The organism is Paraburkholderia sp. A1BS-2L (assembly GCF_051125205.1).
In the GTDB taxonomy this organism is placed as follows: Bacteria; Pseudomonadota; Gammaproteobacteria; order Burkholderiales; family Burkholderiaceae; genus Paraburkholderia.
Window position 1 is genome coordinate 112,064 of the sequence record NZ_CP120430.1, and the last position, 56,929, is coordinate 168,992.

Sequence of the window (56,929 nt, forward strand, 5' to 3'; positions counted from 1 at the left end):
GCTCTTGAGCGTCTCTCTTGATCGTCGATCAACTGGCTTGATCAGGCACGGCCGCAAGCAGGCCGAGCGTTCTGTAACGCGTCTCCAGCGCCGCACGTAGCGCGTCGATCGAATTGGCCACCACGCAGTGGTCGATCTGGCGCAGGCGCTCGACGTTCTGCAGCTCGATGTTGCGCGGCCTCAGTTCGACCCAGTCCAGCGGGCTTTTCGTGACCACGACCGGTTCTGTGTCACATGCAAAGATGATGCCGGGAATGCCGAGCTTGCCAGCCTGCGCGAACAGGTTGGTCGGCAGCGTGTCCGAGATGCCGAAGGCGCATTTCGCCACCGTGTTGCTGGTGGCCGGGGCGATCACGAGCGTGTGATAGAGACCGGCTTCGTAGAACATGCCCACCGGCACGGCGCTCGCACTGTTGTCGCGGAACACGCGAAAGCGCGCCTTCAGTTGCGCGATGCCGATCTTGTAGAGCGGCAACACTTCCTCGGCGGCGCGTGAGAGAAACAGGTCGACGTTCGGCTGCTCGGCGGCAAGCGCGAGCGATTCTTCGAGGCAATGCCCCGATCCGGTGATGGCCCACGCAAGGCGAGGCCTCGCGAGCGCCTTATCGTCCCGGCCTTCGTGGGTTGGGTGCGCCTGGTTCGATGGATGGGCTCGGGTCATTGTCTGCCTGCTGTTGCTATCGGTTCGTGTTCGGTTCGTCGTCGGGTGGCTGCCGTGCGCGTGCGCCGTTCCATGCGCTTTTTGATGGACAGGCAGCTTGCGCAGTTTGCGATACACAGTGTCACCGGGCGCGCGACGTGCCAGATGCGCTTTGCCACGCTGGGACCGCGCGCTTTTGCAGTGCTTTTGCCGCACAGTTGCGCTGCCGCGGACCTGCCGTGAACCACTACGCGGGTTTTGCTTGCGACATTCGTGCCTGGGACGGTTCTTGCATGAGTTCGTGCCGACCCATTCAGGGCAAGCGAGAGGAGCAAGCATGAACGCAATCGACACCAGCATGTTCGACCGGCCCGCGAGGCAGGCAGTCAGCACGGCGCGCCAGATTGAAGGCGAGGGTGCGCAACCGATGGACCTCATTTTTATCGAGGGTTTTACCGGCGAGACGGTGATCGGCATCGACCCGGAGGAACTGCACGACGCGCAACCGGTGCAGATCGATCTTTGGGCCGGTCTGCCGCGCAGCCGGGCGTGCGATACCGACGCGATTCACGACACCATCGACTATGGAAAAGTCCACGGTGCGCTGCAGGCCTTGTTGTCGAATCATGGCGTGCAACTGCTCGAGGCGCTGGCCGAGGTGATTGCGCAAATGCTGCTGGTCGATTTCGGCGCGCACTGGGTGCGGGTCGCGCTCGTGAAGCCGAACAAATTCGCCAATGTGAAGGCGGTGGGCGTGACGATCGAGCGGCGCCGCGCGAGCGTGGCACCCGCGCACAAGCGCGAGGGCGTGGCGCTGGCGTTGCTCGGCGCGGGCATGTTTCCGCCGGAAGGGACCTTTTGAACGGGCGGCCGGACGGGGCTTGCCAGGACCCGTCCGGCGCGCCTGTATGAGGTGCTGTCCGGTTCGTTGAGCGCCTGGTTGGGCGCTTGGGTTGTGTGCCTTGGTTCCGCGCTTTGGTTCCGGGCGTGCCGCTCAGCTGGCGGCAAACGGATGCTTCGCTTCGCCCTTGCGGCGCACCACCTCGGCCGCGCGGGGTTCGCGGTTCACGGCGCGCTTGAGCGCCTCGCGTGTGGCGCGATAGTTGTAGTCCTGGATCTTCTGGTCGTCTTCGGCCTGCCAGTGAATGAATACGCCTACGCTGATAAAGACGTCGTCGGCTTCGTCGGCGGGAATCGTGCCGTCTTCCACACTGTCAGCGACCGCGAGTGCCACCGCGCGCTGAGCCGGGCCGAACATCTGCACGGCCTGCTTCGCGCCCTTGATCGTCACCTTGTTGAACAGCACCGTGTTGGGCTTGGCGACCAGGTTGGGCGCGACCACGGCGAGCAGCGAGGTGAAGCCGTCCTTATTGTTGGTGAGCGCGTTGCAGAAGGCGCTTTCCGCCGCCGAGCCGCGTGGGCCGACGATCAGGTCGATGTGCGCGACTTCGTTGCCTTCGCCAACGAGCGATTCGCCAACTAGCACGCGATCTATCTTTGCCATGGGGTTGTCTCCGGTGACTCCAGTGAAAAGTCGGTTAAAGGCGTAATCATCGACGGGTCAAGGCAGGCGGCCGCGAAGAGCGTTGCGACCGTGAGGTCCGCGCTCGTGCCCGGATTGATCCCGCCGGCCTTGAGCGCGGCGTCCCAGTCGTCGAGCGTGCCGGGTGCGCACAGGCGCGCCTCGCTCTGCGCGAGCCACGCCGCCGCTTCGTCCGAAATTCGCTGCGCGCAGGCGTTGCCATGTTTGCGCGCGATGTGCGAATCGGGCCAGCGCGCGAGGAAGGCGAACCAGGTGAGCAGCACCGCGTCGGCGAGCGGCGTGGGCGAAGCGGACCGCGCAGCGCGGGCCGCGCGAAATGTGGCGAGGCCGAAGCTCAGCACATCGCGGAAGTCTTCGGCATACTGGCGCGCGATGCTGTCGCGATCGGCGGCAAGCGTCATGGCCGCGCGCAGATCGACCGTGGGTGTCGTGCCGACACTCTGGCTGTCCGCCTCGCCGAGCCCGCCTGGATTCGCGAGTGCGATCGCGCGATAGGCAGCGCAGGCGTCCTCCACGTTCAACGCTCGCAGGACCTGTTGCAAGGATGCGGTGCAGGCGGGCAACGAGGCCGGCGGCGGGTTGGCTTCGAATGTGCCTTCGAATATGCCTTCGAATGCGGCAGCAAGCGGCGCGCAGAGCAGCACGATGCCGAGATTGGTGTTGCACCCGGCCACGGCACGCGTGCTGGCGATGGCCGCCTCGATGCGTGCGCCCACCGACGTGCCCGCGCGCGCGAGCGGCGCGCAGGCCGCTCGCGCGCTGGCGAGAAAATGGTCCGCGGTCATGCCGTGCCCGGCGGAGGCGACGCTGACATTGCCGGGCTTCGCGCACGCGACATCCTGCTCGCAGGCCCAGAGAAACGCGGCCTCGATCGCCGCCGCTTTCGTGACTGCTGTGGCCGCATTGGCTGCGGGGATGAGCTTGTGATCCGGCCGCGCGTTCATGCGACCGCCTCGCGCGGCGTGCAGCCGTACCCGAGCCTGCGCGTGAGCAAGTCGTCGACGATACAGCCCGCGATATCGAACGATGTCACGGACTGCAAACCGCGCCACGCGGCCACGCCGTTGACTTCGATGACCTGGGCGCCGGCGTCGGCGGCGCCGCAGGGCACCAGGTCGATGCCGGCATAGTCGAGCCCGAGCGCGGCGCTCGCGCGCTCGGCGAGCTGCGCGAGTTCGGGCGTAAGCGGCTGAGTTTCGCAGCGACCGCCTTGCGCGACGTTGCGGATCCAGTGCTCGCTCACGCGCCGCATGGCAGTGACCGCCTTGCCGCCCACCACCAGCACGCGCCAGTCGAAGCCGGGCGTGGAGGCTGGCGGTACGAAGCGCTGCATATACGCGAGCCCGCCATAGCCCCGCAACGCAGGCAGCGCCGCGCAGCCGGTTTCCGCGCTGCGTGCCAGGCGCACGAGCCCCTTGCCCTGCGAGCCGAACAGCGGCTTGAGCACGACCTCGCGGCCTGCCGCCGCCTCGCGCATCACGATGCGGCGCGCGTGCGGCACCGACTCGCCGGCCCACGCGGGCGGCGTGGGGATGCCGGCGCGATGGAGCAGGAACGACGTCATCGACTTGTCGACGCTGCGCTCGATCGCGCGCGCGTCGTTGTAGACCGGCACGCCCAGCTCGCGCAGCGCATGGAGGATGCCAAGGCGCACGGTCACCTGCTCGAACGTGCCGCCCGCGATGCCGCGCACGATCACGGCATCGGGCAGACCGCGGCCATAGCCCGGAATCACGAGGCCGTGCGCGGCCCAGGTGGTGTCGATGCGGCAGTCGGCGAGATCCACGCAGCGGCCCTGCGCGCCGCGCTCGCGCAGCGCGCGCTTCAGGCGCGTGGTATGCCAGCCGGTCTCGTCGGTCATGATGGCGATGCGCGGTCCGCGGGGGTTCGCGCTCGTGTTCGCGCTTGCGATCGCGCTCGCTTTCATGTCATGCCTCGCCGAGCCACAGCGGATGAAGCAGGTCGAAGCGTGTCGCGCCCGCGTGCCAGGTGCGGCCCGTCGCGAGACTGCTGACCCAGACCTCGGCGGGCGCGAAGAGGGCCGGGTCGATCTTGTAGAAGTCGTAGTCGTACTCGGTGAAGATCTCGGCGAACGAGCGGCCGAAGTCGCGCGAGGCCGACGAAGGCAGGCGCTGCGCGAGATCGCGCGCGTCGTCGTCGTTGCCGTTGACGCTCAGGTGGACGCGTCCGCCGTAAAGGATCGCGTCGTTGGTGCGGCCCATCGCTTCGATCGCTTCGCGCGCGGGGGGCGGCAGCGGTGCGCTTGCGCTGCCCTCGACGATGTCCCCGAGCGCGAAGCCCAGCACGTGGGCCTTGTGCAGCGCCACTTCGAGCGCGCGCGCGACCACTTGCGTCGTGCCTGCGCGGCTGGCGGTGGGCGTGAGGATCAGCGTGAGTTCGTGCGGCTCCAGCGCGCAATCGCGCAGGATCTTGTCGATGACGACTTCGGGCGGGGCGCGGTCCACCTCCAGCACGAGGCAGCCGCGCTTCGCGACGTCGCGATAACCGAGTTCCTCGTAAAGCGGCTCCTTGCAGGCGAGCGAGCGCGCCGGTCCCGAGCCGAGCGCGAAGAACTTCTTGGCGCCGGTCTCCTCTTTCGAGGCGGCAAGGCTCCAGCCCGCGTACTGGCTCGCGAGGCAGGCGAGCACGGGCTGTGCGCTCGCAATCTCGACCACGGTGGGCCATTCGTCGCGCGCGCCGGCGCCGCCGTTCGCGCGCACGCGCACGGTGCCAAGCCCGCCCATGCAGATTTCGGCGATCCCGGCGCCAGCGGCCACGCTGCCGGGCGCATCGATGCCGGCATCGACGATCAGCACGCCGCGCGGGTCGCGTCGCGCGGCGATGCCCAGTTCGGTCTGCCGTTCAAGGAGCGCGGCGAGCAAGGGCTGCGCGAGTGCGTTGACGCTGAGCGATGCGGCTCTAGTTGCGGACGCAACTGATTCAGCCGCTTCAACCGATTCAACTGAATCAACGACAGGCGAATGAGCGTTCATGGGACACCTTCAGCAAGGGTTCGATGGCGGCGGCGCGGGCGGCGAGGGCCGCGCGCACCGCATCCGCGGATGTGCCCGGCGCGCAGGTCGCCGAGACGGTGCAAAGCGGCGTACCGGCGGCAATCGCGCTGCCGGCGACGGGAATGTCGTGACACCAGCCAAGCCGCCGCGCCTGATCTTCGAATGCGGGGGTGACGGTATGGTGGTCTTGCGCGAACACGACCAGTTGGCCGCGCACGGGCAGCGCGCGCGTGTTGGCACCGGGTTCCTGTTCGGCTTCGAAGGCCGTGAGGGCTTCGCCCCGGCAGGCCCGCACGTGACGCGCGAGCAGCGGAGTATGGGAATCGCAGTCGTAGAGCGCCATCGTGGCCGACGGGCGCGCGTTGACTTCGAGGACGATGCAACGTTCGCCGTCGCTCAGGAAATCGAGGCTGTTGAGGCCGACGAGCCCGCTCGCCGCGACGATCGCCTGCACGGCGTGGCGCACTGCGTCCGCGAGGCGAGGGCCCACCTGCACGGGTCCGATCGCGCCGCGCCAGGCGAACGAATGCTCTCCATGCCGCGCGACGAGCTGCTCGTTGATGCCGAGCACGCTCGCGCGGCGTCCATCGGCGAGAAAGAGCGCCGACATCGGGCGGCCTTCGCAAAACCGCTGGTAATAGATGCCGTCGCGCACGTCATGGCCAAGGTCATGGCCCGGACCGTCGACCGGATCCACAAAGCGAATATGCCGGCCACCCGTACCCGAGGCTTCTTTGCGTAACCAGTCGCGCGCGTCGAGCGGGGGCTCCATCCGCGTTTCGGGGAAGGCAATGCCGTGCTCGCTCAACATGGCAAAAAAACGCGTGGGCGTACGCATGGCGTCATAGGCCGGCGCCGCGTTGCCGATGAGCGGCAACCCCGCGACGGGCGCGCTCAGCAGGGCCGGGCAGGCCTCGAAGCCGCTGCCCGCGATCCACCCCATCACGCCGGGCTCGAAGCTCGCGCGCTCGAGCGCCGCGCGCGTGCGCATCGGATCGAGCGCGAGCGCCGCGGCATGACCGACCGGATGCCAGCGCTGCGCGACGCCTCGCGTGTCGCTGTCGCCGAACAGGTCGAGCGCGATGACGCGCCAGCCCGCGCGATGCGCGGACTCCGCGAGCATCCGCGCGGAGAGTCCGGCCACGACGATGGCGGGCCGCGTCATGATCGCGCCTCGCTGCGGCGATATTGGCGGCAGCAGCGGTAATGGTTGGGCTTCGCGTGGCGCATCGCGGTTCTTGATGGGCTCACGCTGCCTGAACTTCACCCTCGGCCACGACCTCGCGGGCGAGCGCGAAGGCCTCCTCGAAACCGAGGTAGACCGGCCTGGTGGTCGCAAGCATGCGTTCGAACAGGCGCCGCTGCACCTGGTATTTGACGTTGCCGATCGCCAGCGCGCCAATGCCGAGCGCACGGTGCATCCCGAACGGCTTGCCGTCGTCGGCGACGCCCACGCCGTCGATGCCCGCTGGCGGCACCGCATTCACGTCGGCGGCCACGAGTAGTTGGGAGGCCTGATCGACCTGGCGCGTGTTCATCACCTGCACGCCTGCCGCTGCGGTTGCGAACACCAGCTCGGCGCGCGCGAGCGTGGTGTCGAGCGCTTCGGTCAGCTGGGCATCGGCGCCGCGCGTCTGAACGTCGAAGCGCGCGTTGATGCGGCCGCTCGCGGCCTGTGCGGCTTCGAGACCTCGACTGCTGGCAATCGAGACGTGCGCGCCCGCGCGCGCGGCCAGCACGCCCGCGATCACGCCCACGGGGCCCGTGCCGCCCAGCACGACGACGCGCTTGCCTTCGAGCGCCTCACCGTGCGTGCGCCGCAGATGCCACTCGACGCTGGCGACCAGCGCGGCCGCTGTCGTGTAGGCGCCGCTCGGGTCGGCGAATACCGAGACCTCGAACGGCGGCACCATTGCTTCGCGCGCGCGCTTGAGCATGTCGGCGGCCAGCACGACGTCGCGTCCGCCGATGAAGAGACCGGTGCGCGCCACGCCCTTGGGGCCGCGCGAAAAGATTGCGTCCTGCGTGAGGGCCGCAACGTTGTCGATGCCGACGTCGGCGTAGGGCACGACGACCTGGTATCCCGCATCGACGGCCATGTTCACGTCGAATGGGCTCATCTGCCGGGTCGGCGTGAACATGTGGAGAATGAAGGGACGTTCCATCGTTTGTCGGATGTGCAAGAGAGGTTGAAAGAGGGCGTCAGGCATTGCCCGGCGCATGAATGACGGTCGCGCCGGCGTTGCGCCCCTTGACGATTTCGAGCCGCAGCGTGGGACCGACCACACCGGCCTCGCGCGCCGCCGCCACGGCGTGGGCGGCCTCGTCATGCGAGGCCAGGATCGCGAAACCCGTGGGCCCCCATGAGCTTTGTCCGATGCCGGCGCGATGCCGCGCGCCGATCCAGTCGAGCACGCGCGCGACGGCCGCGCTCGTGTAGATGCCGCCTTGCGACGGCGCGAAATAGCGGCCGATGCGGTCCTGCAATTCGCTCACGCCGCGCGCGAACGGCGCGAAGTCGTGTTCCGCAGCGGCCGGCAGGATCTGCATCAGCGCGAGGTGGCAGGCGTGCGCGGCCAGCTCTTGCGGAAACGGCGGCAACGCGGCCATCGCCTTGCGTTCGGCGGGGCCGGACAAGCCGGTGTGCGCGTCGTCCAGCACCAGCAGCACGCGCCATTCGTCGGGAAACGGCAGGCGCGACAGCACCGGCGGCAGCTCCGTCGCCGAGCGCGGGCCGCCGTCGAGTATCAGCCCGCCTTGCTCGAAACCCGCCACGCCTACGCCCGAGCGCGCGCCGCGCGCGAGTGCGAGCGCAAGCTGCGTGGCGTCGAGTTCGAGCCGATGCAGCCGCGCGAACGCATGACCGGCGCACAGCGCGAGCTGCGTGCCGGAACCGAGGCCCGCATGAACGGGCAGTACGTGACGCAAGCGCACATCGAGCGGCTCGCGCCGGCCGCTCAGGCGCTTGAGCGTTTCCATATGCGCGCGCAGGCGCGGCAGCTCCTCGCTCGCGTAGGGCGGGGCGGCGTAATGATCGTCGTTGCTTTCGCTGCTATTGACAGCGTGGTGGCTGCCGGCGAGCCGCATCTCGAGCGTCGTGCTGATGCCGTCGATCACGAGGCCGAGGCTGCCGAAGCGCCGGCCGAGCGACGCGCCCGGATCGAGAAAGCCGAGATGCAGTCGACCGGGTGCATTCACGGTGATGGCACTCGCGGCTTTCGTGGGGTATTGCGTCGTGGCGTATTGCGTCATGAGCGCTTCCTCGGTGAGCGGACGGCCTGGTCCGCCGACTCATGCAAGCGGCGTGCCATACGGACCGCGTGCGGGTCCGCGTGTGTGTGCGGATCGACTCAAGCGCCTATCGCAGATCGCGTGTATCGAGCACGCCCTCGCGCGCAGGCATGGGAAGCGGCACGCTGCGCGAACACGCGCGTGCGCCGTATCGGTGACAGTGTGTCACTCGCCTTGGCGGATGCGCACGGGGTGAGTGGGCAGATCCACGTATTCGCCGGCCAGATACGTCTCGGTGTTTTCCAGTACGAAGCGGCGAAACGATTGACAGGTGGGCGAGAGTTGCCGCGCGTTCAGATGCACGATTTGCCAGGCGCGGTCGATCGGTGTGCCGCACACGTCGAGCAGCGCGATTTCGCGCGTGCGCAATTCGAGCCGCAGCGTGTGCAGCGAAAGCAGGCTGATGCCCATGCCCGCCATGACGGCCTGTTTGATGGTCTCGTTGCTGTCGAGCGTGACGACCTTCGCGGGCGTGAAGAGGTGATGCTTGAACATTTGCTCGACGACCGTGCGCGTGCCCGAGCCCGGCTCGCGCATGAGGAAGGTCTCGTGACGCAGTTCCTGCACGTCGATGCGCTGCACCGCCGCGAACGCGTGATCGCGCGCCGCGACGATCACCTGCGGGTTATAGGCGAGCGGCTCGGCGACGGCGTCGAGATCGCGCGGCGGGCGGCCCATTACCGCGAGATCGATGGCGTTGTCCTGCAGCATGCGCAACAGCGGCTCGCGCGGGGCGATCGTGAAGCGCACTTCCACCTTCGGAAACTGGGCGCAGTAGCGCGCGATCAGTTGCGGCACGAAATAGCGCGCGGTGCTCACGAGGCCCACCGAGATCGCGCCGCTGTCTGCGAGCGAGAGCGACTGCAGCGCGTCCTGGGCGTCCTTCACTTCGCCCAGGATTCGCTGCGCATGATGCGCGAGCGTGGCGCCGGCTTCGGTCAGCACGATGCGGCGCGCGATGCGCTCGAAAAGCGGCAGGCCAACGGCTTCTTCGAGCTGCTTGATCTGCATGGAGACGGCCGGCTGCGTGAGGTGCAGCTCCTGCGCCGCGCGCACGAAGCTCACGTGCTTCGCAGCGGCGGCAAAGATCTGCAACTGGCGCAGCGTGAGCGTGCGAATGAAGTTGAGCATGACGGAGACCACGCGAAGAAGCGCCAGAACGGAATGCCGAAGGGCGCGCGGGAACAGGTAAGGGATCCCTTATAGGATGACTAAGAATATCTGAATTTCGCTGATTCGATCAGCGCTTTATCGTTGAGCCGTGTTCCGGGGAGGCTCGCGGAACCTGGCAGGCATCTTGCTCGGTCTGGCTGTAATCGTGCGCGCCGCGTATTTCGCGTGGCGCGAAGCAAACTCCTGCAATGAGGCGACCATGCCATCCCGATACATGACGCTCGATGACTTCCTTGCACGCGCACTGGACGGCGAACACGACGAAGCCGGCGCATACCGCCTGCGCAGCGTAATCGGCGAGATCGCGCTTGCGGTGCGCGCCATCGCGGCGATGATCGAGAGGGTCATGCTCGATGGCAGTGCGGGCGCAGGCGCGGATATCCAGGCGGCCGCGCGTGAATTGATGATGGCGCTGTGCGAGCGCAGCGCGTGTGTCGCGGGCTATTCAGCGGCGGGATCGAACGGCGCCCGGGCCGCGGCGGTGACGGCGGCCACGGCGGCAACCGCACGCTGCGGCTATCTGCTGACTTTCGAGGCGCTCGACGGGGCTGCCCAAATTGCGGAGAACGGCGTGGCGGGCAGCATTTTTTCGGTGCGCGAGGCGGCGTGCGGATCGGTGGCCAATGAGATGGACAAGGACGCACGCGAGAGCGCATGGCGGCGCGGCGGCGATGCCATGCGCGCGGCGGCGCACGCGCTCTACGGTCCTTCGACACTGCTCGTTCTGACACTCGGACGCGGCACTCATGGCTTCACGCTCGATCGCGCGAGTGACACGTTCGTGCTTACGCACCACGCGATGCGCGTGCCGGACGAGGGCGTCGAAGTCTCGATCGACGGCGCGCGCGAGCACGCCTGGGAGCCGCCGGTGCTGCGCTATGTGCGCGAATGCCGGGCGGGCAGCGTGGGCGTGCGCGAGCGCGACTTCAGCCTGCGCCATGGCGGCTGCGCGGTCGCCGATCTGCATCGCATCCTGATGCGAGGCGGAGTGAGCATTGTGCCGCGCGAGTCCCGCGACCTGCAGGATGCAAGTGGCCTGGACCTGGTGCACGCGGCACAGCCGCTCGCGTGGCTGGTCGAGCAGGCGGGCGGCGCGGCCAGCACGGGCCGCGAGCGTGTGCTCGATCTGCGGCCCGGCGCACTCGACGCGCGCACGGGTGTGGTGTTGGGAACGACGCGCGAAGTCGCGCGGATAGAGCGCTACTACGGCGAGTACGAGCGCGGCGTGGACCGGCCGTTCGATTCGCCGCTCTTTAACGAGCGCTCGCTGTTCCGGCCCGAAGCCTGCGCCTGAGCGAGCAATCATGTCGATCAAACATCCGATCGTGGCGGTCACTGGTTCGAGCGGCGCGGGCACGACCACGGTGATGAACAGCTTTCAGCACATTTTCCGGCGCGAGAAGCTCAAAGCGCAGATCGTGGAGGGCGATGCGTTCCACCGTCACGACCGTGAGGGTATGCACATCGCGATGAAGGAGGCGGAGGAGCAGCGCAAGCAGTTCAGCCACTTCGGTCCCGATGCGAACGTGCTGGACCGGCTGGAGGATCTGTTCAGACAGTACGGCGCAACCGGCCGGGGGCGCGTGCGTAAATACATCCACGACGAGGCCGAGGCGCTGGAATACGACGTGGAGCCGGGCAAGTTCACCGCGTGGAGCGACGTCGAGCCGGACACTGACCTGCTCTTTTACGAGGGGCTGCATGGCGGCTTCGTCGGCCACGGCATCGACGTTGCGCAGCACGCGGACCTGCTGGTGGGCGTGGTGCCCATCATCAATCTCGAGTGGATCCAGAAGCTGCATCGCGACAAGACGTTGCGCGGCTACTCGCAGGAGGCGGTGATGGACACCATCCTGCGCCGCATGCCCGACTACGCACATTACATCTGTCCGCAGTTCAGCCGCACGCATGTGAATTTTCAGCGTGTGCCGACCGTGGATACGTCCAATCCGTTCACGGCGCGCGATATTCCGAGCGCCGACGAAAGCTTTGTGGTGATCCGCTTCGCCAATCCGCGGGGGATCGATTTTCCCTATCTGCTGACGATGCTGCAGGACTCGTTCATGAGCCGGCCCAACGTGATCGTCGTGCCGGGCGGCAAGATGGGGCTCGCGATGCAACTGATCTTTACGCCGATGATCCTCAAGATGATCGACCGGCAACAACGCGCGGCCTGAGAGCCCGAGGGCGCGCCTAACAACAGGAGATACTTTCATGCAAGTCATGTCGCGCAAACTGCCCATCGACGCTGTCCTTTTCGATCTTGCCAGCACCTTGCACGGCAAGCGCATCGGCGGCCTCTTCGCCGAGCTATTTCCCGATGTCGAGGTCGCGCTGGAGGGACTGCGGCGGATGGGGTTGAAGCTTGGCGTCGTGACCGACAAGGCGATGGATGCTGTCGAGCCTGTATTGCAGCAATTCGGTTTGTCGACGTGGTTCGATATTGTTGTGGACGGCGGCGCTGTCACGCAGCGCAAACCTCATCCGGCGCCGCTGTTGCATGCCTGCGAGGCGCTGGCGGTGCAGCCTGCTCATGCGCTTTATGTGGGGGATTCCACGAACGATGCGCTGGCCGCGCAGGCCGCCGGGATGCAGATGATCCGGGTGAGCTATGCAGAGGGCGCGGCTCGCTCCGGTGGTGGCGAGGAGGCAGATTTGCCGTGCCTGCGAGTGATCGATTCGCTTGGCGAGTTGCTGGAGTTGATTGGGAGTCCGCAGCAGCCCAAACGCACCAGGCGCGTGGTGCAGGCCGGCTATCGGCATGATGATTGGGCTGGGTTGTATATCTGAGTTTTCGTCGCGTTTCCTTGTATGCCGAGACGAATACAAGGGAACGCCGCATCATCGCTTGATACGAACACGCCGCATTTTCCGGTACAGCGTGTTGCGCGTGACACCCAGCGCATTAGCGACCTCGCTGACATTCCAGCGATGCGTATCCAGCAATCCCATCAGCGCCTCGCGTTCCGCCTGCAAGATGGCATTGAGTGGCTCGCAGTCGTCATCGCCGTCGTCGCTCTGATCGATGTTCCCATCGCCGTCCGATGCCATGGCAAGCGGCGCATAACCGCTTGCATAACCGTTTGCATCGCCCCTCTGCATGGCGGGCAGCGCCGCCCCTCTCACGAGCTCCGCGGGCAGATGCGCTGCGGTCAGCTCAGGCCCGTCGCACAGCGCGGCGGCCGTGCGCAGCACATTGCGCAGTTGGCGCACGTTGCCCGGCCACGCGCTCGCAAGCAGGATCCGCCGGGCGTCCCGGCCGAGCATCGGCGGGACTTCGTTATCCTGCTCGAGCAGATGAAGGATCAATTCGAGCTTGTCTTCGCGCTCGCGCAGCGGCGGCACGCTCACTGCCACACCGTTGAGCCGGTAATAGAGGTCTTCGCGAAACTGTCCGTTCGCAACAAGCGCAGCAAGGTCGCGATGGCTCGCGCTGATGAGCTGGAAATCGACCTTGATTGCGGACTCCGAGCCAAGCGGCGTCACTTCGCGCTCTTCGAGCACGCGCAGCAGCCGCGCCTGAAGTGCGAGCGGCATGTCGCCGATCTCGTCGAGAAAGAGCGTGCCGCCGTTGGCCTGCAGAATCTTGCCGCGCCGTCCCTCGCGCTGCGCGCCCGTGAACGCGCCCGCGCGATAGCCGAACAATTCGCTTTCGATCAGGTGTTCGGGCAACGACGCGCAGTTGATCGCGACGAACGGCCCCTCGCGGCGTGCGCTGGCCGCATGCAGCGCGTTGGCGAAGACGTCCTTGCCTGAGCCCGTCTCGCCGCGCACCAGCACGGCGATGCCGCGATCGAACACGCGCTCGCCAAGGCGCAACTGGCTCGCGAGATGCGTGTCGCCAAACTCGACACGCGGGCCACACGATGCCCGTCCGGGGTGGCGCGCAGTGGCGCGGCGCGGCGTGGCCGTTTCGCCCTCGTGCGTTTTTTGGGCATCTTGCGCGGCGACGGGCTGCGCCATGGTGCGGCCCATGCTCGCCGCGGTTTGCTTGAGCGGTGCTTGCGCGACGGCGAAGAAGCGATTCGGCGCATGGGCGCGATACACCGCAACGGGGTGAAACGAGCTCTGCACACTGCGCGCGACGAGGTCGGCGAGTGTGGCGCTAAAGAGGTCGGTGATGCGCTTGCCGGCAATCTCGGCCAGCGTGCCGAAGCCAAGCTGGAACAGCGCGCTGCGGTTCGCGGCGAGCACGAGGCCACTCCCGTCGATCGTGAGTTTGCCGGCATGCAGCGTATTCACGAATTCCGGGCGGCTATGAAAGTGCACCATATGCGCCTGGGTGTGGCGCGCATCGAGTAGACGGTTTTCGATCATTTGCCGCGACATGCCCACGAGCACGAGTGAATGTTGTTGCTGCAACTGGGAGCGGCTCGTCACGTCGAGCACGCCTGCGAGCGCGCCGCGCTCGTCGAATACCGGCGCGGCCGAGCAGGTGAGGGCGGCATAGCGGGAGAAAAAATGCTCGTGCTGGCGTACGGCGAGCGCTTCGCCTTCGGCCAGGCAGGTGCCCATGCCGTTGGTGCCCGCTTCGCGCTCGCTCCAGACCGCGCCCACGCAAAAGCCCCAGTCTTCCACTTGCTCCGCGAAGCTCGCCGAGGACACCAGATGCAGGATCACGCCGTCCGCGTCGCTCAGCACGACCGCGAGGTCGGCGTCGCCCAGTTGCTGGTAGAGCGTTGTCATCTCGAGCTTCGCGCAGCCGATCAGATCGGCGAGGCGCTCGCGGCGCTGCGCGAGTTCGGCGCTCGTGAGCACGGGCGGCGGGCGGCACGCGTCGGGGTCGAGCCCGTAGTCGTTCAGGCAGCGCGTCCATGAGCGCACGATGGCAGCGCTCGGCTCGTAATGTCCGAGCCGCTGGCGCAATACGCCGTCGACGCCGCTCGCGCGGGCCGGCCGCTCAATACATTCCTCGGCATATTGGGTTGACTGCATGACACGTGTCTCCGGAGGCTCCGACTGCCAATAGTGGGCACATCGGCTGGCGCAACGCTCGTGAATGGCGGCGCTGCTGCCAGCTTGGGTCCAATTATTTGCACTCAAATTTCCGGTGACAATTCGCCTTATGGGGCTACCCCCTTGTGGGTAGGGGGCATATCGCCGGGCCGATCCGGAGTTCGTCGGGCGACTGAGCCTGCTGCCGCTTCAGCGTTCGCGCGAGCCCTGCTCGTGGCGCCACACCACGGCTTCGAGCCGCGAATGCAGGTCGAGCTTGCGCAGCACGTGCTTCACATGGACCTTCACGGTACCCACGCTGATGCCGAGTTTGCGCGCAATGACCTTGTTGCACATGCCCTCGACGAGGTAGTCGAGTACCTCGACTTCGCGCGCGGTGAGGTCCGATTGCGCGGGCGCCATGCGCTGGCCGCCCGAGAGGGCCTGCACGAGACTGCCCGTGACCGCGTCGCTGAGCACGGCTGCGCCCGCCAATGCTTTCTGCAACGTGACACAGAGGTCCTCGGGGTCCATGTCCTTGAGCAGATAGCCATGAGCGCCCGCACGCAGCGCGGCGACCACGTCGCGTTCGTGATCCGAGACGGTCAGCATGATGAAGCGCGCGTTCACGCCGGCATCACGCATCAATTGAAGGGTCTCGATGCCGCTGACTTCCGGCATGTTCAGGTCGATCAGCACGATCTCGGGCTTCAGGCGCGCGGCCATCTCTACGCCTTCGCGGCCCGAGGCGGCTTCGCCTGCGATCGAGAACAGCGGATTCATCTGGATGAGCTGCGCGACGCCTTTGCGAAAGAGGGCATGGTCGTCGATAAGCAAAACGGAATGGGGGGGCATGGCGTTTCCTTGGCGCGTTAACCAGACTGCCTGTCTCTACTGGAACGGCGTGATCCGCTCTTGCTACGCTGCTCGCGTCATTGCACAGGCATAGCGGCGCAGCAACCGGATTTTTTCTTGATTAGAGGATCAAGTCTACGGGTGGAATCCCGATGGACAATATTCACCAGCAAGAAAAAAAACGGGCCGGTCATGGCGAACCGGCCCAAATCTCTTCTCACTACCCCGCACTACTCAGAAACGCCTAAAAGTGACTGCGTAATTCCTCAGCGATGTCGAAAATGTCGCCCACGATGCCGTAGCGTGCGATTGTGAAGATCGAGGCTTCGGGATCGGTGTTCACGGCAATGATGTTGTCCACGTGCTTCATGCCGGCCATGTGCTGCACCGAGCCCGAGATGCCCATCGCGATGTACATCTTGCAGGCCGCCGCGGTCTTGCCGGATTGGCCCACCTGGTGCGCTTTGGGCAGCCAGCCCGAGTCGGCGATCGGGCGCGAGCAGCCGAGCGTGGCGCCCACGGTCTCCGCGAGCTCGCGGAATTGCTCGACGTGCGTTTCCTCGCCGATGCCACGGCCGACCGAGAGGATGAATTCCGCGCCCGGAATGTCGACGTCGCCGCTCGCGGCCGGTTCCTCGAACGCCAGGTGCGTGCTGCGCGGCGCGAGCGCCGGCGCCGCGAACGTGCTCACGCTGGGCATGCCGGCGGCGTCGGGCGCTTTGAAGGCGCCGGGGCGCAGGGTCACGAGCGCCGTTTCCTTGCCCGGAAACTCGATCTCCATGTTGACCTTCTGCCCATAGCCCGAGCGCGTCGCGAGCCAGTCCGAGCCGTCGCGCGCGAGCCCGAACGCGTCGGTCGTGAATCCGTAGTTGCCCTTGGCCGCGAGCGGGGCCGCGTAGCCTAGCGTGTCGATCGTATGCGGGAGCAGCACGAGCGAGGGCTTACGCGCCTCGATAATTGCGCGCGCAACGTTTTCGTAGATTTCCGGATCGAAGGCGTCGCTGCTCGTCTGCACGGTGACGATCTCGTCGACGCCCGCGAGCTTGAGGCTTTCCACGTAGACGTCGGGCTGCGCGCCCAGCACGGCGACCGTGACGGTTTCGCCGCTCGCTTCCTTCGCCTGCACGGCCGCGCCGAGCACTTCGAGACTGACCGGGCGCAGTTGCCCTTGACGGTGTTCCACCAGAACCAGAATGCCGCTCATTTCGCTTCTCCCCTGAATTCCTTGATCAGACCCGCCAGGCGCGCTGCCTGCTCGGCGGGCGTGCCTTCGATCATTTGCGCGCGGCCCGTGGCCGGCACGTAGACGCGCCGGATCCGCGAGAGCGATCCCGCCGCGCCGGTTTCACTGGCGGCGAGGCCGAGTTCGTCCGGCGTGAGCGTTTCGATGGGCCGTTGCGCGGCCTGCTTGATGCCGCGCAGCGAGGCGTAGCGCGGCGTGTTGATGCCGAGCTGGATGGTCAGCACGGCGGGGCACTGCACCTCGACGGTGGCGTACGCGCCGCCTTCCAGCTCGCGGCGCGCGGTGGCCGTTTTCGCGCCGGGCGCGTAGTCGAGCCCCGCCACGACCGCCGCGTGCGGCCAGTCGATCAGGCCCGCGAGCGCCATGCCGGTGACGCCATAGGCGTGATCGGAAGCCTGCACGCCCGCGAAGATCATGTCCGGCGCTTCCTTGCGTGCGAGCGCGGCCAGCACCCGGGCGATGGCGACCGGGTCGGCGTCTTCGAGCTCGTCGCTCCAGATGCGCACCGCGCGGTCGGCGCCTTTTGCGAGGCACTTGCGCAATTCTTCGTCGGCGCTATCGGGGCCGACCGTGGCCACCACGATTTCGATGTCGCCGTTCGCGCCTTCCTTCAGGCGCATCGCTTCTTCCAGTGCGTAGTGGTCCCACTCGTTCAGGTCGAAGACGTGAAAATCGGCGCTGACGTCGCGGCCGTCGTCGTTCAGCTCGAAGTCTTCATCGAGCGAAGCGACCTGCTTGATTGTGACTAGTATCTTCATCTTGACTCCATGGTGTTCGTCGGACAGGGCGAATCGTGTTGCACGTCGCTTTCGTGTTGCTCGTACTGCATTGCATCGTCATCCAGCGGATGGGGGGAAACGGCAGCGGGCTGCGGCGCGGCAGCGGTAGACGCGAGCGGGCCGAGCGCGCGCCCGAAATGGCCGAACAGGCGCGCCCGGACCTCGCGGTCGGGGTCGAACCGCATGCGCCAGCGGTCGGCGTCCGTGAGGTTCGGATGTTCGAACACCAGCACGCGGTGCAGCGGGTAGGGTTCGTGGCGCAGCTGCAGCAGCACGCGCCGCGAGGCCTCGCGATTCAGGATCACGCCGCGGCGCACGTCCGCCACCGGGTGGGCGGCGAGCCGTGCGAGCTGCGCCTGCGGGGTCGCGGGATGGCGTGCGATGCCGGAGAGCACGTCGACGTCTTCGTCGGCGGCGAGGCGCCGCAGCAGCGCGCCCGGCAAGTCCTCGCGCAGCGCGACGCCCGCGCGGACCCATGCCACCGGGTCGGCGGCAAGCTGCGCGACGAGGCGCGCGGGGCAGTCCGGGTGGCGCGCCACCGCGCGGCGCACTTCCGCTTCGCTGTCGTTCACGAGGCGCTCGAGCCACTCGGCCGGGCAGGCCGGATTGCGCGCGAGCGTGCGGCGCACCCAGGGATCGTCGTTTGCGATCAGCCACTCGACGACCTTGAGCGGCAGGTCGCGGCGTGTGGCCACCACGCGGCGCACGATGGCTTGCGCATCGAAGCACAGGCCGATCAGCGCGCCGGCGGACGTGTTCGCATTGAGCGCGGCGGCGCGGCGCACACCGGGGTCTTCGTCGCGGGCGAGCTGCGCGAGGATCGCGGCGGGCGTGCGAGTCTGGAGCGCGAGGCTGCGCCGCTCGGCCGGCGATGAGGGCAGTGTGTGAAGCAGCGCATCGGGGCAGCACGGATGGCGCAGCACCTGGGCGCGTACCGCGCCGGTATGCGTGCTCCGCCAGAGCTGCAGCAGCGTTTGCGGATCGGTCGCGAGATGGATCGCGAGCAGGCGCTGCAGCACGGCGATGCCGCGCTGCTCGACGAGCGTCAGCAGTTCCGAGGGCACGCCGACGTTCTCGCAGAGCGCGCGCAGCACCTCGATGTCCTCGCTTTGCGCGGCGAGCATGGCAAGCAGCGCGTGGGGCGCTTTCGCGTGCCGTGCGAGCAGGCAGGCGAGACGCTGGGCCGGCGCTTCGTGTTCGTCGACGAAAAGCGCGAGTGCGTCGCCGGGCGTGGCGGGGTTTCTCGCGAGGCGCATTTTCAGCGTCTCGTCGTGGTTCGCCGCCGCGAGCCGCGCGAGTTCGGCGAGCACCGCGCCGTGCGCGAACGCGCAGGCCGCGAGGGCGAGGCAGTCGCGCCGCGCCCCGAAGAGCCGCGCGCCGAGGCGCCCGCGGTCCGCGTCGTCCGCGTGCGGGTAGAGCGCGGCGGCCGCGTAGATGTCGTCGGCGGCCAGCGCGAGCTCGACCAGCTCGCGCCAGTGCCGGCGCATCGTCGGCGTGCGCGCTCGCCGCTGCCGCGCGCGTTTCTCGGGCATTGCGGGCATTGCGGGCATTGCGGGCATTGCGGGCATCGCGCGCTGTTCGTGCGTGTCGTGCATCTCGCGCGTGCCGTGCCGCGCGTGCCTGCCGTGCATCGCGTGCGCGCGGTCTTGCGGAGTGGCGGAGCTGGGCGTCATCTCGGGCAGTCCTTGCCGGGGCTCAGTCAGGGCTCGGTTAGCGTTCAGTTTGCGTTCAGGCCGCGTTCATGCAGCGGCGATGGCGGCTACATCGCCAGCCGGGCCCGCATCGTCGCTGGCCGGTTCCGCGAGGCTTTCGGCGATCAGCTCGATCAGCTCGCGCACGACGAACTTGCCTTCGTAGCCGCTCGTCTTCAGCGCGTCCTCGAACATCGTCAGATCCTTGGGGCAGCACACCACGAACACCTCCAGTCCATCGATGCGCGCCGCCTCGTGCATGCGGTTCTGCGAAGGCTTCTCCTTGCCGACCGGATCGCTCATCCAGATCCGGCCGCCGCCGGCGCCGCAGCAAAACGAGTTGTCGCGCGAGCGGGGCATCTCCACGAGATCGCAGCCGAGCGCCGCGAGAATCTGGCGGGGCGCGTCGTAGCCCTTGTTGAAGCGCCCGAGATGGCACGGGTCATGGAAGGTCACGCGGTAGCCGAGCTTGCGTTTCGGCTTCAACACGCCTTCGCTGAACATGCGCGCGACGAGGCTCGTGTAATGCTCGATCTCGAACTTGCCGCCGAAGTCGGGGTACTCGTTGCGGATCGTGTTGTACGAGTGCGGGTCGGTCGTGACGATGCTGCGGAAGTTCGACTGCCCGAGCAGCGCGATGTTGTTCTCGGCGAGCAGTTCGTAGAGCCCTTCCTCGCCCACGCGGCGCACGTCGTTGCCCGCGTTCGACTCGCCCTCGTAGAGCAGACCGAAATCCACTCCGGCGTTATGCAGCAGCGTGGCGAAGGCCTGGGTCACGCGCTGGTTGCGCGGATCGAATGAGGCATAGTCGCCCACGAACCACAGCAGATCGACGCTCTCCTTGCGCGCGTCCTTGATCTGGAAGGGCAGCGGCTTGGTCCATGCGGCGCGCTTGCGCTTCGACTCGTTAAACGAATTGCCATTCTTGTGGATCGCCTGCAGCGTCTTTTGCACTTGCGGTTCCATCTCGCCTTCCTCGACGAGCTTGCGGCGCATCTGCACGATGATGGGCACGTGCTCGACCGCCACCGGGCAGATCTCCACGCAGGCCATGCAAGTGCGGCACGACCAGACGGTTTCCATGAACACCTGGCCGATGCCCTTGCCGTGCACGTCGAGCTTCACCTCGTCGGGCAGCGTGTTCTTTTGCAGGGCCTCGTTGGCGAACTCGCGCAGCGAGAGGATCACGTCGCGCGGCGAGAGCGGCGCGCCCACGGCGTTGGCGGGGCAGGCCTCGTGGCAGCGGCCGCACTTCGTGCAGGCGTCGAGATTGAGCAGGTGCTTCCAGGTGAAGTCGGTGATGGTCTTGTAGCCCACGCGCTCGCTGCCGGGTTGAGCGTCGCCTTTTGCTCCCGCGGCCCCCTCGGCGCCTTCCACAACCTCGGCGGCCTCGATGCGCGGCAGGCGCTGCGCGGCGAGCGGATCGCGCATCATCAGCGAGGCCGAGGCCGTGAAGATGTGCTTGACCTTGGTGTACGGAATCAGCGCGATGAAGGTGAGCGCGAGCAGGCCGTGGAACCACCAGAGGCCGGTGCGCATCACGTAGGCGGCCGAAGCGCTCACGCCCACGCCCTTGAAGATCTCGGCGAGGAGGGCCGCCACCGGCGACCACCAGCGCGTGTCCCACACCACGGCGCGATCTTGCAGCCAGACGAGGCGCAGCCCGCTCAGCACGAAGCCGGTAACGCCGATCAGCACGAGCGTCCAGAGGAATGCCCAGTCTTCGCGACGGTAGCCGCTGCGGTCGTAGTCGGGGTCGCCGGGCTGGCGGTCGGGACGCTTGTAGTCGAGCTTGGGCGGCTTGATCCAGCCGCGGCGCGCCATCATGTAGATGAGCCCGGCGATCATGGAGACGCCCGCCACGTTCATGGCAAGCTTGAACAGCAGATAGAAGTCACCGTTCCAGAAGTGAATGCCGAGAAAGCGCGCCGTGATGTCGTAATCGACGGTGACGGTGGCGGTGCCGAGAAACAGCACCGCGAAGCCGTAGAAAATCATCCGGTGCGCGCGGCCCGCCGCGGGATCGCGGCGCGCGACGGTGCGGTGGCTCAGCACGACGCGCACCATGTCCTTGAAGCGCGCCTGCAGGTCGATCTTGCCGAACGATTTCGACAAGCGCTGCCCGCGCCGGTATTTACGGATCTGGACATAGACACCCCACGCGAATACGCCAATCGCCGTGAGGCCGATGAGATAGAACAGCGCGATCGCAAACGACGGGAAGCCCTCGAACAGGATGCGCGTGACGGTCGCTGGGTCGAAAGTCGCTGGGGTCTGCATGGCTCGTCCGTTTCGTCCGTTTATTGAATGGGGAAGGGCGCTTTTTTCAGCGCTTTTTTTCAGGTAAAGCGCGCCCGTGCCAGGCCGTCGAGCGCGCCTGAGCAGGATCTGTGCACCGTGGCGCCCGGCGATGCGGGCGGCTACGGTGGCAGGGTGGGTCCCGGTCTCACACAGGGTGCGCCGGGACCGTGCCGCCTTACTTCTTGTAGTGGATCTGGTAAGTGCCTTCGGGCAGATGCGGCGTGCCCCAGACGGCCACTTCGCGCTTGTACGGCAGCGGGAACTGCGGGTTGGACTCCTCGATCTCGCGTGCGACGCGGTGGCCCGTGAAGGTCGCATCGGCGATCAGGCGCGGTGCTTCGGCGTCGCCGATCAGGTACACGCCCTTGATGCCCTTGCTCTCCCACTGGTCCTGCTTCGCCTTGATCTCGCGATACAGCGTGTCGTTCGAGCGGCGGCCGGTGACGAGCACGAGCGAGTCGAACTCGAGCCAGCGGTGCGTCTTGTTCGCATCGCGCGGCAGCTGGCCCGCGCCCCGGTAGGTGCGCTTCGAGCCGTCACCCCAGATGTTGTAGATCTCGATGCGGCCTTTCTCGATGCGGCTCGCGAAGTGGTCGCCCAGTTCGGTCACATGCAGCTCATGGAGCCGGCGCATCATGTTCGGATACTCGAGCGTGAAGTGCATGTAGTTCGCCAGATGCACGCCGCTCACGATCGTGACTTCGTGGCCAGCCGCCGCGAGCTTTTCGGCGAGGCTCGGCGCCATGAAGTAGGTGTCTGCATTGAGAATCACGACACGCTTGCCGATCGGCTTCTTGCCGCCCAGCACCTGCTCGGGCGTCAATTGATCGGGTTGCGAAGCATCGGCGCCGGGGATCGGATCGTGCGTGAGGCAGTTGGTGCCGTCGGTCACCCAATGCGAACCGGTTGCGATAACAACTTTTTCCGCGCCGTACTCGAGCACGTCGTCGGCGGTAAGCGGCTTCACGCCGAGCGCGAGCTGGCTCTGCTTGTTCTTCTTGAGGAGCTTGGTGATCTGCGTTTCGCGATAGTCGCGGTGATAGCCCCATTCGCCGAGGCCCGGCAGCGTGACCACGCTGTTCAGATGGCCGCCGATCTTCTCGGCGCTATCCACGAGGTGGACCGTGTAGCCGCGCTGCATCAGCACGCGCGCGCACTCCGAGCCCGACGGACCCGCACCCACCACGAGCACCGAGTCTTCCGACTTGCACTCTTCGAATTTTTCCGGGTGCCAGCCGCGGCGATACTCTTCGCCGGCCGTGGCGTTCTGCGTGCAGATCATCGGCGGGCCGCCGATTTCCCAGCGCGAGATACAGACGTTGCAGCCGATGCACACGCGCACGTCGTCGACGCGGCCTTCCTCGATTTTCTTCGGCAGGAACGGGTCGGCAATCGAAGGACGTGCCGCGCCGATGATGTCCGCATAACCTTTCGTGACGATCTCGGTCATCTTCTCCGGATCGGTGAAGCGGCCCACGCCCAGCACCGGCTTCTTCGAGACCTGCTTGATGAACTTGGTCCACGGGACCTGGTGGCCCTGCAGATAGAAGCGCGAGGGGCCCGCGTCTTCGCCCCATTCGGCGATGTCGCCCACGTCCACGTCCCAGAGGTCGACCAGCGAATCGGCCATTTCGACGAACTTCATGCCGTCCTTTTCGACTTCCACGCCGCCGGCGCCATAGAGCGAGTCCACGGCAAAGCGCGTGGCGATGGCACAGTCGCTGCCCACGGCGCGGCGCACTTTCTCGAGCGTTTCGAGCCAGAAGCGTGCGCGGTTTTCGAGCGAGCCGCCGTAGCCGTCGGTGCGCTTGTTGTAGTAGGGCGAGAGGAACTGCAGCGGCAGATACGAGTGCGCGCCGTACACATAGACGATGTCGAAACCGGCATCGCGTGCGCGCAGGGCCGCTTCGACATAGTATTGCTGCACATCGCGGATGTCGTCGAGATCCATCTCCTTGCAGTACGTGAGCGTTTCGAACTCCGAAGCGTACTGGCTGGGACCGCGCGGCGTGGCGCGGCTTTCCATGCAGGGCGCGTGCGCGCCGCCGTACCACATTTCGATGCCCGCGAGCGCGCCGTACTTGTGGACTTCCTCGGTCATCGCGCGCAGGTTGCGCACGTCGCCTTCGTCCCAGATGCGTGCCGAGAGACGGTGCGTGTCGTCCGACTCCGGGTGGATCGAGCAATATTCGGTGTTCATTGCAGCCCACCCGCCTTCGGCCTTCATCGAGCGGTGTGCGGCCTGGAAGCCGGGCAGATTGCTGCCCGCGCCAATGCAGTGCGGGACTTGATAGAAGCGGTTGCGCAACGTCTTCGGGCCGATCTGGATGGGCTCGAACAGCACGTCATAGCGGGGATCGCGGGACATGGGGACGTATCTCCTGATGTGTTTGGTGTGCTTGTGGGGCTGCTTGCGTCGACTTGAGTCGAAAATCAGGCCGCTACGCGCGTGCGCACGCGTTGCGGGTCATAGAACGGCGTGCGGGTGACGGTGCCGGTGAAAGTGCCCGCGGCGTCGTGAATCTCCACCTTGGTGCCGAGCGCCGTATGCGAGGGCTTCAGGTGCACCATCGCGAGCGACTGCATCAGATACCGGCTGAACGTCGCGCTCGTGACAACGCCAACCTGCTCCTTGCCGATGAAGATCTTCGCGCCCGCGCTCACCGCGCCGTCGTGCTTCACGAGCACGCCGGCCTGCTTGAAGCGCTCCTTGCCGCGCGCGTTGAGCAGCGCCGCCTTGCCGATGTAGTCGCCGGGCTTCTCGACGTCGATCATCCAGTCGAGGTTCAGCTCCCACGGGGTGACGTCGCCCTCGGGCATGTCGAAGGGGTAGAAGAGCAGGGCGGCTTCGATGCGCGCAAGCTCGAGCGAGGTCCACGAGGCCGGCACGATGCCGAGCGGCTTGCCCGCTTCGAGAATGGCGTCCCATAGCGCAATGGCGTCGCTCGCGCTGCACGAGACTTCGAAGCCCTGCTCGCCGGAGTAGCCGCCGCGCGAGATGATGATCTTGCGGTCGAACAGTTGAGTTTCGACGTGCGCGAAATACGGCAGCTTCGCGAGATCGATGCCGATATGCGGCTGGAGGATGGCCGCGGCGCGCGGGCCTTGCAGCGACAGCATGTGCACGTCGAAGTCCTGATGCCACTCGACGTTGCGGCCCTGCGCGGCGCGGCGCAGATGCTCCTGGGTCGTGCCGCCGCCGTGCGAGATGCGGTATTGATTCGGCGCGTCGTAGATCACCATCAGGTCGTCGCACACGACGCCGCGCTCGTCGACTTCCGCCGCCAGACGCGCGGTGCCGGGCTTCATCTTCGTGACGTCGATGGCGCAGATGCTGTCGATCACGGCGCCGGCATCGGGGCCGCTCACGCGCAGGATGTTCAGCGCGCTGATATCGTAGAGGCCCGCTGTCGAGCGCACCGCGACCACTTCGTCGTTCGGGTCGCTGTTGTAGTACCAGGGCAGCGGCATGTCGTTCCACATATCGCCGTCCAGCTTCGAGCCCAGTTCGCGATGGCGGATATTCAGAATTGATTGCCTTGTCATAGCGTTTTCCCGAGGTTGAACCTTGCGTGAATAAAGGCCGACGAGTCCGGACCGGTAGGCATGGACCAGGGCCGCTGGATGGCAATCAGTCTCCTTCGTTAAAATCGGCGTCACAATCGCCCCGTGGCGCTACCTCCGAGTGGGTAGGCGCGCTACTTCGATGCGCCGCGCGAAGCTTTCAAATGCGCCGCAACATGCCTTGTCGTGTAAGCGCGCATATAGGCATATGGGGCTGTGAAGCCCGCCTGACGGACATTCGGCCACATGGCGCCCGTCCGGATGCACCCTCCTGGGCGTAGCGCGGGGGCTACCCCCAATGAATCATTGCCCTCCCTTTTTGGCTCGTCGATTCTGTTCGTACAGATTCGGAGCCACGATGAGGGATCAACCGGCATGAACGGATTAAACGGACCCAAGGCGATACCAGTACGCGTCGAACGTGTGGAGAGCATTACGGCCGATATTCGGCGCTTCACGCTCGTGCCCGCGCAAGGCGGCTCCCTGCCGGCGTATTCCGCCGGCAGCCATGTCGTCGTGACCATGCGAGGCGAAGCGCGTACCTGGCGCAACGCTTACTCGCTGACGAGGGCGGCGGGCGCGCGCGACGCATATCAGATCATGGTGCGGCGCGTGCCTGCCTCGCGCGGCGGCTCGGCATTCATGCATGCCCAGGTGAAGGAAGGCAGCGAGCTTGAAATTTCGATGCCGTCGAACTTCTTTCCGCTCGCGCGGCGCGCGACGAAGCATGTGATCGTTGCGGGCGGGATCGGCATCACGCCGTTTCTTTCGATGCTGCCAGAGCTGGCCGCAAGCGGCGCGCGCGTGGAGATGCATCTGTGCTGCCGCCCGGAGGACGCCGAAGCGCTCGAGGCGCTGATTGCCGAGCGCATCGTGGGCGGTGTCGCCATCTACACCGACTTGCAGGATGTCGAAACGCGCTTTGGTTCCTTGTTGGCTGCGCAGCCGCCCGGCACGCATCTCTATACGTGCGGACCGGTGGGTTTGATGGAAGGGCTCGCACAGGTCGCGCGGGCGCGCGGCTGGCCCGAAAGCCACTTTCACCAGGAGAGCTTTGGCGGTGCATCGCACGGCGAGCCGTTCGTCGCGGTGCTCGCAAAGAGCGGCCGCGAGGTGGCGGTAGGCGCCGACCAGAGCCTGCTCGAAGCCCTGGAAGCGGCGGGCATCGACGCCCCCTATATGTGCCGGGGCGGCGCGTGCGGCACCTGCTCGCTCGAAGTGCTGGAAGGCGAGCCGGAGCATCGCGACTTCTTCCAGAGCGCCGCCGAACGCGCCACGAACTGCAACGTGCTGCCTTGCGTGTCGCGTGCGCGCAGCGCGCGTCTCGTGCTGAACATCTGACGAAAACGAGAGAGCCCAACGCCATGTCCATCGCCTTCAAGCCCGACGAGTCGTTTCGCGACGCCTACGCGTATCGCAACAGCGAAGCAGCGATCCTGCGTTTTCCGTTTCCGTTCCCGGAAGACCGCTACATGTATTCGGTGAACATCGAGCCGCATACGAGCGGCGAGCCCGGCACGGTGTTTCGGGCCGCGTTCGACATCGACGAGCATTACGTTGCCGAATGCCGCGACCGCGCGCTCACGCTCGAAACCGACCCCTTGCGCTGCCAGGTGCTGGACCACATGGACACCGCTCAGTGGGACACGCTCGAACTCATCATGGAAAGCCTTGCGCGCGATTACCCCGAGTATTTCCAGCTCGAGCGCGATGGGGAAGACAGGGCGCGGTGGACGTGGACGAACCGTCCGCTCGGGCTCACGCAGTCGTTCGTGTTCGGTGACGCCGACACGCTGCCGTGTCCGCCGCTCGAGTACATCACGCGCCAGGCGCAGGGCGATTTCGTCCTGCTCGATCATCGCGACGACAACCTGTTCATGGACGGCGGCATGGTGACGACCCAGGCGGACTGGTCGCTCGATTTCGACCTCGGCATGAGCTTCATGGAGTGGCACGGTCCCGTGCCGCTCGCGCATCAGGCCGGCATTTTCGAGCGCGCGCTGAAATTCTTGTTGCGCCTGCAATCAGGTGCGCCGGTGCGCCGCCTGAACTGGACGATGACCGTCAATCCGCGTCTGGACACCTCGCCCGAGCATTACCCCGAGTGGGGCCCTGACCGTGCGAGCATCACGCCCGAGAACGTCGGCGGCAAGCTGCATTTGCGCGTGGAGCTTCAGACGCTGTTCAGGCTGCCGCGCAGCAACGCGATCCTGTTCTGCGTGCGCTGTTATCTGATCAGCCTCGAGGAACTCGCTCGCGTGCCCAAATGGGGCAAGCGCCTGCATCGCGTGTTGACCACGCTGCCGCAGGAGTTGTCCGAATACAAGGGGCTCGTGCGCTATCGCGACACGGCGCGGCAGTGGCTCGCGCAGTTCGACGATGGGGCGCCAACCACGCCCGGCACCCAAGCCGAGGTCGAGCGCTTGAGCCCGCCCGTTAGTCCGCCCCTTGACGAGTCCCACACCCGGCCGAGTTTCGCCGGATCCTGAGTCCTTCGTGGTCGTGTCGCGTGCCGTGTCCGGCGCCGAGCTTCAAGCGGCGCTGGTTTTCGATGCGCGGCGCGGCGGCGGTCGCATCTCCACATAGCCGTATTCCGGCCGCCGCCCAGCGGTCCCTCATCAGAGAAAGGAAGAGACATATGAATACGATTTCCGAAGAACTCGTTGTCGAACCGGAGGGTTCGTTACAACGCAAGATCAGTTGGACCGGCGCATTCTGGGTAGCTAGCGGAGTGCCCGCGCTGGTGCTGTTCTCGATCGGCTCGATTGCGGCAACCGTGGGCAAGCTTTCATGGGCTGTCTGGATCATCTCGATCGGCCTTGGCTTCATCCAGTCGTTTTCGTATGCGGAGATTGCCGGGCTCTTTCCGCACAAATCGGGCGGCGCGTCGGTCTACGGCGCCATTGCATGGGTACGCTATTCGAAGCTGTTCGCGCCGCTTTCGGTCTGGTGCAACTGGTTCGCGTGGTCGCCCGTGCTTGCGATCGGCTCGGGGCTCGCGGCGGGCTACGTGCTGTCGATCCTCTTTCCCGCGGACTCCGCCATCAACACCTGGCAGATCACGCTCGTGAGCCTCGACTGGCTGCGCTCGGGACTGAGCCTGCGCATCAACGCGACCTTCATACTGGGCGCGGCGATCCTGCTCATCACGTTCGCGATCCAGCACCGCGGCATCATGAACGCGGCGCGCATCCAGACCATCCTGGGCGTGGCGGCGCTGGTGCCGCTGATTCTCGTCGGCATGGTGCCGCTCTTCACCGGCGACGTGGCCGCGCACAACCTGTTTCCACTCGTGCCGCTGGCAAAGGACGCCGGCGGGCAGATCATCGACGGCACGTGGAACATGGCGGGCATCACGCTGATGGCGGGCGGGCTTTTCGTGGCGGCGTGGTCGACCTACGGGTTCGAGACGGCCGTTTGCTACACGCGTGAATTCCGCGATCCGAAGCGCGACACCTTCAAGGCCATCCTGTATTCCGGTCTCCTGTGCATTTTCGTTTTCACCGTGGTGCCGCTTTCGTTCCAGGGCGTGCTCGGCCTCGGCCATCTGGTGACGCCCGACGTCAAGGACGCCGCTGGCAACGTGGTGACGCCCGCGGTCTACAGCGGCATCCTCTCGCCGGACATCTACAGCGGCATGGGCGTGGCCAAGGCCATGGCGCCGATGATCCACGGCGGCTTGCTGGTCGAGCGCGTGCTCGTGGTGATGCTGGTGCTCGCACTCGTGCTGGCGATCATGACCTCGATGGCGGGCTCCTCGCGCACGCTGTATCAGGCCTCGGTGGACGGCTGGCTGCCGAAGTACCTCTCGCATGTAAACGAACATGGCGCGCCCACGCGCGCCATGTGGACCGACCTCTGCTTCAACCTGATCCTGCTGCTGATGTCGGATTATGTGTTCGTGCTCGCGATTGCCAACGTCGGCTACATCATCTTCAACTTCCTGAACCTGAATTCCGCGTGGATTCACCGGCTCGACCGCAAGGACTGGGTACGGCCGTTCCGCGCACCCAACTGGCTGATCGTGCTGGGCACGCTGTTCTCGTTCGTCAATCTCGCGCTGCTCGGCATGGGTGCGGATACGTGGGGCGCGGGCACGCTGGTGTCGGGCCTGGTCTTCGCCGCGCTGATCCTGCCGGTGTTCATGTTCCGCCACTACGTGACCGACAAGGGGCATTTCCCGGACACGATGAAAGAGGACATGGAGCTGCTCGGCAACGGCAAGGTCGCCAAGCGCGCCGGGATTCTGCCTTACGTGACCGTTGTGGCCGGCATCGCGGTGATCTGGATCACCCATGCGATCGCGGTCTACTGACACTCGTACCAACGGAGGGAGCTTTCGATGATGACTTCGCCGATCATGAGCCGCCCGGTGTACGCGGCGCTCGAAGCCGATCCGCTGGGCACGCAGCACTGGCTCCTGACTGCGGGCGCCACCGCGGAGGATCGCGTCCGCGTGCTGAAGGCCTTGAGCACGCTGGGCACGGCGCCGCTCGAGGTCTGGTCCGTCGACGAGGACCTGGCGCACGCGGGTGCTGGCAGTGTTTGCGTGTTGCCGCATGCGGTGGCGCGGCGCTTCGATGAAGAGGGCGAGTTGCTGGGCGCGCTGGGTGAGGCGCTGCGCGGTGCGCAGGTGGGAATTCGGCTCTATGCGCTCGGCACCGAGCCTTTCATCGGGTCGGTGCGGCAGATCGCGGAGCGCGCCGGTATCGCGCCCGAGGCGGTGAGGGCGGAGCATAGCGGCAGCCTCCGGCGACGCGTGTATTGCATTCACTGCCGCTCGATGAACGAAGATGTGACAGCCAACGTGACGCCGTGCGGCGGATGCGGCCGGAAGCTGTTCGTGCGCGATCACTTCTCGCGGCGGCTGGCGGCGTTCATGGGCGTGCAGGCCGACGCCGAGGTGCCTGGAGAGATTCCTGCTGTCGAGCACGCTTATTTGTAGCAGCGTCGACATTGCGTGTGCCCGGGCTCATGCGCGCTACCGCATGAGCCCTTTTTCATTCCAGTTCGTACTCCGTCCCTTTCTCCACGCTACCCCCAAAGTGGAATCCCCTCTTGCAGATTGCCGTATTGCAGGCGCGCGCCATACTGGAGGCGTTCGGCCTTGTGCCGTCATGCAGGAGGAAAGGGTATGGAATCACTTACCACAGTGCTTCTCGTCGACGACCACGCGCTATTCCGGCGCGGTGTGGCGCAGCTCATCGAGATGAACCCGGCCTTTCGCGTCGTTGGCGAGGCGGGCTCGGGGCGCGAAGGCGTGGCGATGGCGCTGGAGCTTGAACCGGACGTGATGCTGGTCGATCTGAACATGCCGGAGATGAGCGGCATCGAGACCATTGCCTTGCTGCGCGACCAGGGTGTGAAGGCACGCCTTGTCATGCTCACCGTCTCCGATAACGAACGGGACGTGGTGGCCGCGCTGCGTGCCGGAGCGCACGGCTATCTGCTCAAGGACATGGAGCCCGAGGAGCTGTGCGTGAATTTGCAGAAGGTGTTGAAAGGCACCGCCGTGCTCAGCGAGGCCGCAACCGGCAACCTGGTCCAGGCGCTCTCGGGCAGCCAGTCGTTCCGCGCGAGCGAGACGCTGCTCTCGGCGCGCGAGCAGGAAGTGCTCGACTACCTCGTCGAGGGGCTCTGCAACAAGGCGATTGCGCGCAAGCTCGACATCAGCGTCGGCACGGTCAAGGTGCATGTCAAACATGTGCTGCACAAGCTCGACCTGCATTCACGGCTCGAGGCGGTCGTGTGGCACCGTGAGCACGTCGGGCGGCGTTTCGTTTCAGGCAGCTGAGCGCGCAGGCGGCTGAAACCCGCCGGCCGCGCTGGCTAGCGGGTGGTGCTGCCCGTGCCGATGCGTGCCTGCTGCGCGAACGAGGCCGGCACGAAGGTCACCACGATGCGCGAGCCCGGCTCGTTCGAGCGGATCTCAAGCTTGCCGCCGAGGCTGCGCGAGCGCTCGCGCATGATCGAGAGCCCGTAATGGTGCTCGCCGCCCGATTCCGTGACGATGCCGCGGCCATCGTCTTCGATGGACACGGTAACTTCGCGCTCGGTCGACGAGAGCGTCACGAGCGCGCTCGATGCGCGCGCGTGGCGCACGACGTTGGTGAGCGCTTCGCGCACGATCTGCCCGATATGCAGCTCCTCGTTGACCGTGAGGCGCACGCGGCGGATGCGGTTGTCGACCGAGATCTGCACCTCGCTGCGCGAGGACAGCTCTTCAGCGACTTCCTCGAGCGTCGCCGCGAGTCCGCGCGCGTGCACCGAGGTGCGGAACGTGGTGAGCAACTCGCGCAACTGCCGATAGGCGCTGTCGATCCCTTCGCGGATCGCCCGCGCGATCTGGCCGACGTCGCTGTGCGACAGCTCCTCGGGCAGCACGGCCTGCAGCCGCGCGAGCTGGATTTTCATGTACGAGAGCGATTGCGCGAGCGAGTCGTGGAGTTCGCGCGCGATGGCGTTGCGCTCTTCCAGCAGCGTCATGCGCCGGTCGCGCACGTCCCGGCTCAGGTTGGAGATGGCCTGCGCAAGCACGCTCGCGATGGTCTCCAGCAGATGCAGATGGCGCTGCTCGCTGCGCGTGTCGGTGTCGCTTTCGCAGATCAGCACGCCATAGGTGCCCGATGGCACGCGTACCGGCGCCGCGAGGATCGTCAGCAATTCGTCCGACTGGCTGTGCGGCAGCGAGCGCACGCCGGAAAGCGACATCAGCTCGTTCACGACGCGCTCGCGCACGATGTGCGGTGCAAGATCGGCGGGCGCCACGATGGTATCGACGCCAAGCAGCTGCGCCGAAGGCTCGGAGAGCACGAGCGCGATGCGCTGCACGCGCAGGATGCCGACGAGACGTTGCAGCAGCGCTTCGAGCGTACCCCCCGTGGGAGCGTCTTCGGCGAGCTGGGCGCAGATATAATGCAGCAGATCGAGCGACTGGTCCGCAAAGGCAATATGGTCCTCGACGATACGCTTGAGCCGGGCCGATTCATCCTGCTCGCTACGCAGTCGCGCGACCAGCCCGTTGAGCACCGTGATCAGGCGATCGATCTCGTCGCGTCCCGCGGGCACTTCGTGGCCGACCTGGTTGAGCATGTGCAGGGGCAGCGCAGGGCGCAGCACGAGCGCGCGCCGCGCGCCCCATGCCAGCGCGAAGATGCCCGCGAACAGCAGTGCGGCGGTGCAGGCTTCGAGCAGCGTGATGACGGCTTCGAGCGCATCGCCCTGGCGGTCGATCTCGATACGCAGGGCATCGAGCATGTCCGGGGCTGCGTGCTCGCCCGCGAGCGTTTGCAATTGCGTGGCGATGAGCGGCGTGGGCGCGCCCCGTTGCCGCCAGTGCGTCAACAAAGTATCGTTGCGTACGAGCGACGTGGCGTGTGCATTGAGCTTGAGCGCGGCATCGGGTGCGGAGGCCGCGATGCTCGTTGCGATGCGGCGCAGCCTGGCAGCATCGGCGAGCGAAACGGCGGCCTGTTCGTAGAGGGCCTTGTTGTCGAGCTGGACGCGCGTGCAGACGAACAGCAGCGCGATGAGCGCGACGAGGCACGCGAGGACGACACAGGTCTTCGCGTAGAGCGGATAACGGCGCAACCAGGCGCGGTCGGCGGCATTCATCTGGAGACAAGTAGCGAAGAAGGAACTGACGGGCGCCGTTCTTTTGCAACGTAACGGCTACGCAATTGCGGCGCCCGAATTGCGGATTCGCGAGGCCAATGCATGATGACAGTGTATCTGTTTTCCACCACGCTGCTGGTGCTTGTCGTGGGGCTGGTGCTGCCAAGACTCGGTCCGGGCCAGGGCGCCGACGTGCTGCTTTATATCGCCATTGCCTTCGCGCTCGCGCTGGCAAGCGGGCTGCTCGGGCTCGCTTTCACGTTTGGCGCGAAGCGGGCAGTCAAGCGCGGCATGCGCAGCTCCGCGGCGCCCGAGCTCACTGCGTTCGCGGAAAATCTCTCCACGCCCGCGGTACTGCTCGACAATGACGCGCTGGTGTTCGTCAACGGCGCTTTTCTGAAGCACGCGCGCTGGGAACATCATGTCGACGAGATCGTCGGCATGCCGTTCGGCAATCTGGTGCATCCGCAGTCGCTGCTGGAGCTGACGAAGCTGCTCGCGCAAACCGGCGTCGATGACGAGCGCACTTCGGGTTCGTTGCGCCTCGCGTATGGTGACGGCACGTTCCGGCGCCATCCCGTCACCGTGCTGCGCGGCCGGGGTTCGCGCCTGACGCTCCTGCAGTTTCCCGCGCCTTACGCGAGCGCCGAGGCGCAGCGCAGCGAGGCGCAGATCCAGCAGCACTGCCAGGACGTGGTCGCGCAGCTGCCGCAGGCGCTCTTTCGCATCGACCGCGAGCAGAACCTCATCTTCGTGAATCCCGCATGGCGCAGCATGCTGCGTATCGTCGGCGGCGGTGGCGATGTTCCTCCGCTTGCCGGCTTCGTGCATCCCGAAGACCGCGCGATGCTGACCGCGCGGCTCACGACGCTGCTCGACGGCCATATCAGCGAGCTCATCACGGTCGTGCGCATGATCCGCGCCGACGAAACCATGTTTCATGTCGAACTTCGCTGCCAGGCGGTGGCGGATCAGGAAGGACACCTGATCGGCGCGGTGGGTCTCGCGCTCGACGTGTCGAACAGCCGGCGCAACGAGGAAGCGCTGCACGCGAGCCGCCGCAGCCTGCGCATGTTGCTCGCCAACGTGCGCGCGATGATCTATCGCGGACAGAACAATCGCCTGTGGTCGATGGAGTTCGTGAGCGAGGGCTGCTTCGAGCTGACCGGCTATGAAGCCAACGAGCTGCTCGACGAATCGCTCATGAAGTTCGTTTCGCTCATTCATCCCGAGGACCGCGAGTTCGTCTGGAATGAAATTCAGGCGCGCGTGGCGGTGGGCGAGCCCTATGAGATGACTTACCGTATTGTCGACCGCGCGGGCCAGACCAAGTGGGTATGGGACCAGGGGCGCGGTATTTTCTCCGCGCGCAACGAGCTGCTCGGTCTCGAAGGCTTCATCATCGAGGTGACGCGGCGCCAGCTCGCCGAAGAGAGCGCGCGCCGCCGCCTGGTGTTCGACCGTTCCACGGGCCTCACCAATTCGGCGATGTTCATGGACCGGCTGAATTTCGCCCTCGCTTGTGCGCGCCGCAACGCGCAGCCGTGCGCGGTGTTTGCCATCCACGTGATCAACTTCGACGAGGTGACCGGACGTTTCGGCCCGGAGTACGCAGATCGCGTGCTGGTGCAGCTGGGCCGGCGCCTGCAGGCGATCCAGAGCGACCTCAATGGCGCGACATTGCTCGACAAGCAGGATTTTTCGATCATGCTCACCGACTTCTCGACGCCGGCGCTCGACTGGTGCGAGTGCGCGGCTCAGGTGGCGGCGCTCGCGGCGGAAAACAGCACGGCGGCCATGGAGCTTGTCGCCGAAAGCTTGCGCGCGATGGTGGGCCGGCCGTTGCGCGTCGAGGGACACGAATTCCGTGTCATGGCACAGGTGGGCTGGGCGCTCGCGCAGAGCGAATTCCCGAACGCGCTCGATATGATCGACACGGCGCTCGCGGCGGGTGAGGCCACGGACAACGGCCACACGCCGGGCGCGTCAGGCAATCTGGATATGCCAAACCAACAGGGACAGGCAAATGACGAAGCGGGTTGAGCAGGTTGAGCGGGCCGAGGCAGACGCGCCAACGGCCGCAGGGGAGGCGCCCGATCACTCGATGTCGATCGAACATTTCATCGGCAAGGTCGTGCGCGAAAACCGCACGAATCAGGGGCTCACGATTGCCGAGCTCGCCGAACAGAGCGGGCTCTCACGCAGCATGGTGTCGAAGATCGAGAACGGCCAGGTATCCACGAGCCTCGAGTCGATGGTGAGCCTCGCGCGCGCGCTGGGTATCTCGATGTCCACGCTGTTCCGTAATTTCGAAGGCCAGGAGGGCACCGCGCAGCACGTGAAGGCGGGCAAGGGCATGGAGGTGGTCCGGCGCGGCACGACCAAAGGGCACACCTATCACCTGCTGGCGTACGACCAGGGGCCGGCCAAGCTGTTCGAGCCGTTCCTCATTACGATGGACGACGAGTCCGAGATCTTCCCGACGTTCGAGCATCCGGGCACGGAGTTCATCTACATGCTGCAGGGCAAGATGGAGTACCGGCACGGCAATCGCAGCTATCTGCTGCAGCCGGGCGACGCCTTCACGTTTCGCGGATCGGTGCCGCATGGACCCGAGCGCCTGATCAAGCTGCCGATTCGTTTCATCACCATCATCATGTATGGGCACACGGCCGGCTCAGACTTCTGAGCATGGATCGCTCAATAATGCTTCACGAAGCGAAGCGCGCAAATGAGACTCAGCAGACTGAGGCCGGCGATAATCGCCACGGCCAACGTATCCGCGTGCGCATAACCCCAAAATTCATTCATCGCCTCGCGCCCTCATTGCGTCAATAGACCTGTATCGCGCATGCGCGCACGGCCGAAATCGGTGAGCCGATAGCGGAACAGCACCTTGCCGGCACCCAGATGCGTGCCGTCGTCGAGCTTCTCTTCGAGACGTTGGAGCAGGCCGCCCGCCGCCAGTTCGTCAAGCGCGACACGAACCGCGTTGATTGCGTAGCGGCCCGATGCGCCGTACTCGCTCAGTGCCTTCTCGACGAGTTCATAGTCCCAGGCGTGCGTCATGCGGCTGATCTGATCGAGCAGGAAGCCCTTTTGATGAAGTCTCATGTGCATCACTCCGCTTCGACCATTGCCTGATTGCCGCTCGTCACATCGCGCAACGAAGCAACCGATTCGGCGGATTCGCCGAACATCACGAAGCTGCCGGTAATCGACAACGCCAGACCGATCAGGAAATACCAGGCCGGCAATTGCAAGGTGAAGCACGCAATGAAAATGAGTGCGAGCATCGCATAGAGATTGCCGATTCCGCCCGTGCGGCTCACCCCGATCAGAGACGTCGCCTTGTACCAGCTCGTGTAGCAATAGGCATGCGTCGAAGCCGCGAGGAAAATCCACAGCAACGCGCGGCCGTTCGCGAGCGTGTCGACCAGCAGTCTGGCGACGGGAATATCGGTGAAGAACGTGAGCGCCGGGAGAATCAGCAGGCCCCAGAAGAAAACCTCGAACGAGAACCGGCACTGAATGCCGACATCGGGGTCGCTCACGTCCATGGCACGCGCGGCCACGGCCCCCTCGGCGCCCCAGCCGAGCGCCGACATGATGCCGCCGGCGTAGCCCAGCCATGCATCCGATTGCGTCGATTGCAATTGCCCGAACAGGCCGGGGCCATACACGGCCAGACCGCCGAGAATGACGATGCTCATGCCGAGCGCGGCTCGCCTCGTAATGCGCTCCTTGAACCAGAGCGCCGCGATCACGGTCCCGACGACGGGAAAAAGCAGCGAACTGATGGCGGCGAAGACGGGACCGGCATAAGTCATCGCCATGTATGAGCCGAAAATGGCCATCGGCCCGCCGCATAGCGAAGCGAGTGCATACCATTTCGAAATGCGCCGGAAACGGACCATGGTGCGCCCGTAATCCCTGATCTTGCCGAGCGTGCCATTCCAGAGCAGCAACCACACGAATACGCCGATTGCGTGCACCCAGGTCATGACAGCGGTAGCCGTCAGGCGCAATGCGGTGGCGTTGGCTGGAATGTCGACATACGGGTGCTCGAACCAGAGCGCTGTGCCGGGCACATACCACGCGCCCCATAGCACGGCCATCCAGATGGCCCAGATGAATCCCCAGCGCTGATTGCGCGCATAGTGCCGCTTGAGCGCTTGTTCGAGTGCTACGGCTTGCATAGGGGAAATTCCGTTGCTGTAACTCAGGAAGGGATGTTCGGCAGCGAGAGTCCGTTGGCTCTCGAAACGGACCAAATCGGTAAGCCCGATTTAAACCGCTACTGTAAGGAGTTAGCAATACCACCATTTTGGTAGCGCTTTAGGCCTCCCGTATGTCGATGAAATTCGTCGCCGTTGCATAAATTATGTCCGGTTTTCATATGGATTCAGCGAAACTGAGATTTTTTTCAACGCTGCCGGGCGATATGATTTCTCCCAGCCGCGGTCCTTCTGTAGAACCGCGAAGCGCGCGGGCAAGGTTGCGGCGCGATTGCACAAGCATTGAGAGAGTTGTATGCCGGATACGCCATTCGTTATCGTAGAACGCGCCCGCTGGCGAGCCGCACAGGTTCGGTTTGGCAATGCGCCTGCCTTGTTGCAGGATGGACCGAAGTGGGTGTGCCAGATCGTGCCCAGCGAGGCGCAGAAAGATGTTGGGGAAATATCGTCTGCGCGGGTAGAGGCAGCGTTCGGCACGCTGAAGCCCGCGAACGTCAGTTTGACGAATTGCATGGAGCACGAAAGCAACTGGCTCGCCGCCTCACCGGACGATGAGACAGGGCGGTGCCGCGCCTACGCCCATCTCGGGGTGGACCGGACGCTCGAGATGGTGGGGATGCCAGGCGTGGGCCCGTGGCTGGACGAGCGCGACACGTGGTGGCCCGGCGCATACGAGTTGCCGCTGCTCGAGCAACTCCCCACGATTGTGGCGCCGCTGCTCGGGCTGGGCGACAAGAATGGATCGGCGTATCTGCTGATGAGCCTCACCGCGATCGACGGCACCGCACTCGTGACCGAATCGGACGACGGCATTGAACGCCCATTTCGCATTCCAGGGGGAGTGGATACGATCCATTTCGTCCCGGTCCGGATTGGCGGGCCGGCGGTGCTGTGGCGAGCGGCGCTCATCAACGCGTTCGATCGCATCCGGCATCTTGTCGGACTCAAGTCGACGCGCCCGTTCTACCTCTGAATTTTACGCATTTCGCCTGCCAGGCCACGCTATGACCGACGCACTCGACGCTTTTGACCGCAAGATCCTGAACATCGTCCAGCGGGACTGCTCTGCGACAGCTGACGCCATCGCAGACCGTATCGGCTTGTCCACGTCCGCTGTGCAAAAACGCCTGAAGCGGATGCGTACCGAAAGGATCATTTCCGCGGAAATCGCGGTAGTCGATCGAGCGGCTGTCGGCCGCCCGATGACCTTTATCGCGGCGATGGAAATCGAACGGGAAAACTACGAGACGGTTGCGAAGTTCCGCGAATGGGCAAAGTCGCAGGATGAGGTCCAGCAGATTTACTACGTGACGGGCGCCGTCGATTTGATCGCAATTATTACGGCGTCCGACGTCGAGGCATACGACCGACTGACCGCGAGGATCATGCAAGGCAATCCCATGATCCGCCGTATCAATACCAATGTCGTGCTGAGTTCGATCAAGGTGGGGCTGTTTGTCCCGGTTGACAGGGAGTCCGACGAGGACTCACCCACGGGCTAATCACGGCGTGTCATGAGAGACGGCCGGTCCGGCCGTCGCGCATAACGAACCGCAAACGAGCATGTTCGATTCAGGCCAAAACGCCTAATTTGATCAACACTTCGTATAACTAAACTAGTTCCTGATTTCACCGACAGGAGATGAAAGAAATGGAACTCAAATTGGCACTGGTCGGCTTCGGCGGAGTCAGTCAGGGACTCGTCGATTTGCTGAAGAAAAAGCGTGCGATGCTGTTGGCCGAGGGGCTCGATCTTTCCGTGACGATGATCGCAGACCTGCGGCTCGGCATTGCAACGAATCCGCGAGGCATCGCTCTGGACGTGCTCGACGAAACTGCGCGGCGCGGCGTCGATGCTGAAGCGCTGCGCCGCGACCCCGGCACGCTGGTGTCGCGCGAGGTCAATCTCAATGCCGTTCTCAAGGCCATTGCGTCGGAGCACGTCGATGTCGTCGTCGAGGCAACCTGCACCGATCCCAATACGGGCGAGCCCGCGCTGACACACTGCCGCACCGCGCTCGAATGCGGCAAGCACGTCATCACGACTAACAAGGGGCCGATCGCACTCGCGCAAATAGATCTGGCGCGGATCGCCGCCAAGTCGGGCGCATGCCTTAAATACGAAGGTACGGTAATGAGCGGTACTCCGGTGTTGCGCCAGCTCTCGACGACGCTTCGTGGCTGCGATGTGCGTGGCTTCACGGGCATTCTGAACGGCACGTCGAACTTCGTGCTCGGGGAGGTCGAGGCCGGCGCGAGCTTCGATACGGCGATCAAGGAGGCACAGCACCGCGGTTATGCGGAGGCGAATCCGGCGGCAGACCTGAGCGGCTCGGACGTGCAGTTGAAGGTCGTGATCCTCGCGAACACGCTGTGGAACGCGGGCTTGACGCGAGCCGACGTGAGCTGTCGCGGCATCGTTGAATTGACCGCGGATGCGGTGCGTGCCGCGGCGGCTGAAGGCCTGTCCTGGCGGTTGATCGGTTCGGCGGCCCGGCAGCCGGACGGTACTGTGACTGCAACCGTCGAGCCGCGCAAGCTGCCAGCAGGTCATCCGCTGCGTGCCGCGAGTGGTGTGACGAACGCCATCACTTTCGACACCGACGTGCTCGGCAGTGTGACGATCAGCGGTCCCGGAGCGGGCCGCGAGGAGACCGCGTTCGCGATCCTGTCGGACCTCATCGAACTGCGCGACCACATCAACGCAACCGCGCAAGAGGTGATTGCATGAGCGCGCGCGATGCAGTGACCACGGATCTGGAGCCGCGTGGCGTGAGCAACGTCCTGTCGCCCTACGACGGAACCGTCGTAGGGACAGTCCGTCTGTCACCGGTCGAGTCGGTACCGGCCATTGTGGAGCGCGCGCTGCTGGGCGCGAGCGTGGCGGGTGCTCTGGCGAGAAGCCAACGGTTCGAGATCTTGTCCCGCGCGGCCGCGCTTGTCGAAGCGCGTGCAGAAGGGCTTGCCCGCACGATTTCGCTTGAAGCGGGCAAACCGCTCCGGCAGGCCCGCAAGGAGGTCGCACGTTGTGCGAACACGCTGCGCCTTTCCGGTGAAGAAGCGAAGCGGCTGGTGGGCGAAACGATTCCGTTCGACTCCTGGCCGGGATCGGAGGATCGCAGCGGCTATTACACGCTGGAGCCGCTTGGCGTGATTCTGGCTATTACGCCGTTCAACGACCCGCTGAACCTGGTCGCGCACAAGCTCGGGCCGGCAATCGCTACCGGAAATAGCGTGATCCTGAAACCGTCGTTGCTGGCGCCGTTGTCTGCGCAGGCGCTCGTCGAGATTCTGTGGGAGGCGGGAGCGTCGCGGGATGCGCTACAGATCGTGCACGGTGGCGCGGAGGTCGCGTCTACGTTGGTGCGGGACAAGCGGATTCGCATGGTGACGTTCACGGGTGGCCCGACGACCGGTGAGGCCATCACGCGTGAGGCTGGCCTCAAGAAAATCGCGATGGACCTCGGCGGCAACGCTCCGGTGATCGTCATGGCCGACTGCGACCTGAAGCACGCCGCCGAGTCGTGTGTGTCCGGTGCGTTCTGGGCCGCGGGACAGAATTGCGTCGGCACCCAGCGCATCTTCGTGGCTGAAGCGGCGTATGAGCCTTTCGTTCGTTACGTCGTTGAATTGACCCGCAAGATGGTGGTCGGCGATCCGCTCGACGAGGCGACGGATATGGGCCCGATGATCGCCGAGGATCAGGCGGCCAGGATCGAACGCTGGGTTGACGACGCCATCTCCAGCGGCGCAAAGGTATTGACTGGCCATCGACGTTGCGGCGCGATGTACGAGCCCACTGTGCTGGTCGACGTCCCGTGTGATGCCCGCGTGTGGGCCGACGAAGTGTTTGCACCCGTTGTATCGATCGCGAAATTCTCCGACTTGGAGCAGGCGCTAGATGCTGCGAACGCGACTGAAAGCAGTCTCCACGCGGGCGTGTTCACAAGCCGGCTCGAGATCGCGCTTGGCGTGGCCGAGCGGCTGCAGGCGGGCGGCGTGATGATCAACGATTCCTCGGACTATCGCTTCGACGGCATGCCGTTCGGCGGCTTCAAGTACGGGTCGCTGGGACGCGAGGGCGTGCGTTTTGCAATGAAGGAAATGACGCAGCCAAAGGTGGTCTGCTTCAGGCGCAACCGCGTGCTGTCGAGTTGACGCGAGGCGCCGGCGCTCGACGCGCCGGCGCCGCACGCCCTGGGCAATGTGCAACGTATCAAAGAGGGAGTCGGGAATGCCAGCAGCAATGCCTGCATGCAAACCAGCGGCCGACGTGCTGGTTGTCGAGGATATTCATAAGTCGTTTGATGGCGTTGAGGTGTTGAAGGGCATCTCGTTGACCGCCCGAAACCACGAGGTCGTGTCGATTCTTGGCAGCAGCGGATCAGGCAAGAGCACCTTCCTCCGGTGTATCAACCTGCTGGAGACGCCCGACCGCGGCCGGATCTCCGTGAATGGCGAGGCGCTCACCCTGAAGCCGGCAGGCAAGAGCGGCGCGCTTGCCGCTGCCGATCCCAGGCAGGTCATGCGTGTACGTCGCAAGCTCGCGATGGTTTTCCAGCAGTTCAACTTGTGGGCACACATGACGGTTCTGCAAAACGTGATGTTCGTGCCGGTGCGCGTGCTGGGTGTGCCAAAGCGCGACGCGCGCGACAAAGCCATAGCGATGCTCGAACGCGTGGGTCTCGCGGGCAAGTGCGAGCACTACCCTAACCAGCTGTCAGGCGGCCAGCAACAACGTGTCGCGATTGCGCGCGCGCTCGCCACGGACCCGGAGGTCATGCTCTTCGACGAGCCAACGTCTGCGCTCGATCCGGAGCTGGTCGGTGAAGTGCTGAAGGTCATGCGCTCGCTTGCTGATGAGGGCCGCACCATGCTGGTCGTCACGCACGAAATGGGCTTTGCGCGCGAAGTGGCCAATCGCGTCGTATTCGTCCATCAGGGACGCATCGAAGAAGATGGTAGTCCAGACGAAGTCTTCGCAATGCAGAAGTCGCCGCGATTCCAGAAGTTTCTGTCCAGCATCATCTGATGCAAAACCATCGCCAACCGGAGGGGAAATCATGAAGAAACTGCTTCAATCGCTGTGCGTGGGCGCGGCATTGCTGGGGTCCGTCGCGCATGCCGAGCAGGTGGTGCGCGTTGGCACGCTCGCTGACTACGCACCGTTTGAATACAAGGACGCGTCCGGCAAGTTGCAGGGCATGGAGATCGACATCGGCAAGAAGATGTGCGAGGACATGAAGGTCAAGTGCCAGTGGATAACGATGGATTTCGATGCGCTGATACCGGCACTCAAGGCGAAGCAGATCGACGCGGTGCTTGCCCAGATGTCGAAGACTCCGGAGCGCGAGCAGTCGGTCGACTTCACCCGTATCTTCACGACGGCGCCGGTGCAATTCGTCGCCAGGCAAGGTTCGGGTATCACGGACAGCCCGGCCACGCTCAGGGGAAAGACGATCGGCGTGCAGACCGCCTCGACGCACGAATCCTGGCTGCGCCGCCGTTTGCCTCCGGTTCAGTCCGGCGTCAACGCCAAGGTCTATCAGACGCTCGACGAAGCCTGGCTCGATCTGGAAGCCGGGCGCATTGACGCGGTGCTCGCAGACAACACGGTAGCTTACGACTGGCTCACGAAAACCGGTAGAAAAGAGGGCTTCGATTTCGTCGGCAAGCCGGTAACCGATGCGGAAATTTTCGGCGATGGCACGGCTATCGCCGTGCGCAAGGGTGACGCGCCGCTGAAGGCCCAGTTCGACAAGGGCATCGCGCAGGTACAGGCCGACGGGACATTCTCGACAGTAAACAAACGCTATTTCCCTTTCAGCATCGCACCGCAATAGGCTCGCATCCGGCGCGCGCGGCCGCAGAGTAGCGGCGCGCGCACACAGCGCGTATTTCACGGAACCGACCACGATGGACATATTGCTCAATTACGGCGCCCAGCTTGCGGCGGGCGCGCTCGTCACGCTGGAACTCGCGGTCGCCGCGCTGGGGCTCGGCATGCTGCTTGGCATCGCCGGCGCGTCGGCGAAGCTGTCGAGCGTGCGCTGGCTGCGCAGCGCGAGCTATGCAGTCACCAACTTCCTGCGTGGTATCCCTGAGTTTCTGATTCTGCTGATCTGCTACTTCGGGTTGTCGCATGTGCTCAATACGCAGTTCGACGGCGCGATTGTCATAAGCCCGTTCTCCGCGGGCGTGCTTGCGCTCGCGGTGGTCTTTGGCGCGTATTCGTCGGAGATGTTTCGGGGTGCTTTTCTGGCGGTGCCGGCCGGGCAGATCGAGGCGGCGCGCGCGTATGGGATGACGCCGCTGCAAACGCTGTGGTTCGTGCGGTTGCCACAGGCGTGGCGGATCTGTTTGCCCAGCCTGAACAACATGTGGCAGAACCTCCTCAAGGACACGTCGCTCGTCTCAATCGTCGGACTCGAAGACATGCTTAGAAAGGCCAACATCGCGGCGCAGTTCACCAAACAGCCGTTTATCTTTTACTTGACGGTGGGTGTTATCTATTTCGGCTTTCTCGCCGTCTCCAATCCCGCATTTGCGTGGCTCGAACGCATCGCGGGCCGGGGCTATGCGAAACGCACCTGAACAGGTTCAGCCATGAATGAAGTTCTTTCCCTGATGACACAATCGGGCCCGGACATCGTGCGCGGTGTGTGGGTGACGGTTCAGCTACTGATCCTGTCGTGCGCACTTGCGTTTGTGCTTGCCGTGCCGCTTGCGGTCGCGCGCACGTCTGAGAGCCGCTGGCTGTCCACGCCCAGCCGTCTTTTCCTGTCGGTGTTCCGGGGCACGCCGCTGCTCGTGCAAATCTTCGTGATGTATTACGGCCTCGCGCAATTTGCGTTTGTCCGCGCCTCGCCGTTGTGGCTCTTTTTTGGAGGCTCGTTTTCTTGTGCATTGTGCGCGCTGACGTTGAATCTTTCCGCGTACATGGCCGAAGACATTCGTGGCGGGATCGCGGGCGTCCCGGCCGGCGAGAAGGAAGCGGCGCTTGCGTTCGGGATGAGCCGCTTCATGTTGACGTGGTGCGTTGTCGTGCCACGGGCGATCGGCATTGTCGCGCCGACGCTCGGCAACGAGATCGTGCTGCAACTCAAGTCGACCGCGCTCGCGAGCACGATTACCGTGCTCGATCTCACCGGTGTGGCCCGGCGCATCTCGGTCGAAACCTACACCACCGATGCACTGATGCTCGCTGGCGTCGTGTACGTCGGCATAACCGCGATTCTGGCGAGTGTATTGAAGCGGGCGGAAGGCATCTTGAACCGGCATCTTTCAAACGTGCGCGTCTAGCGTAGCGACGAATCGACAAAGCATAACGATCATTCCGAGGAAAACATGGGATACAAGCTTGAAACGTTGGCGCTCGCGGCTGACCGCGACGTGACCGACGAAAAGACCGTTGCGCCGGCCATCCACTATTCCGCGGTATTCAAGGCGGCGGGGGGTGAGGAGTTCACCGAGATGTCGAGCATTCCTCAGCATCCGCGCAATTACACCCGCTACGGCAATCCAGTTCACGAGCGCGTCAAGGTAGTCATGGCCGAACTCGAGGGCACCGAGACCGCGCTTGTCACGGCCTCAGGGATGGGCGCGATTGCGACGGCGATCCTCAGCGTCGTGAAGGCGGGCGACCACGTTATCGGTCAGATCCGTCACTACATGAGCACAACCAAGATGCTCGACGACATGTTGCGCAAATTCGGCGTCGAAGTGACGTTTGTCGACCAGACGGATGCTGCGGCGTTTGACCGGGCTATCCGTCCGAACACGCGGCTGATCGTTATCGAGTCCCCGGTCAATCCGTTGCTGCTCGTGACCGACATCTCCGCGGTGACCGAGATTGCGCGGGCGCGCGGCATTCTCACGCTCGCTGACAACACGTTCGCATCGCCGGTCAACCAGCAGCCCCACCGGCTCGGCGTCGACATCGTTGTGCACAGCGCGACCAAGTATCTGGGCGGACATCACGATCTTACCGGCGGGGTAATCTGCACAAGCCGCGTGCTTGCCGAGCAGATCTGGCATACGCACATCACGCTCGGTTCGGTTCTATCGCCAATGGACGCGTGGTTGCTGCTGCGTGGCCTGCGCACATTGCCCTTGCGCATCGAGCGGATCAACGCGAACGCACTGGCGCTCGCCGAATTTCTCGAGGCCCATCCGAAGATCGAACGCGTGTTCTACCCGGGCTTGCCCAGCCATCCGCAACATGCGCTCGCACGCCGGCAGATGCGCGGCTTTGGCGGCGTAGTCGCGTTCGGCGTGCGGGGAGGCTACGACGACGCGCAACGCTTTATCGAGGCGCTGCGTGTGCCACTGAACGCGGGCAATCTCGGCGGCGTCGATTCGCTCGCGATCCATACGGCGGCGATGTGGGCCGGCACGATGTCCGCGGAGCAGATGCGTACGGCGGATATACCGATGAACTTCATTCGCTACGCGGTAGGCATCGAGCACATCGACGACCTGAAGGCGGACGTCGCGCAAGCCCTTGAACGCATCTGAACTTCCAGCCGGCGCAAGCGCCGGGGAAAAGGGGACTTGGACAGTGAACCGTATCACGATACTTGACGGCGGTATGGGGCGCGAACTCGCCCGGATGGGCGCGCCATTCAGGCAGCCGGAATGGTCGGCGCTCGCATTGATGGAAGCGCCGCACTACGTTGGGCTTGCCCATGACGCATTTATTGCGGCGGGCGCCGACGTCATCACCGCGAACAGCTATGCGATCGTCCCGTTTCATATTGGGGCAGACCGGTTTCGCCGCGATGGCGCCACGCTCGCGGCGCTCGCCGGGCGACTCGCACGACAGTCTGCCGGGCGAGCCTCTCGGCCCGTGCGCGTAGCCGGGTCGCTACCGCCGACCGGCGGCTCATACAGGCCGGACCTGTTCGACGCTCGACGTGCCGATACGATCCTCGCGACACTGGTTCGCGGACTCGAACCCTACGTCGACCTGTGGCTTGCTGAGACCCAAAGCCTGACCAGCGAGATTGGTGCGGTGCGGCGTGCGCTCGGCGAGCATTCGAAGCCGCTGTGGGTGTCGTTCACGTTGCGTGATCAAATCGATGAAAGCGCGCAGCCTGTGCTGCGGTCCGGACAAACGTTAGACGAGGCAGTCGATGCGGCGTTGTCGGCGCGGGCGGCCGCAGTGCTGTTCAACTGCAGCCAACCCGAAGTGATGGGGGCAGCCGTGGCCGCTGTCCATTCGTTACTCGAACGCGCGGGCGCGTGTTTGCCGATCGGCATCTACGCCAACGCGTTTCCGCCGCAGCGCGACGATGCACAGGCCAACGCTGAGCTTGACGAATTGCGTGGCGATCTCGACCCTCCCGGCTATCTGAAATGGGCGGAGCAGTGGATTGCGCTCGGCGCGCAGATCGTTGGCGGATGTTGCGGGATCGGGCCCGGCCACATCATGGCGCTGCGTGATGCGGTAGAGGCGCGCAAAGCCGGGGACATCGGGGCGGGCAATGAAAATTGACGGCATCGACCAGAAGATCATCGATGCGTTGTGCGCAGATGCCCGGATTCCACTCGCTGTACTCGCCGACCGAATAGGCCTGTCGAGACAGGCTGTTCGACACCGCGTTGACCGGTTGGAGGCTTTGAAAATTATCGCGGGATATACGGTGCGGCTCGCGTTGCCGGATGACGTGGCGCCGGTACGCGCCGTGATGCTCGTCTATCGAAAAGACCGGATGCGCGGCGCGAATGTGCTCGCGGCGCTCGAGCGAATCTCCGAGGTGCGAGATTGCGCGGTACTCAGCGGGGAGGTCGATTTGCTCGTGCAAATCGAGGCCACCAGCCACGACCGCGTCACCGAAATCTGGGCGACGATTAGCGCCATGGACGGCGTGCAGAACATGACGACCTGTTTCGTGCTCGATTCGGTGATACACAAGCGCTAGCCACCGTGCTTCAATCGACCGGCGGCATTTCAGCAACGCTTTCAGCCGCTCACCGCGCCCAGCACGTTCATGATTTCCTCGGCGAGCAGCAAGCTTGCGAGGCCGCGCCCGTGCTTTTCGCGGCGCACGAGCGAGAGCACGTTGCGGCTGAAGGCGCGGTCGCGAATCTGCCGGTACGTGAGCACGTCCTGGCGGTATTCGTCGGCAATGTCGAACTTGCTGAGAAAGGCAATGCCCTCGCTCGCGGCGGCGAAGCGCTTCATGGTCTCGATCGAATTGGTGCGGAAGGCCGGCTCGACGCTGAGCCCCGCTTCCAAGAACGTATCGGCCACGATGCCGTGCATCTGCATCGAGCGGTCGGCGAATTTCAGCGGATACGAAGTGCAGTAAGCCAGCGGAATGGACTCCATGCTGCTCGTGTCCATTTCCCAGAGGCTTTCGAGTTGCGCCGATGGCGGCAGGTTGAAGCCGAGCCCGAGATCGGCCTCGCCGCTTGGGATGGGACTTCGTTCTGGGGCTTTCGCGGCCAGGAGGACCTGGGCGGCGGCTACAAGGCCATGTTCGTCATCGAGGGCTTCTTCCGTCCGCAAACGGGCCAGTCGGGCTCGTTCAATGGCGACCCTATGTTCTCCCGCAACGCGTACGTGGGCATTGGGTCGCCTTACGGCGCGTTGACGCTCGGGCGGCAAGGCAGCTTGCTGTATTTGCAGTCCGCGCAATTCAATCCGTTCTATGCCTCGTTTATCTTTTCACCCACCGTCAATCAGCTTTATTCCGCTTTGGGCACTTACCCGGGTTATCGCATCAATCAGGGCATTCCGGGCGGCACGTCATGGAGCAATGCGATTCAGTATGCAACGCCGGACTTCAGCGGCTTGAGCACGCATGCGATGTACGCGCTCGGCAATCAGGCCGGAGACGACGCAGCCAAGACAAACCGCAACGCTGAGCTTTGATTACCCGTTCTCCAAGCGGACCGATGTTTACCGTCGGCTATCTGTACGACCATGTTTCGAAGCTGTCGAGCGGGTATACCGCGGGCGCCGGCATTCGCACACGGTTCTGATCAGCGCGTCGAACTCATCGGCTCGGCATGAGTTGATGACAAAGATGCATTAATTAGTTCGGAAATGTCGTTTGGCGTTCTGTCTCGTTAATCAATACACTTTGCCGGCGTCGAGATGTGTGGCACCCACAGCCGGCGTTTTCCCGGCTGCGGGTGTTCCGTGCGCGGCCGGCACCACGATGATGGCGACAGGCAAGTCGGCCGGTTCAGTGCGTCCATGTCGCGAGAAAGTGGCAGCAGAACCAGACCTGCGTTGTCGTCAGAGACAAAAAAGGAGACAGCGCCCGTCATGCGTTCACAACCCGACAAACCTTCCTCGAGTCCATCCGGTTCACGATCAAAGCAACCCGTGCTTCATCGCGGGCTGCAAGCACGCCATTTGCGCATGATCGCAATTGGCGGGTCCATCGGCACGGGCCTGTTTGTTGCCACGGGCGCATCCATTTCGCAGGCGGGTCCCGGGGGCGCGATGCTCGCGTACATGGTGATCGGCTTGATGGTTTATTTCCTGATGACGAGCCTGGGCGAGATGGCTGCCTTCATGCCCGTGTCGGGATCGTTCGCGGCGTACGGCGCGAAATTCGTCGACGAAGGCTTCGGCTTCGCGATCGGCTGGAACTATTGGTATAGCTGGGCGGTGACGATTGCCGTCGAGCTGGTGGCCGCGCAGCTCGTGATGCACTACTGGTTTCCCAAGGTGCCGGGCGTCTGGTGGAGCGCGCTATTTCTCACGCTGATCTTCGCGCTCAACGCGTTGTCGGTGCGTGGTTTCGGCGAGGCCGAATACTGGTTCGCGTTGATCAAGGTCGTGACGGTGATTGGCTTCATCGCCGTGGGCGTCCTGATGATCTTCGGCATCATGAAGGGCGGCCCCACCAACGGCTTCGAAAACTTCTCGATCAAGGACGCTCCGTTCGTCGGCGGCTGGGTTTCGATGCTCGGCGTAGCGATGATCGCGGGATTCTCGTTCCAGGGCACCGAAATGATCGGCGTGGCGGCGGGCGAGGCGGAAAATCCGGGCGAGACGATTCCGCGCGCGGTGAAACAGATCTTCTGGCGCATTCTGCTTTTCTACGTGCTGGCGATTTTCGTGATTGGCATGATCATTCCCTATACCGATCCGAGCCTCCTGAAAAGCGATGTGACCGATATCGGCGTGAGTCCGTTTACGCTGGTGTTCCGTCACGCGGGCCTTGCGTTCGCGGCGGGCGTGATGAATGCGGTCATCCTGACCGCGGTGCTCTCGGCGGGCAATTCCGGCATGTATGCGTCAACCCGGATGCTCTACAATCTTGCGGTCGAAGGCCGTGCACCCAAGCTGTTTGCAAAGGTCTCGAAGGGCGGGGTGCCGCTCAATGCGCTGTATGCGACGACGGCCGTGGGCGCGCTCTGCTTTCTCACGTCGCTCTACGGCGACCAGACCATGTATCTGTGGCTGCTGAATCTGTCCGGCATGGCGGGCTTCATCACGTGGCTCGGCATCGCGATCAGCCACTACCGGTTTCGCAAGGGCTTCCTGAAGCAGGGCTACCGCCTCGAGCAGCTGCCTTACCGGGCCAAGCTCTTTCCATTCGGCCCGATCCTTGCCGCCGTGCTGTGCTCGGTCGTGACGGTCGGTCAGGACTATCAGGCGTTGCTTGCCGACAAGGTCGACTGGGCCGGGGTGGCAGCAACCTATATCGGCTTGCCGCTCTTCTTCGCGATATGGTTTGGCTACTCGATCGTGCGCAAATGCCGCCTTGTCCGCTACGAAGACATGGATATCGCACCGTGGGTCGAGCGCTACGCGAAGAGTCAACTTGAAAACGCGTCGCGCGAGCGCCATTCGGGTTACGAGCGTGTCCACGCGAGGGTCGCGCCGGACGCGTGATCTGGCGCCGCTGCGCCGGCGCGTTGCTATACCGATGCGAGGCCGTGCTGCGTTGTGGCGCGGCCTCGCATCCGCTTTTCCGTTATTTCGAAGTCCAATCGCATGCAAAACTTCTACGAATCCACTGTCACTCGCGAGCCTTACCCGCAACTGAGCGGCAAGCTCGATGCACAGGTCTGCATCATCGGCGGCGGTCTCGCGGGCCTGAACACGGCGCTCGGGCTCGTCGAGCGCGGTGTGCGCGACATCGTCGTGCTCGATGGCGAGCGTGTCGGTTTTGGCGCGTCGGGCCGCAACGGCGGCTTCGTGTTCGGCGGCTACAGTCTCGACAATGGCGACCTGCTCGGCACGCTGGGCCCGGGCAAGGCGCGCCATCTGTACGGCCTCACGATCGACGCCGTGGACCTGATTCGTGCGCGCATCGCGCGTTACGGCATCGATTGCGATCTCGTGGATCGCGGCGTCATGCTCGCGAACTGGTTCGACGATCAGCCGAAGCTGGACGCATTGCGCTCGCTGATGAAGCGCGATTTCGGCGTCGAATGGGAACCGGTGGCGAAGGATGCATTGCGTGCGCGGCTGAAGACCGAGCGCTATCACGGTGGACTCTTCGAGCCCAACGCTTTTCATTTTCATCCGCTCAAGTATGTGCTCGGCGTCGCGAATGCAGCGGTGCAAGGCGGCGCGCGCATTTTCGAGCAATCGCCGGCACGCTCGATTGAGCGAGTCGGTGCAGGGTTCGTTGTGCGCACACCGAAAGGCACGGTGTCGGCCAAGGACGTGGTTTTCGCGTGCGGTGGCTATGCGCGCGGCGTCGTGCGGCGGATCGAGCGTGCGGTCCTGCCGATCGCGACCTACGTGATCGCCACCGAGCCGCTCGGTGCGCGGCTTCCCGAAGCGATCGACGCGCCCTATGCGGTCTATGACACGCGCTTCGCATTCGACTACTACCGTCCGCTCAAGGACGCCCGAATTTTGTGGGGCGGCCGCATCTCCGTGCTCGATCGCGGTCCGGAGGCCATTGCGCGGCTGCTCAGGCGCGACCTCATACGCGTGTATCCGCAACTGGCGGACGTGAAGGTCGAGTATGCATGGGGCGGGCTGATGAGCTATGCGCGGCACAAGATGCCGCAAATCGGCCGTGACGGCGACGGCGTCTGGCACGCGATCGCCTTCGGCGGGCACGGCATGGCGCCCACCACGGTCGCCGGCGAAACGCTCGCCGATGCGCTGGCGCTGGGCCAGGCGGTGCCGGACGGTTTCGCCGCGTTTGGCCTGACACGCACGTTCGGCCTTGCCGGGCTCGCGGCCGCGCAGCTCACCTACACCGCATTTCAGGCGCGCGACGCGCTCGCCTCATACCGGCGCTGAGCGCGCCAAACGCTCTGTTCCTGCACGAAGCCGTCAGCCGGCTGGGTGCGCTAGCGCTCGATGCCGGCGTATGCCCCGGCCTGTTCCAGCAGCCACGCGCGAAACGCCTCGAGCGGTTTGCCGTGGCTGAGCTCCGTTGGATAGACGAGATAGTAGGCGGCATCCGAACCCGCATTCTGAGCCGCGGGTGATTCGAACGGAATCACGAGGCCCAGGTGCTTGAGCTGCCCTTCCACGAGGAACCGGGGCACGAGTGCGATGCCCAGCCCTGCCGCCGTGCCTGCGGTGAGCATCGTATGCAGTTCATATCGAACGCCCTGCATCGTGGCGTTGTCTTCGACCCCCTGCGAGGCAAACCATTGCGACCACCCGTGAGGCCGGGTGGTCGAGTGGAGCAGCGGGTACGCAAGCAGTTCATGCGCTTTCCTGATCGGCTTCTTCAGCAGGCCCGGCGAGCAGATAGGCACCACTTCTTCGCCGAACAGATAGTCGGACGTCGTGCCGGGCCACGTGGGTTTCCCATAGTGAATCGCGGCTTCGAAATGCGATTCGTCGAACGAAAACGTGTCTGTTCGCACGCCCATGTTGATCCGCACGTCGGGCGTGCGGTCGTTGAAGTCTTTCATGCGCGGAATTAACCACTCTGAAGCGAAGGTCGGCAAAACCGCGAGTTCGAGGTAACCGCCGCCGCTGCCGTGCACGATGATCGAGAGGGTGTCCTTGTCGAGATTTTCCAGCGAGCGGCGCACCTGCATGCCGTAGAGCTTGCCCGCGCGGGTCAGGACCACGCGCTGCTTGGCGCGCACGAACAGGCGCACGCCGAGGCCCGATTCGAGCGTGGCGATTTGCCGGGACACGGCGCTTTCCGTGAGAAAGAGCTCCTTGGCGGCCTGAGTGAAACTTTCATGCCGCGCGGCCGCCTCGAAGGCGATCAGCGCGCTCATGTTGGGGATCCGGAATTTACGCATGTTAGTTCCAAAAACTCATCGACTGCTAATTTTATGTCACTTTACGGCGGGCGCGGCGTTTTGAATAATTTATAGATGCACTGCGAGGCGTACTGCGGGGAATGAATAAATCCCACGCCCGATTTTCTGTGATCTGGGAGATGGCAATGAGAAATTCGAATGTTGAAAGGCTGCTGCACAATTTGCTCGGCGCGGAAAAGACCGGGCGTCTCTTCGCAACGCTGAACATCCCTGCACTGCTGCAGGAATGGGAAGACGGCATCGTCACGCGTGCCGAACTGGCGCAAGCGATGAATATGGCGCTGTTCGAGGATTTGCTCGAGCGATCACCCAACGGCCGCAATTACACCAACGACGCGATTGCTCAGGGTGGTTCGGTGTATTTCGACCATGGCGCGCTGCGCACGGTGCGCTGGGCGCAGAGCGGCGCGCTGCCGCCCGGCGAGGCCGCATTCACGCGCATCCTGCTGCCGCTCGGCTTCAAGCTCAATGGCCGCTACCCGCTGGACAAGCTCGGCATGACGGGGCGCGCCTATGTTCACGAGGACGCGCCCGACGAGATCGCACAGTTCTTCGTCAGCGAACTGCATCCGGAGCGCTTCTCGCCGGAATTTCAGCAGGCCGTGTCCAACGTGCTGAGCTCGTCGCGCGATCCGCTCACGCCGCTCGCGTGCTCGCAGCTTTTCGAGCTCGCGCGCGACGGCCATTTGCCGCTCGAAACAGCGCAGGAACTGCTGCCCGTGATCGTCGGCGCATTTGCGCGTCAGCACGATGCGCCGAGCGTCGACGACTACGAAACCCTGTTGCGCGAATCGGCCGAAATGGCGTGGATCTCGACGGAGGGCAATGCGTTCAACCATGCGACCGATCGTGTTGCCGATGTGTTCAAGCTTTCCGACGACGAGAAGGCGAAGGGCCGGCCGATGAAGCCCGATGTCGAGCGCTCGCGCTCGGGCCGCGTGTTCCAGACGGCGTATCGCGCCGATATCGTCCTGCGCGATCTACGCCAGAGCGATGGCGGCACAGTGAAGCGCGAGGTGCCGGGCTCGTTCTATGAGTTCATCACGCGCAAGCGCACCTTTAATCAGGCCACGCGCCAGTGGGAGACCGATCTGCGCTTCGACGCCGGCAATGCCACCGGCATCTTCAAGATGACCGCCAACACCGCGAACACCGCCAACACCGGGACGTAAATTGAAAGCCGCCACTCCGTTTCTGGCCAGCGAAGACATGCTGCAAGGCGTTCAAGCCGATCTGCGCCGCTCGCTGCGCGGCGAGGTCCGCTTCGACGCCGGGTCGAAGGCGCTCTACGCTTCGGATGCTTCGAACTATCGGCAAATTCCGCTCGGCGTGGTTGTTCCCGCCGACGTGGAAGACCTTGTCGCCGCAGTGGCGGTTTGCAAGCGCCATGACGTTCCGTTCCTGACGCGTGGCGGCGGCACGTCGCAAAACGGCCAGTGCGTGAACGTGGCGGTGGTGGCGGACGCCAGCAAATACGTCAACCGGGTCGTTGCCGTGGATCCGGTCGCCAGAACGGCGATCGTGGAGCCCGGCGTGATCTGCGACTCGCTTCGCGATGCTGCCGAGGAGCACGGCTTGACGTTCGCGCCGGACCCGGCGACGCATAGCCGCTGCACGCTCGGCGGCATGATTGCGAATAACTCATGCGGCGCGCATTCGGTCATGGCGGGCAAGACGGCGGAGAACGTGGAGGCCCTGGAGGTCCTGACGTACGACGGCGCGCGCTTCTGGGTCGGGCCGACGAGCGAAAGCGAACTGAACGCGATCATCGCCGGGGGCGGCCGTCGCGGCGAAATCTATCGGCGCCTGCGCGCATTGCGCGACCGCTACGCAAACTATATTCGCAACGAGTTCCCGCAAATCAAGCGCCGCGTGTCGGGCTTCAATCTGGACCAGTTGCTGCCTGAGAACGGCTTCAACGTTGCGCGTGCGCTCGTGGGAACCGAAGGCACGTGCGCGATCACGCTGCAAGCGAAGGTTCGGCTCGTGCATAGCCCCGCATGCCGCGTGCTGCTGTTGCTCGGCTTCAAGGACATCTATGTCGCGGCCGACGCCGTGCCGCACTTCACGCGCTTCAATCCGATCGCCATCGAAGGGCTCGATCGCGGCATCGTGCGCGGCCTGCAGGCGCGCGGCCTCAAGAGCGAGGAAATTGCGCTGCTGCCGCCCGGCGACGCGTGGGTCGTGCTCGAGTTCGGAGCCGACTCGATGGAGGACGCGACGCGTCAGGCAAAAGCCGCGGAGCGCTATTTCCTGGCGGGCGAGGCGGGCCCGGACGTGAGTGGCTATGTCGTTGCGGAGAAGGCGCAGCAGCAGAGGATCTGGTCGATTCGCGAAACGGGTGCTTCTGCCGTTTCGCTCTCGATCGATCCCAGCAAGCCCGATCCGATGGTGGGCTGGGAAGATGCCGCCGTCGATCCGGAGCGGCTTGGCGACTACCTGCGCAACTTCCAGGCGCTGGTGGATCGCTACGGCTATGAAACCTGCCTGTACGGCCATTTCGGCGACGGCTGCGTGCACGCGCGCATCACCTTCGATATCCGCACGGCCGAAGGCGTCGTCAAATGGAGAGGATTCCTTCGCGAAGCCGCGCAGCTGGTCGTGGATTTCGGCGGCTCGCTCTCGGGCGAACATGGCGACGGCCAGGCCAAGGCAGAGTTCCTGCCGATCATGTATGGTCCCGAGATCATGCAGGCAATGGAGGAGTTCAAGGCGATCTGGGACCCGGCGAATCGCCTGAACCCCGGCAAGGTCGTCAACGCCTATCGTGCCGACGAGAACCTGCGCATGGGGCCGTCGTACAAGCCCGTCACGCTGACGACGAAGCTGACCTTCGAAAGCCCGGAAGGCGACGGCATGCAGCGTGCGGTCGAGCGTTGCATCGGCATGGGCAAGTGCCGCTCGCTCGATGGCGGCACCATGTGCCCGAGCTTTCGCGCCACCCGGGAAGAGCGCTTCTCGACACGCGGCCGCGCGCATCTCTTCTGGGAAATGCTCCAGGGAGAGGTGATTACGGACGGCTGGAACAGCAAGGAAGTCAAAGGGGCGCTCGACGCATGCCTCGCTTGCAAGGGGTGCAAGTCCGATTGCCCCACGCATACCGACATGGCTTCGTACAAGGCGGAGTTCCTGTCGCACTACTATGAAAATAATCGTCGGCCGAGGCAAGCGATGTTCATGGGGCGCATCGGACAATGGGCGCCCTGGGCGAGCCGTCTCCCGCGCCTTGCAAACTTCGCGATGTCTGCGCCGCCGCTGGCCCGCCTCGGCAAATGGATCGCGGGCGTGGCAGCGGAGCGCGAGCTTCCCGCTTTCGCGCCGAAGTCGTTCAGGGCGCTGAGCGACAGGAAGCGCACGGCATCCGGCGCCGGTTCGAATGGGGCTCGCCAGAAGGTGATCCTTTGGGTCGACACCTTCAACGATCATTTCTCGCCGCAGGTCGCGATGGCTGCGATGGAGGTGCTCGAGCGCGTCGGCTATGAGGTCGTGCTGCCCCGCAAGCGGCTTTGCTGTGGCCGGCCGCTCTACGATTACGGCCTGCTGGATGAGGCGCGCGCGCTGCTGACCGGCATTGTCGAAGAGCTCGCAGACGAAATCCGCAGCGGTGTGCCCGTGATCGGGCTCGAACCGGGTTGCCTGTCGGTGTTCAAGGACGAGTTGCTGAAGCAGCTCCCGACCAACGAGATTGCGCGGCGGCTCTCGGAGCAAAGCTTCCTGTTCTCCGATTTCGTCGCAAAGGCGCCATTCGAATGGCCGTCGCTCGACGCCGATGTGATGGTGCATGGGCATTGTCATCAAAAGTCGCTGTTCGGCATGAAGGGCGAAACCGCCTTGTTGAACAAACTGGGGGTGCGCTGGACGCTTCTCGACACCGGCTGTTGCGGCATGGCCGGCTCGTTCGGCTTCAACGCCGACCACTACGAGCTGTCGATGAGGATCGGCGAGGACAAGCTCTTGCCGCTCGTGCGGCAGGCGCCACGCGAGACCCTGGTCGTGACGAATGGCTTCAGTTGCCGCGAGCAGATCGCGCAAGGCGCTGGGCGGCACACGCTGCATATCGCAGAGCTGGCGTTGCGATCGCTCGCTGGCGCGCAGCAGGGGCTGCACGCGCGCGTGCCCGAGCACGCACCTGGGCACGCACCCGAACGCGTCGAGGCAACGGCTTGAAGCGATTTGAGCGTTATCGAATTTTCCGGGCATCCGGTCCCGTCGTCGATTTTCCGAATTGGAATTATCTAGAGGTCTTAGCATGAAAGCATCGAATCTTCTCAAGGATCTGGGCATTGCACATCTGGTGGAGACGGGCGATATCGCCGTTCACTCGCCGATCGACGGGGCATTGATCGGTCGCGTTCCGAGCGAGCCGCTCGCCAACGTGGATGCCTTGCTCGACAAGGCACAGGCCGCGTTCAAAACGTGGCGCAACGTACCGGCGCCGCGCCGCGGCGAACTCGTGCGCATTCTCGGCAACAAGCTGCGCGAGAAGAAACAGGCGCTCGGCGGCATGATCACGCTCGAAACCGGGAAGATTCTTCAGGAAGGCCTGGGCGAAGTCCAGGAAATGATCGACATCTGCGATTTCGCGGTGGGTCTCTCGCGGCAGCTTTACGGCCTGACCATCGCTTCGGAGCGTCCCGGCCATCGCATGGCGGAAACGTGGCATCCGATGGGTGTTTGCACGGTTATCTCCGCATTCAATTTCCCGGCGGCCGTGTGGTCGTGGAATGCCGCACTCGCGCTCATTTGCGGCAATGCGGTGATCTGGAAGCCTTCCGAAAAGACGCCGCTCACCGCGCTCGCGGTCGAGCGCATTCTCCAGGAAGCCCTCG

The 56,929-nt window shown here is 64.7% G+C and carries 50 protein-coding genes (1 of these 50 only partly in view); 28 read left to right on the forward strand and 22 right to left on the reverse strand.

The annotated features are described in order from the left end of the window. Positions 1–28 precede the first annotated feature (28 nt). Complete coding sequence (locus tag P5W98_RS25050; RefSeq protein WP_421027466.1) at positions 29–661, reverse strand: flavoprotein; 633 nt, start codon at positions 659–661, stop codon at positions 29–31. Positions 662–977: 316 nt separating this feature from the next. Here P5W98_RS25050 and P5W98_RS25055 point away from each other — a divergent pair, with 316 nt between their 5' ends. Next, complete coding sequence (locus P5W98_RS25055) at positions 978–1,502, forward strand: dihydroneopterin aldolase (RefSeq protein WP_421027467.1); 525 nt, start codon at positions 978–980, stop codon at positions 1,500–1,502. A gap of 132 nt (positions 1,503–1,634) precedes the next feature. Here the strand turns inward: P5W98_RS25055 and fae are convergent, their stop codons facing one another. The 8 genes from fae to P5W98_RS25095 form a co-directional block, all read right to left on the reverse strand. Next, positions 1,635–2,144, reverse strand: a complete 510-nt coding sequence (fae, locus tag P5W98_RS25060; protein ID WP_421027468.1) for a formaldehyde-activating enzyme — start codon at positions 2,142–2,144, stop codon at positions 1,635–1,637. Then, positions 2,132–3,127, reverse strand: a complete 996-nt coding sequence (locus tag P5W98_RS25065; RefSeq protein WP_421027469.1) for a triphosphoribosyl-dephospho-CoA synthase — start codon at positions 3,125–3,127, stop codon at positions 2,132–2,134. Before P5W98_RS25065 ends, fae begins: the two co-directional genes overlap by 13 nt. Further along, complete coding sequence (locus tag P5W98_RS25070; RefSeq protein ID WP_421027470.1) at positions 3,124–4,110, reverse strand: ATP-grasp domain-containing protein; 987 nt, start codon at positions 4,108–4,110, stop codon at positions 3,124–3,126. Before P5W98_RS25070 ends, P5W98_RS25065 begins: the two co-directional genes overlap by 4 nt. A gap of 1 nt (position 4,111) precedes the next feature. Next, on the reverse strand, positions 4,112–5,176 hold the full coding sequence (gene mch / locus P5W98_RS25075; protein ID WP_421027471.1) for a methenyltetrahydromethanopterin cyclohydrolase: 1,065 nt from the start codon (positions 5,174–5,176) through the stop codon (positions 4,112–4,114). Beyond that, positions 5,151–6,362, reverse strand: a complete 1,212-nt coding sequence (locus tag P5W98_RS25080; protein ID WP_421027472.1) for an ATP-grasp domain-containing protein — start codon at positions 6,360–6,362, stop codon at positions 5,151–5,153. The genes mch and P5W98_RS25080 overlap by 26 nt, the downstream gene beginning before the upstream one ends. An 82-nt stretch (positions 6,363–6,444) precedes the next feature. Continuing rightward, positions 6,445–7,362 (reverse strand): NAD(P)-dependent methylenetetrahydromethanopterin dehydrogenase, encoded by a 918-nt coding sequence (locus P5W98_RS25085; protein ID WP_421027473.1) that lies wholly within the window; start codon positions 7,360–7,362, stop codon positions 6,445–6,447. Between the two features lie 37 nt (positions 7,363–7,399). Continuing rightward, positions 7,400–8,449: a beta-ribofuranosylaminobenzene 5'-phosphate synthase family protein gene (locus P5W98_RS25090; RefSeq protein ID WP_421027474.1), complete on the reverse strand. Its 1,050-nt coding sequence runs from the start codon at positions 8,447–8,449 to the stop codon at positions 7,400–7,402. Positions 8,450–8,653: 204 nt separating this feature from the next. Next, positions 8,654–9,619, reverse strand: coding sequence for a LysR family transcriptional regulator (locus P5W98_RS25095; RefSeq protein WP_421027475.1), 966 nt, complete (start codon positions 9,617–9,619; stop codon positions 8,654–8,656). Between the two features lie 241 nt (positions 9,620–9,860). On the opposite strand from P5W98_RS25095, the gene P5W98_RS25100 reads away from it, so the two are divergent. The 3 genes from P5W98_RS25100 to P5W98_RS25110 are packed head-to-tail and all read left to right on the forward strand — an operon-like array spanning position 9,861 to position 12,451. Further along, positions 9,861–10,955 carry a fructose-1,6-bisphosphatase gene (locus tag P5W98_RS25100; RefSeq protein ID WP_421027476.1) on the forward strand — a complete coding sequence of 365 codons (1,095 nt, stop codon included), beginning with the start codon at positions 9,861–9,863 and terminating at the stop codon, positions 10,953–10,955. Positions 10,956–10,965: 10 nt separating this feature from the next. After that, the gene (locus P5W98_RS25105) at positions 10,966–11,838 is read left to right on the forward strand and encodes a phosphoribulokinase (RefSeq protein WP_421027477.1); all 873 of its coding nucleotides are present in this window, start codon (positions 10,966–10,968) and stop codon (positions 11,836–11,838) included. 37 nt (positions 11,839–11,875) lie between these two features. Then, positions 11,876–12,451 carry an HAD-IA family hydrolase gene (locus tag P5W98_RS25110; RefSeq protein ID WP_421027478.1) on the forward strand — a complete coding sequence of 192 codons (576 nt, stop codon included), beginning with the start codon at positions 11,876–11,878 and terminating at the stop codon, positions 12,449–12,451. Between the two features lie 51 nt (positions 12,452–12,502). On the opposite strand, the gene P5W98_RS25115 is transcribed toward P5W98_RS25110, so the two are convergent. The 8 genes from P5W98_RS25115 to P5W98_RS25150 all read right to left on the reverse strand — a co-directional run bounded on the left by P5W98_RS25115 (position 12,503) and on the right by P5W98_RS25150 (position 25,011). Next, positions 12,503–14,596 carry a sigma-54-dependent Fis family transcriptional regulator gene (locus P5W98_RS25115; RefSeq protein ID WP_421027479.1) on the reverse strand — a complete coding sequence of 698 codons (2,094 nt, stop codon included), beginning with the start codon at positions 14,594–14,596 and terminating at the stop codon, positions 12,503–12,505. Between the two features lie 210 nt (positions 14,597–14,806). Further along, positions 14,807–15,451 (reverse strand): two-component system response regulator NarL, encoded by a 645-nt coding sequence (gene narL, locus P5W98_RS25120; RefSeq protein ID WP_213307637.1) that lies wholly within the window; start codon positions 15,449–15,451, stop codon positions 14,807–14,809. 244 nt (positions 15,452–15,695) lie between these two features. Further along, positions 15,696–16,655, reverse strand: coding sequence for an electron transfer flavoprotein subunit alpha/FixB family protein (locus P5W98_RS25125; protein ID WP_421027480.1), 960 nt, complete (start codon positions 16,653–16,655; stop codon positions 15,696–15,698). After that, positions 16,652–17,452 carry an electron transfer flavoprotein subunit beta/FixA family protein gene (locus P5W98_RS25130; RefSeq protein WP_421027481.1) on the reverse strand — a complete coding sequence of 267 codons (801 nt, stop codon included), beginning with the start codon at positions 17,450–17,452 and terminating at the stop codon, positions 16,652–16,654. Before P5W98_RS25130 ends, P5W98_RS25125 begins: the two co-directional genes overlap by 4 nt. Further along, the gene (locus P5W98_RS25135; RefSeq protein ID WP_421027482.1) at positions 17,449–19,146 is read right to left on the reverse strand and encodes a hypothetical protein; all 1,698 of its coding nucleotides are present in this window, start codon (positions 19,144–19,146) and stop codon (positions 17,449–17,451) included. The genes P5W98_RS25130 and P5W98_RS25135 overlap by 4 nt, the downstream gene beginning before the upstream one ends. Before the next feature lie 66 nt (positions 19,147–19,212). After that, a complete protein-coding gene (locus P5W98_RS25140; RefSeq protein WP_421027483.1) occupies positions 19,213–21,444 on the reverse strand; it encodes a heterodisulfide reductase-related iron-sulfur binding cluster in 2,232 nt (743 codons plus the stop codon). A 196-nt stretch (positions 21,445–21,640) separates the two neighbouring features. Further along, on the reverse strand, positions 21,641–23,833 hold the full coding sequence (locus P5W98_RS25145) for an FAD-dependent oxidoreductase (RefSeq protein ID WP_421027484.1): 2,193 nt from the start codon (positions 23,831–23,833) through the stop codon (positions 21,641–21,643). Positions 23,834–23,898: 65 nt separating this feature from the next. Next, entirely contained in the window at positions 23,899–25,011 is a 1,113-nt protein-coding gene (locus P5W98_RS25150; RefSeq protein ID WP_421027485.1) for an aminomethyltransferase family protein, read from the reverse strand. Positions 25,012–25,404: 393 nt separating this feature from the next. Between P5W98_RS25150 and P5W98_RS25155 the strand changes: the two genes are divergently transcribed. The 5 genes from P5W98_RS25155 (at position 25,405) to narL (P5W98_RS25175) (ending at position 30,823) form a co-directional block, all read left to right on the forward strand. Then, positions 25,405–26,370 (forward strand): PDR/VanB family oxidoreductase, encoded by a 966-nt coding sequence (locus P5W98_RS25155; protein WP_421027486.1) that lies wholly within the window; start codon positions 25,405–25,407, stop codon positions 26,368–26,370. Between the two features lie 23 nt (positions 26,371–26,393). After that, positions 26,394–27,518 carry a heme-dependent oxidative N-demethylase family protein gene (locus tag P5W98_RS25160; RefSeq protein ID WP_421027487.1) on the forward strand — a complete coding sequence of 375 codons (1,125 nt, stop codon included), beginning with the start codon at positions 26,394–26,396 and terminating at the stop codon, positions 27,516–27,518. 149 nt (positions 27,519–27,667) lie between these two features. Beyond that, positions 27,668–29,344 (forward strand): APC family permease, encoded by a 1,677-nt coding sequence (locus P5W98_RS25165; protein WP_421027488.1) that lies wholly within the window; start codon positions 27,668–27,670, stop codon positions 29,342–29,344. Between the two features lie 27 nt (positions 29,345–29,371). Further along, a complete protein-coding gene (locus P5W98_RS25170; RefSeq protein ID WP_421027489.1) occupies positions 29,372–29,974 on the forward strand; it encodes a dimethylamine monooxygenase subunit DmmA family protein in 603 nt (200 codons plus the stop codon). A 189-nt stretch (positions 29,975–30,163) separates the two neighbouring features. Then, positions 30,164–30,823, forward strand: coding sequence for a two-component system response regulator NarL (gene narL, locus P5W98_RS25175; protein WP_421027490.1), 660 nt, complete (start codon positions 30,164–30,166; stop codon positions 30,821–30,823). A 35-nt stretch (positions 30,824–30,858) separates the two neighbouring features. On the opposite strand, the gene P5W98_RS25180 is transcribed toward narL (P5W98_RS25175), so the two are convergent. Further along, the gene (locus P5W98_RS25180; protein ID WP_421027491.1) at positions 30,859–32,643 is read right to left on the reverse strand and encodes a histidine kinase; all 1,785 of its coding nucleotides are present in this window, start codon (positions 32,641–32,643) and stop codon (positions 30,859–30,861) included. Positions 32,644–32,745: 102 nt separating this feature from the next. Between P5W98_RS25180 and P5W98_RS25185 the strand changes: the two genes are divergently transcribed. Further along, complete coding sequence (locus tag P5W98_RS25185; RefSeq protein WP_421027492.1) at positions 32,746–34,686, forward strand: PAS domain-containing protein; 1,941 nt, start codon at positions 32,746–32,748, stop codon at positions 34,684–34,686. A 61-nt stretch (positions 34,687–34,747) separates the two neighbouring features. Then, entirely contained in the window at positions 34,748–35,332 is a 585-nt protein-coding gene (locus P5W98_RS25190) for a helix-turn-helix domain-containing protein (protein ID WP_421028014.1), read from the forward strand. A gap of 134 nt (positions 35,333–35,466) precedes the next feature. On the opposite strand, the gene P5W98_RS25195 is transcribed toward P5W98_RS25190, so the two are convergent. Continuing rightward, the gene (locus P5W98_RS25195) at positions 35,467–35,757 is read right to left on the reverse strand and encodes a hypothetical protein (RefSeq protein ID WP_421027493.1); all 291 of its coding nucleotides are present in this window, start codon (positions 35,755–35,757) and stop codon (positions 35,467–35,469) included. 5 nt (positions 35,758–35,762) lie between these two features. After that, positions 35,763–36,842: a DMT family transporter gene (locus P5W98_RS25200; protein ID WP_421027494.1), complete on the reverse strand. Its 1,080-nt coding sequence runs from the start codon at positions 36,840–36,842 to the stop codon at positions 35,763–35,765. 550 nt (positions 36,843–37,392) lie between these two features. Between P5W98_RS25200 and P5W98_RS25205 the strand changes: the two genes are divergently transcribed. From P5W98_RS25205 to P5W98_RS25255, 11 genes are all read left to right on the forward strand, one after another. Next, positions 37,393–37,854, forward strand: a complete 462-nt coding sequence (locus P5W98_RS25205; protein ID WP_421027495.1) for a hypothetical protein — start codon at positions 37,393–37,395, stop codon at positions 37,852–37,854. A 31-nt stretch (positions 37,855–37,885) separates the two neighbouring features. Then, the gene (locus tag P5W98_RS25210; RefSeq protein ID WP_421027496.1) at positions 37,886–38,383 is read left to right on the forward strand and encodes an Lrp/AsnC family transcriptional regulator; all 498 of its coding nucleotides are present in this window, start codon (positions 37,886–37,888) and stop codon (positions 38,381–38,383) included. Positions 38,384–38,532: 149 nt separating this feature from the next. Next, positions 38,533–39,612 carry a homoserine dehydrogenase gene (locus P5W98_RS25215; protein WP_421027497.1) on the forward strand — a complete coding sequence of 360 codons (1,080 nt, stop codon included), beginning with the start codon at positions 38,533–38,535 and terminating at the stop codon, positions 39,610–39,612. Next, complete coding sequence (locus P5W98_RS25220; RefSeq protein WP_421027498.1) at positions 39,609–41,039, forward strand: aldehyde dehydrogenase family protein; 1,431 nt, start codon at positions 39,609–39,611, stop codon at positions 41,037–41,039. The genes P5W98_RS25215 and P5W98_RS25220 overlap by 4 nt, the downstream gene beginning before the upstream one ends. A gap of 76 nt (positions 41,040–41,115) precedes the next feature. Continuing rightward, positions 41,116–41,913: an ABC transporter ATP-binding protein gene (locus P5W98_RS25225; protein WP_421028015.1), complete on the forward strand. Its 798-nt coding sequence runs from the start codon at positions 41,116–41,118 to the stop codon at positions 41,911–41,913. 31 nt (positions 41,914–41,944) lie between these two features. Then, complete coding sequence (locus P5W98_RS25230; protein ID WP_421027499.1) at positions 41,945–42,724, forward strand: transporter substrate-binding domain-containing protein; 780 nt, start codon at positions 41,945–41,947, stop codon at positions 42,722–42,724. A gap of 73 nt (positions 42,725–42,797) precedes the next feature. Next, positions 42,798–43,475, forward strand: a complete 678-nt coding sequence (locus tag P5W98_RS25235) for an ABC transporter permease (RefSeq protein ID WP_421027500.1) — start codon at positions 42,798–42,800, stop codon at positions 43,473–43,475. Between the two features lie 12 nt (positions 43,476–43,487). Next, entirely contained in the window at positions 43,488–44,183 is a 696-nt protein-coding gene (locus P5W98_RS25240; RefSeq protein WP_421027501.1) for an ABC transporter permease, read from the forward strand. A 45-nt stretch (positions 44,184–44,228) separates the two neighbouring features. After that, positions 44,229–45,398 (forward strand): trans-sulfuration enzyme family protein, encoded by a 1,170-nt coding sequence (locus P5W98_RS25245; protein WP_421027502.1) that lies wholly within the window; start codon positions 44,229–44,231, stop codon positions 45,396–45,398. Between the two features lie 43 nt (positions 45,399–45,441). Continuing rightward, positions 45,442–46,377: a homocysteine S-methyltransferase family protein gene (locus P5W98_RS25250; RefSeq protein WP_421027503.1), complete on the forward strand. Its 936-nt coding sequence runs from the start codon at positions 45,442–45,444 to the stop codon at positions 46,375–46,377. Then, positions 46,367–46,804 carry an Lrp/AsnC family transcriptional regulator gene (locus P5W98_RS25255; RefSeq protein WP_421027504.1) on the forward strand — a complete coding sequence of 146 codons (438 nt, stop codon included), beginning with the start codon at positions 46,367–46,369 and terminating at the stop codon, positions 46,802–46,804. The genes P5W98_RS25250 and P5W98_RS25255 overlap by 11 nt, the downstream gene beginning before the upstream one ends. Before the next feature lie 41 nt (positions 46,805–46,845). Here the strand turns inward: P5W98_RS25255 and P5W98_RS25260 are convergent, their stop codons facing one another. Next, positions 46,846–47,214, reverse strand: coding sequence for a LysR substrate-binding domain-containing protein (locus tag P5W98_RS25260; RefSeq protein ID WP_421027505.1), 369 nt, complete (start codon positions 47,212–47,214; stop codon positions 46,846–46,848). Between the two features lie 33 nt (positions 47,215–47,247). Here P5W98_RS25260 and P5W98_RS25265 point away from each other — a divergent pair, with 33 nt between their 5' ends. The 3 genes from P5W98_RS25265 to P5W98_RS25275 all read left to right on the forward strand — a co-directional run bounded on the left by P5W98_RS25265 (position 47,248) and on the right by P5W98_RS25275 (position 51,111). Next, positions 47,248–47,760, forward strand: coding sequence for a porin (locus P5W98_RS25265; RefSeq protein ID WP_421027506.1), 513 nt, complete (start codon positions 47,248–47,250; stop codon positions 47,758–47,760). Positions 47,761–48,159: 399 nt separating this feature from the next. After that, positions 48,160–49,740 (forward strand): amino acid permease, encoded by a 1,581-nt coding sequence (locus P5W98_RS25270; protein WP_421027507.1) that lies wholly within the window; start codon positions 48,160–48,162, stop codon positions 49,738–49,740. Between the two features lie 102 nt (positions 49,741–49,842). Then, the gene (locus P5W98_RS25275; protein ID WP_421027508.1) at positions 49,843–51,111 is read left to right on the forward strand and encodes an NAD(P)/FAD-dependent oxidoreductase; all 1,269 of its coding nucleotides are present in this window, start codon (positions 49,843–49,845) and stop codon (positions 51,109–51,111) included. Positions 51,112–51,161: 50 nt separating this feature from the next. Here P5W98_RS25275 and P5W98_RS25280 read toward each other — a convergent pair whose 3' ends face one another. Next, positions 51,162–52,079 (reverse strand): LysR family transcriptional regulator, encoded by a 918-nt coding sequence (locus P5W98_RS25280; protein WP_421027509.1) that lies wholly within the window; start codon positions 52,077–52,079, stop codon positions 51,162–51,164. 146 nt (positions 52,080–52,225) lie between these two features. Between P5W98_RS25280 and P5W98_RS25285 the strand changes: the two genes are divergently transcribed. The 3 genes from P5W98_RS25285 to amaB form a co-directional block, all read left to right on the forward strand. Further along, positions 52,226–53,272 (forward strand): DUF1338 domain-containing protein, encoded by a 1,047-nt coding sequence (locus P5W98_RS25285; protein WP_421027510.1) that lies wholly within the window; start codon positions 52,226–52,228, stop codon positions 53,270–53,272. A gap of 37 nt (positions 53,273–53,309) precedes the next feature. Continuing rightward, a complete protein-coding gene (locus P5W98_RS25290) occupies positions 53,310–56,267 on the forward strand; it encodes an FAD-binding and (Fe-S)-binding domain-containing protein (protein ID WP_421028016.1) in 2,958 nt (985 codons plus the stop codon). 82 nt (positions 56,268–56,349) lie between these two features. Beyond that, positions 56,350–56,929: the 5' end (the start) of an L-piperidine-6-carboxylate dehydrogenase gene (gene amaB / locus P5W98_RS25295; RefSeq protein ID WP_421027511.1), read on the forward strand. Its footprint extends 920 nt past the window's final position; 580 of the gene's 1,500 nt are visible here — the first part of the coding sequence; its start codon is at positions 56,350–56,352; the stop codon falls past the right edge of the window.

Coding starts and splice junctions, on each gene's coding strand:
- P5W98_RS25290 (WP_421028016.1), top strand. CDS start 53,310: ATGCTGCAAGGCGTTCAAGCCGATCTGCGCCGCTCGCTGCGCGGCGAG.
- P5W98_RS25205 (WP_421027495.1), top strand. CDS start 37,393: ATGGAGCACGAAAGCAACTGGCTCGCCGCCTCACCGGACGATGAGACA.
- P5W98_RS25095 (WP_421027475.1), bottom strand. CDS start 9,619: ATGCTCAACTTCATTCGCACGCTCACGCTGCGCCAGTTGCAGATCTTT.
- P5W98_RS25125 (WP_421027480.1), bottom strand. CDS start 16,655: ATGAGCGGCATTCTGGTTCTGGTGGAACACCGTCAAGGGCAACTGCGC.
- P5W98_RS25065 (WP_421027469.1), bottom strand. CDS start 3,127: ATGAACGCGCGGCCGGATCACAAGCTCATCCCCGCAGCCAATGCGGCC.
- P5W98_RS25170 (WP_421027489.1), top strand. CDS start 29,372: ATGATGACTTCGCCGATCATGAGCCGCCCGGTGTACGCGGCGCTCGAA.
- narL (WP_421027490.1), top strand. CDS start 30,164: ATGGAATCACTTACCACAGTGCTTCTCGTCGACGACCACGCGCTATTC.
- P5W98_RS25090 (WP_421027474.1), bottom strand. CDS start 8,449: ATGACGCAATACGCCACGACGCAATACCCCACGAAAGCCGCGAGTGCC.
- P5W98_RS25240 (WP_421027501.1), top strand. CDS start 43,488: ATGAATGAAGTTCTTTCCCTGATGACACAATCGGGCCCGGACATCGTG.
- P5W98_RS25165 (WP_421027488.1), top strand. CDS start 27,668: ATGAATACGATTTCCGAAGAACTCGTTGTCGAACCGGAGGGTTCGTTA.
- P5W98_RS25235 (WP_421027500.1), top strand. CDS start 42,798: ATGGACATATTGCTCAATTACGGCGCCCAGCTTGCGGCGGGCGCGCTC.
- P5W98_RS25210 (WP_421027496.1), top strand. CDS start 37,886: ATGACCGACGCACTCGACGCTTTTGACCGCAAGATCCTGAACATCGTC.
- P5W98_RS25215 (WP_421027497.1), top strand. CDS start 38,533: ATGGAACTCAAATTGGCACTGGTCGGCTTCGGCGGAGTCAGTCAGGGA.
- fae (WP_421027468.1), bottom strand. CDS start 2,144: ATGGCAAAGATAGATCGCGTGCTAGTTGGCGAATCGCTCGTTGGCGAA.
- P5W98_RS25100 (WP_421027476.1), top strand. CDS start 9,861: ATGCCATCCCGATACATGACGCTCGATGACTTCCTTGCACGCGCACTG.
- P5W98_RS25180 (WP_421027491.1), bottom strand. CDS start 32,643: ATGAATGCCGCCGACCGCGCCTGGTTGCGCCGTTATCCGCTCTACGCG.
- P5W98_RS25285 (WP_421027510.1), top strand. CDS start 52,226: ATGAGAAATTCGAATGTTGAAAGGCTGCTGCACAATTTGCTCGGCGCG.
- P5W98_RS25085 (WP_421027473.1), bottom strand. CDS start 7,362: ATGGAACGTCCCTTCATTCTCCACATGTTCACGCCGACCCGGCAGATG.
- P5W98_RS25255 (WP_421027504.1), top strand. CDS start 46,367: ATGAAAATTGACGGCATCGACCAGAAGATCATCGATGCGTTGTGCGCA.
- narL (WP_213307637.1), bottom strand. CDS start 15,451: ATGCCCCCCCATTCCGTTTTGCTTATCGACGACCATGCCCTCTTTCGC.
- P5W98_RS25260 (WP_421027505.1), bottom strand. CDS start 47,214: ATGGAGTCCATTCCGCTGGCTTACTGCACTTCGTATCCGCTGAAATTC.
- P5W98_RS25050 (WP_421027466.1), bottom strand. CDS start 661: ATGACCCGAGCCCATCCATCGAACCAGGCGCACCCAACCCACGAAGGC.
- P5W98_RS25130 (WP_421027481.1), bottom strand. CDS start 17,452: ATGAAGATACTAGTCACAATCAAGCAGGTCGCTTCGCTCGATGAAGAC.
- P5W98_RS25280 (WP_421027509.1), bottom strand. CDS start 52,079: ATGCGTAAATTCCGGATCCCCAACATGAGCGCGCTGATCGCCTTCGAG.
- P5W98_RS25275 (WP_421027508.1), top strand. CDS start 49,843: ATGCAAAACTTCTACGAATCCACTGTCACTCGCGAGCCTTACCCGCAA.
- P5W98_RS25230 (WP_421027499.1), top strand. CDS start 41,945: ATGAAGAAACTGCTTCAATCGCTGTGCGTGGGCGCGGCATTGCTGGGG.
- P5W98_RS25135 (WP_421027482.1), bottom strand. CDS start 19,146: ATGACGCCCAGCTCCGCCACTCCGCAAGACCGCGCGCACGCGATGCAC.
- P5W98_RS25195 (WP_421027493.1), bottom strand. CDS start 35,757: ATGAGACTTCATCAAAAGGGCTTCCTGCTCGATCAGATCAGCCGCATG.
- P5W98_RS25270 (WP_421027507.1), top strand. CDS start 48,160: ATGCGTTCACAACCCGACAAACCTTCCTCGAGTCCATCCGGTTCACGA.
- P5W98_RS25245 (WP_421027502.1), top strand. CDS start 44,229: ATGGGATACAAGCTTGAAACGTTGGCGCTCGCGGCTGACCGCGACGTG.
- P5W98_RS25200 (WP_421027494.1), bottom strand. CDS start 36,842: ATGCAAGCCGTAGCACTCGAACAAGCGCTCAAGCGGCACTATGCGCGC.
- P5W98_RS25155 (WP_421027486.1), top strand. CDS start 25,405: ATGAACGGATTAAACGGACCCAAGGCGATACCAGTACGCGTCGAACGT.
- P5W98_RS25160 (WP_421027487.1), top strand. CDS start 26,394: ATGTCCATCGCCTTCAAGCCCGACGAGTCGTTTCGCGACGCCTACGCG.
- P5W98_RS25190 (WP_421028014.1), top strand. CDS start 34,748: ATGTCGATCGAACATTTCATCGGCAAGGTCGTGCGCGAAAACCGCACG.
- P5W98_RS25225 (WP_421028015.1), top strand. CDS start 41,116: ATGCCAGCAGCAATGCCTGCATGCAAACCAGCGGCCGACGTGCTGGTT.
- P5W98_RS25115 (WP_421027479.1), bottom strand. CDS start 14,596: ATGCAGTCAACCCAATATGCCGAGGAATGTATTGAGCGGCCGGCCCGC.
- P5W98_RS25185 (WP_421027492.1), top strand. CDS start 32,746: ATGATGACAGTGTATCTGTTTTCCACCACGCTGCTGGTGCTTGTCGTG.
- P5W98_RS25140 (WP_421027483.1), bottom strand. CDS start 21,444: ATGCAGACCCCAGCGACTTTCGACCCAGCGACCGTCACGCGCATCCTG.
- P5W98_RS25080 (WP_421027472.1), bottom strand. CDS start 6,362: ATGACGCGGCCCGCCATCGTCGTGGCCGGACTCTCCGCGCGGATGCTC.
- P5W98_RS25105 (WP_421027477.1), top strand. CDS start 10,966: ATGTCGATCAAACATCCGATCGTGGCGGTCACTGGTTCGAGCGGCGCG.
- mch (WP_421027471.1), bottom strand. CDS start 5,176: ATGAACGCTCATTCGCCTGTCGTTGATTCAGTTGAATCGGTTGAAGCG.
- P5W98_RS25145 (WP_421027484.1), bottom strand. CDS start 23,833: ATGTCCCGCGATCCCCGCTATGACGTGCTGTTCGAGCCCATCCAGATC.
- P5W98_RS25070 (WP_421027470.1), bottom strand. CDS start 4,110: ATGAAAGCGAGCGCGATCGCAAGCGCGAACACGAGCGCGAACCCCCGC.
- P5W98_RS25055 (WP_421027467.1), top strand. CDS start 978: ATGAACGCAATCGACACCAGCATGTTCGACCGGCCCGCGAGGCAGGCA.
- P5W98_RS25110 (WP_421027478.1), top strand. CDS start 11,876: ATGCAAGTCATGTCGCGCAAACTGCCCATCGACGCTGTCCTTTTCGAT.
- P5W98_RS25220 (WP_421027498.1), top strand. CDS start 39,609: ATGAGCGCGCGCGATGCAGTGACCACGGATCTGGAGCCGCGTGGCGTG.
- P5W98_RS25150 (WP_421027485.1), bottom strand. CDS start 25,011: ATGACAAGGCAATCAATTCTGAATATCCGCCATCGCGAACTGGGCTCG.